The organism is Aminiphilus sp., from assembly GCF_029975095.1.
GTDB lineage: Bacteria > Synergistota > Synergistia > Synergistales > Aminiphilaceae > Aminiphilus.
In genome coordinates this window covers 1-57,671 of record NZ_JARKPW010000002.1, presented here as the reverse complement: position 1 = coordinate 57,671, position 57,671 = coordinate 1, and the positions used below count along the sequence as shown (strand labels likewise).

The window sequence follows — 57,671 nt, the reverse complement described above, 5'->3', positions numbered from 1 at the left end:
GAGATCCCGCGATGCCGCGTCCTTTCCATCGGCCTGTCGCTTGTTGGCCACTTCGAGCAGCCGCATGGACGAGGCGAGAAGGTGCTTTGAAATGCACCATCCCTCGCCGTTGCCTTCGCGAACAAGCTGTTTCATGAGATCCCGCCGCATGTCCCGGATCTCCGGAAGCAGTTCCAGAAAGGCCTGATCGTCCGTCCGGGCGTAGCTGCAGGCGAGATGTTCCTCGATGGAGATGAGGTTCATGAGGGCGAAGGAGAGATCCTCACCCGCGGAGAGATCGACGAATCCCTGCCTGTGAAGGACCGCGGCAAGGCGCTCCGCCCACACCGAAGAGGGAGAGCCCTCCTCAGGGACATTCTCGCCGGGAAGATTCTCGGCGAGAGGAAGGGGGGTTTCCGTTTCGGAAAGATCTGAGAGACGCTGTTCCTGTGTCATGGATGACAACTCCTTCTTCGTTTTCCTGCGGACAAGGGCGGCGGAGGGGTCTGCTTCCGCAGGTCGGAGATCAGAGATAGGTATCCGCCAGGGCTGCGACGATTCCCGCGCCCACGAGAGCTCCCACGGTGACGAGAACGGACTGGTAGGGGATGAGGGTGCGCCCGGCCACACGTTTTTGGGCCTTGCTCAGCATGAGGGCGACGAAGAGCAGCACGCCGCCGAACCAGCCCCAGGCGGAAACCGTGGCGAAGAAGCCGAGACTGAGGAAGGCGTCGAACGAAGCGAGGCTGCCGGGATAGGTGAGGAGAACGTTGTTGAGGAGCACGAAGAGAAAGCTCAGGGCGACGGGGCGGTAGGGAAAGCGGTATCGCTTGGTGGCGTAATGCATCCAGAGAGCGAAGACGACGGAAATAGCCCCGCTTGTGGCACCCACCACAGACATGCCGAGTCCGAAGGTTCTTGCGAGGAAAAGGCCCGCTCCGGCGGTGATGAAACAAAGGGGGCACGTCGCCTCGGCGGGAAGAGCGAAGAAAAAAACACCCAGCGAGAGAAGAAGCGGTGCGAGAACGGCAAAGCGTCGCGCTGTCGGTGTTGCTGATCGGAGCTGTGGAGAACCTGCCATGGATCTGTTCCTCCCCCTGTCGGGTTTTCGTCTCGACCGGAAATACGGCCGAGAAAGAACGATATCCTTTGTATTGTCCCCCTGAATGCGCGAGGAGTAAAGGCCGTGAGATGTGAGGATGTGCGCGTTCTTTTTGTGGCAATTTCGCCACGTTTTATCTATACTACCACATGAGGAATAAAAGCGCACAGAGGCACGATCGCGAATCGGACGAAGGAGGCCGTGGCCGTACAAACCGCAGCGCGGTGTGTCTTCGCTCTCCGGCGTTCATGAGGAAGGAATTTTTGGCGGAAGTGCGCGTGTTTTTCTGGCGGAGAAGGCATGATGCGCGTATACTGCTCTGTGGAAAGAACGAAACGGGCGGCGACGGCCGTATCGGTGGGTGGGCCCGATGGCGTCGTCGCGAGAAAGGGGATAGGGTTATGGGTATGGTACGGAAGTTTTTTCTGCCTTGGGTGGTTCTCTGTTTTTCCGTCGTCCTCGTCTCCGGAGCCTTCGCCGACTGCAATTGTGACGGCGGTGACACGGAGGGCGGCGGGAACCAGGATGCGGTGACGCTCGGGGGTTTCTCCGTCCTTCAGGACGGCATGAAGCTTCTCGGTGCGGGAAACTTCGTCGAGGCGGGGAAAACTCTCGAGAAATCGCTGTGGGCGATGGATCCCAAGCTCCGGGGTGATGCGCTGCGCCTGCTGCTCTTCGCCGATCTCGGCGCCGGGGAGTACGACCGGGGAAAGACGCGCCTGGAGGAACTGCTCTCCAAGTACGGCGATGCCCGTTCTCTTCTCGTCGGCGACGGCGAGCGGGTGCGCGGTGCGGCGGTGCTCCGCTTCGTGGAGGTTGCGGCGGAGAAGGGGAACGTGGCGGACATCGACGCGGTGCGGGAAGCCCTCGGACCTGCCCTCAAGCTCGATTGGGTCACCGTGGTGGACGCAACGGGACATGCGGGAGGACGGACAAAGCTCTTCGTTCCCGTGGAGTTCGCCCGTGCGCAGGCATTGGCGGCGTCGGGGCGGAACGCCGAGGCGGAGGAGAGTCTCCAGCGGCTTTCCTTCAGCTCCGGACGAGTTCTTTGGAAAGGACGGGCTCTCGATCTGGACGAGGCGATGGAGGAACTGCGGCGTACCATGGCCGGCTGAGGCTCGGGCGGAAGGACGCAAAACGAAACGGCAACTGCCTTCCGGCAGCGGCCTGCCCTGAAGAAACCGCCGCGAGGGATGCGCGGAGGCCTTGCGGAGCGAGGAGGAAGCGGTGTCCGGACACCCTTTCCGGAAGGCTTTCGGAACCGGGATGTGACCAAGGTGCGACCAAGGTCTTTTCGGAGATGCCGCGTCGCGTGTGGACGGAAACTTCGGAATTGGACGAAGCGGAACGGATGAAAGAGGCGAAGGCCGGATCTTGAAAAAGCGCTTCGGTCGCCCGGGGTTCTGCCTCGGGTGGCCGAAGCGCTTTCCGTGTCCGCATGCTCTCTTGGTGTTCTTCTTTCCCGTTGTCTGTCCTTGGGAACCTCTGAATAAGGCTGCGTCAGCTCCGCAGGACGCCTTGCAGAGCCTGATGCGATCCGAGTGAAGGGAGGCAAAATGTCTTTATTCAGAGCTTCCCTTGGTCAGACCTCCTGCGTCAGGTCGTGCATGAGGTCCTTGGTACGCTCGTAGAGGTCCCGATAGATGCGGTGCGCCCTGTCGTAGAGCGGTTTCGGTGCAGGATCCGGGGCGACCGTCTCAAGGCGCCGTACCCAGCGGGAGATGTCGCTGTAGGACGCGAAGAGTCCCGTGCCGAGTCCCGCGAGAAAAGCGTCGCCGTAGGAAGCGCCGAGGGTGACGGCGGGAACGAGCTGCGCCCTCCCGGAGATGTCGCTCACCATCTGGAGCCACGGGCGGTTCTTCGTTCCGCCTCCCACGGCGCGCACCTCGAGCGGCGCGGCGTCGATCTCGTCCAGCACGTCCAAGTGGTGGCGGATACCGTGTCCGACTCCTTCCAGCACCGCCCGGTAAAGGTGTTCCCGGGTGTGGGAAAGCGTGAGACCGAAGAAGACGCCCCGTGCCCGGGGATCGTTGAGAGGCGTCCGTTCGCCGCTGAAGTAGGGGAGCACCACCAGTCCCTCCGCACCGGGAGGGACCGCCGCGGCCAGGGCGGCAAGACGGCCGTAGGCGCTCTCGCCGCCCTGCGCCTCGGCCTCCACGAGTTCCCGGGCGAGCATGTCCCGGAACCAGCGGGTGAGAACCCCTGTGGTGGCCATGCCCGCCATGATCGCAGACGTGCCGGGGAAGAGATAGGGGGCCGACCAGAGGCGACGATCCCGGACGGGACGGTCCACCACCTGGATGTAGAACATGGTGGAGCCGTACATGAGCATGGCCTGCCCCGGCGCGGTGACGCCGGCGCTCACCGCCTCCGCCGCGGCGTCGATGGTGCCGACGATCACGGGCGTTCCTTTTGCGAGTCCCGTGGCCGCCTCGGCCTCCGGGGTGATCGTTCCGGCGATCTCCGACGTCCAGGCGATGTCGGGAAGGCGCTCCGGCTCGATGATGCCCTCGCAGAGATCCTTTCCCCAGGTGCCCGCGGCCATGTCGTAGAGGGGGACGAAGCAGGAGGCGCTGTAGTGGTCCAGCATCCACCGTCCCGTGAGGCGTGCGCAGAGGAACGTGGTGGCCGCCACGATCTTCGCCGCCTTGGCATAGCATTCGGGCTCGTGTTTTCTGAGCCAGAGGATCTTGGGTCCCACGGACTGGGAGGAAAGGGCGTTTCCCGTGCGGACGAAGATGGTCTCCGCGCCCATTCGGACGTCGAGTTCGCGGATCTCCTCCACGGCTCTGGTGTCGATGCCGTAGAGCACGGCATTGCGCAGGGGACGGCACGCCTCGTCCACGGGAAGCATCACCGGGCCGATGGCGCTGCACCCTACGGCGGCGATCCGCTCCGGGGCGATGCGGGAGGTCTCCAGAAGTTCCCGGGTGAGAGCGCAGAAATCACCCCACCAGGCCCGTTCCGCGTCGTGCTCCGCCCATCCCTGGCGGGGGAGAAGCAGTTCATGGGGACGAACCGCCGTGGCCACCACGTCGCCCGCCAGGGTGACGAGCACTCCCTTCGATTCGTAGGTACCGATGTCCACGCCGAGAAGATAGCGCTCTTCCATGGCAATTCCTCCCTCTACCGACGCAGGTCCGTGTCGGGGCCCCAGGAGAGGAGCAGCCCCTCCAAAAGATCCGAAAGTCCCTCCAGATCGCGAAGGTCGCAGAGTTCCACCGGGGAATGGGTGTACCGGGCTGGAAAGCTCAACTCCAGCGGAGCGACGCCCCGTCCCACGAGCTGCACGTAGGAAAGGTCCGTGAGCAGTCCTCCCGTGGCGTTACGCTGCAGGGGAATGCCCGCCGCAGCCGCCACGTCCCGGGTGGAGCGCACCAGGGCGGGGTGGGGAAGAACCCCGTTCAGCGTCCCCCGTCCGTGGAAGCTGTACATGCCGAGCACGGGGCCTCCTCCGAGTGCCGCCTCCGTGCGGTCTTTCAGATCCGGCGTGTCTCCCGACACCACCACGTCGAGGGCGATGGCGATGTCCGGGCGGATCTGCTCCGCCGCCACCATGGCCCCCCGGAGGTTGAATTCCTCCTGGACCGTACCCACGACGAAGACCGTGCAGCGGTGAGGTTTTTCGCGCAGGCGACGGGCGGTCTCCACGAGGACGGCGCAGCCCCCCCGGTTATCCACGGTCGTGCCCGCCACCCGATGTTCTCCCAGAAGGTCGAAACGGGGACGGTAGACCACGGGGCATCCCACCTGCACTCCCCGGGCGAGGGCCTCCTCCCGGGAGGAGAACCCCAGATCGAGGAAGAGCGCTCCGTAGGGAGTGACCGCACTCTTTTCCTCCTGGGGTGTGGCGTGGTGCGCTTTGGGGCCGATCACGCCGGGAAGGAGTTCGCCCGCCTCCGTCTCGAGGAGCATGGGAGTTCCGGGGAGCACCTTTTCCGGCACGCCCCCGAGGCGTTCCAACCGCACGAATCCCCCATCGTCGATCTTTCGCACCAACATGCCGAGCTGGTCCATGTGGGCGAAGAGCATCACCCGGGGCGCCTTTGCATCCGTGCCGTCGAAACGGGCGATCACGTTGCCCGGGCGGTCCGTCTCGACCTGGTCCGCAAGAGAGCCGAACGCGTTTTCCAGAAGGCGCATCATGCGCTCTTCCCGGCCTGACAGGGCCGGGGTGAGCATCATGGTACGCAGCGAGTCCCGCAAGGTCATCGCCGCGGATGTCATCGGAGTTCCTCCGTTTCTCCGCCCGCCTGCGGGGCGGTCCCGTTCTTTCGTCCCTGCATTTTCCGGGCTGCACGGGCTCCCAGAACATTCAGGGCCATCACCGCGAGGAGCAGCGCTCCCCAGACGAATTCCTTGGAAAAATTGCTGAACCGGAGCATGGCGAAACCGCTGGAGAGAAACTGCAGAGAGAGAATGGCCAGCACGAGTCCCGCCATGGAGCCGAAGCCGCCCGCCACGTTGGTGCCCCCCAGAACGGCCACGAGGATGGCCTGCAGAGTGTAGGAGACGCCGTAGTCCGCCTTGGCCGAATTGGTCCGGGCGAACATGACGAGTCCTGCGGAGGCGCAGAGAACGCCGCTGAGCATATAGGTCTTCATGAGGATCGCCGCGTTGTCCAGCCCGGCGAACCTTGCGGCCGTGGGGTTGGTTCCCACCAGATAGAGGGAGAAGCCGAAGGAGGTGCGGCGCAGGAGCACTCCCACGAGAAGCACCGCCGCGGCGAAGAGCACCAGGGGAACGGGCACGGAGAAGAGATAGCCGTTGCCGAGGTAGAGAAAGGCGTCGGGAAAGCCGTAGAGGGCGGTTCCTCGGGTGAGGACGATGGCGAGGCCCGAGAAGAGCTGCATGGTGCCCAGCGTGGCGAGGATGGGAGGAATGCCCACCCTGGTCACGAGGAGTCCGTTCAAGAGACCGCACCCCGCTCCGGCGGCGAGGGAGATGCCCACGGAGACCGCTACGACGAACGCCGCCCAGGTCCCTCCGGCCCCCTCGGGCGCATAGTGCAGCAGAAACTGACTCGCAAGGATTCCCGAGAGGTTGGCGATTCCCACGGCGGAGAGATCTATCCCTCCGGAGATCATGGCCGCCATCATGGCGATGGAGAGGAGCCCGATCTCGGGAATCTGGAAGGACATGGAGGCGAAATTCCGAACGCTGAGAAAGCGTCCGGGAACGAGAAGACTGAGTGCGGCGAAGATGAGCGCCGTCACCAGGAGCAGGCGCCACAGGCCGTTTTCGTCCCGGAGAAAGCGCAGCGGAATTTTCATGAGCGTTCCTCCTCTCCGGCGTGGGGCCGTTTTCTCGTTCGGGCGAGAAGAAGAGGCGCCGCGGTACCCGCGAGGAGGAGGAGACCCACGGCCACGCGCTGCCAGTAGGAGGGGACCCCGAGGAGAATCAGACTGTTGTTCATGATGACCACCAGCCCCACCCCCAGCAGGGTTCCCGGCACCGAGCCGTGTCCTCCCGTGATGCGCGCTCCCCCGAGGACGACCGCGGCGAGAACGTTCATCTCCGTTCCCACCAGATCGAAGGGGTTGGCCATGCGGGAGAGAGACGTGTGGATGATGCCTCCCAGGCCCGCCAGAACGCCCACGTAGCCGTAGATGAAGAACTGGATGCGGGAGAGGGAAAATCCCACCCGCTCCGCCGCCACTGCGTCGCCGCCGAGGGCGTAGATGCCCCGCCCCAGCATGGAGTACCGCAGCAGCCCCCAGGTGAACAGCGCGGCCCCGAAGAGGAAGAGCACCGCTCCGGGCAGGCTGTAGAGAACCCCGTCGGGCGTTCTTCCCCGCAGGAGATCCCACTGGGAGAAGGCCACCATGGCCTGGGGAAGAACGGAGATGTGGTTGCTCCCGATGAACGCCAGCAGAAACCCCCGAAAGGCGCTCATGGTGCCCAGAGTGACGATGAGCGTGGGGAGCCGGAAAGCGGAGATGAAGAGAGCGTTCACGAGACCCAGGCAGAGCCCGATGCCGCAGGAGAGAAGACAGATCCAGAGAAACGGTCCGGCGTACCCCCAGGCGAGGAGCAGCTTCGTCGTGATGTACATGGAGAGCACCGCCACGGCGGTGAAGGAGACGTCGATGCCTCCGGAGACGATGACCACGAGCGCGCCGAGGGCGAAGATGCCCAGGACGACGCTGCTCCGAAGGAGGTCGAAGAGGTTCGGCAGACTCCAGAAGGCGCTGTTGACGCTGCCAACGAAGAGACAGAGCCCCAGGATGGTGAGTCCCACGAGGAACTCGTTCTTCTTCCACAGCGTGTTCCATCGACTCGGCATGGTCATCCCGCCAGTTTCCGGGCCAGTTCGTTCTCGTCCGTGGCGGCCCCGTCGAACTCCTCCACGATCCTGCCCCGTTTCATGAGAAGGATGCGGTTGCAGTTGTGCAGCACTTCCGGAATATCGTCGGACATGATGAGAATTCCCATTCCCTTCGCGGCGAGATCCTCGAGGATGGCGTGGATCTCCGATTTCGAACCGATGTCCACTCCCACCGTGGGGCCGTTGAGGACCAGCACCTTCGGCGCGAGGGCGATCCATCGGGCCAGGACGACCCGCTGCTGGTTGCCCCCCGACAGGTTCCGCACGGGGACGCTCGCCGAGGGCGCGGCGATGCGGAGCCTTCGGATCCAGGCCTCGCCGAAGCGGAGTACCGCCCGGGGGGGCAGCAGTCCGAGGCGCCCCGCGAGGTCTCGTGCCGTGCCCGCGGCGGCGTTGTCGGCGAGAGATTTGCTCAGAAAGAGCCCCTCGGTGAGGCGGTCCTCCGGCACATAGCCGATACCGTTCCGGAGTGCGTCGTGGATGCTTCGGATGGAGACTTCCCGACCTTCGATGCGGATCTCTCCCTCCGTGGCGGGTTCCATGCCGAAGAGTGCCAGGGCGAGTTCGGTCCGACCCGATCCGAGGAGTCCCGTGACGCCCAGAATCTCCCCCGGCCAGAGATCGAAGGAGACGTCCCGGAAACTTCCCTTGCGGGACAGGTGTCGCAGGGAGAGCAGAGGAGTGTCCGTCCTCTCCGGAACGGCGCTTCTGCGGGCTTGGGCGATGCGCCGCCCGGTCATGCAGAAGACGAGCCGCGCCGCGTCGAAGGCGGCCCGGGGTTCGTCCGCCACGACCCGGCCGTTTCGGAGCACCGTGATCTGCTCCGACACGTCCATCACCTCGTCGAGCTTGTGGCTCACGAAGAGGGTGGCGATGTTCCGTTCTTTCAGAGCGCGGATGATCTCCAGGAGCCGTCGTACCTCCGGCCGGGTGAGCGCCGCCGTGGGCTCGTCCATGATGATGAGCCGCGCGTTCTGGAGCAGTGCCCTGCCGATGGCGACGAGCTGTTTGGAGGCCACGGGAAGATCCTCCACAAGCGCTTCAGGATCAAGTTCCACGCCGAGGCGCGAGAGCGCTTCTCCGGCGATGTCCCGGATGCGCCGGCGGGTCACGAGGCGGCGTCTCTCCGCGAGAAGGGTGTTCATGGCCATGTTCTCCGCCACGGTCAGGTTCGGAAAGAGGGAGAAATCCTGAAAGATCACCTGGATTCCCTCGCGGATGGCGTCGATGGGGTGCAGCCGCGAAAAGGAGTGCCCGTCGATGCGGATTTCCCCGCTGTCGTGGTGAACCACGCCCGCGACGATCTTGATGAGCGTGGATTTTCCCGAGCCGTTCTCACCCACGAGACAGCGGATCTCTCCGGGAGCCACGGAGAGATTCGCTCCGTCCAGGGCGCGGACTCCCGAGAAGTCCTTGCAGATGTCCTTCAGTTCCAGGTAGGGGGTTGGCGCCATGAAGACCGTCCTTTCCTTCGCGGGGAGCCCCGCGAAGGAGGCTCCCCGAACGGAACGAGATGCCGCTTCGATGCTAGAAGCTGTATTTGTCCATGTTCTCCTTGGTCACGTCCACCCAGGCCTGGCCGTAGATGACCTTGCCCTTGAGCATGATCTTCTCGTAGCCGGGGACGCCCAGATCCATGCCGTCGGTGATCTCTTTCCCCTCGAGAAGGGCGAGGGCCACCTGGTTCATGGCGTAGCCCGCATCGGCGGGATCCCAGAAGCTGATCATGTCCACCGCGCCGGTCTTGAGGTACTGTCCGGAGACGGAGACGAGGCTCGTCCCCACCACGGCGATCTTGTCCTGAATGCCCATCTCCTCGATGGCGAGTCCCGCGCCCGCCACGTCGACGGCGGAGCTGCCCTGGAGGCCCTTGAGGTTCGGATAGGCCTTGAGCAGTTCCCGGGTCTTCGCGTAGGCAGTCTGCTGGTCGTCGTTGGTCTCGATCTTGTCCCCCACGAGCTTCATCTTGGGGTACTTCTCCCTCTGGCGGGCGATGGCGGCATCGACCCATTCGTTGTGGGTCTTGGAGGTGAGGCTTCCCACCATGACGGCGTACTCGCCCTCTTCGTTCATGAGCTTCGCCAGGGCGTCCATGAAGTGTGCGCCGTAGGCGGCGTTGTCGAAGGCCTCCACGTCATAGTTCACGTTCTTCTGGTTCGAAGCCTCGTGGGTGACGACGATGATGCCCTGATCCATGGCCTTCTTGAGCACCGGTTCGAGAGCTTCCGGCGAGAAGGGGACGACACAGAGCGCATTCACCTGCTGGGCGATGAGGTCCTCGACGACCTGGACCTGCAGCGCTGCGTCGGCCTTCGCCGGTCCCTGCTGGAACGTGGTGTGCCCCGTGGCCTTTCCGAAGGCGAGAACGCCTTCCTCCATGCGCTGGAACCAGTTGACGCCGCTCAACTTCACCACCGTGGCAAGGGTGTAGGTCTCCGCCGCGGACGCGCAGAGCGCCCCGCCGAGAATCGCGCCGAACACGAGCAGACCTGTCAGGAGCACTGCGATGCGTTTCATGAATCTCCCTCCTTGAATTTCCGTCGATGAACTTCCTTCGGTCCGGAAGACGCTTCCTCCGCGGCTTCCGCCGCAGGAGCGTTCCGGAAAACCTCTGCTCCGTCCCGTTTTCGCCTCCTGCCCCTCCATCCTTTTTCCCGCGCTCTCACCCCTTTCCGCAAGCGTTTCGGATTCCTTTACCGCCGCAGCTTTTTTCCGCCGGGAGCGACTCAGGCGAGTTCCACCGTCGCTCCGTGCCGTTTCAGCTCCGAGAGCGCGGTCTCGTCGAGCCCCGTATCGGTGACGATGCGGTGCACCGCATCGAGGGGGCAGACGTTCACGAGAGCGACCTTGCCGAACTTGGAATGGTCCGCCACGAGGATAACCTCCTGGGTCGCCTCGACGATGCGCTGTTTCACCGCGTGCTCGGAGAAGGTGGCATTGAAGACTCCCTGCTCGGGGTGAATTGCATCGGCCCCGAGAAAGGCCTTGTTCACGCGGATCTTGCGGAAGAAATTCTCCGCCTCGGAGCCCACGAGGACGTTGAAGCCGGGGCGGAGCGTGCCCCCCGAGACGAGGACGGAGGTGGTGTCGTCGTAGTCGACCGAGCCGGCGATGAAGAGGTCGTAGGTGATGATGGTGAGGTTTTTGTGGTGCGTCAGGTGGCGCGCCACCTCGATGGTGGTGGAGCCGGAATCGAGGATGATGGTCTCTCCATCGCTGACGCGGGCCGCCGCTGCGGCGCCGATACGGCGCTTCTCTTCCTGGAGCTGGGTTCGCTTCTCCGCGTAGAGTTTTTCGAAGGCGGTGCTCGTCTCGGGAAGAACCGCCCCGCCGTGGGTACGATTGATGAGCCCCCGGGCGGTGAGGGCCTCCAGATCCCGGCGTACCGTGGCCTCCGAGACGTTCAGAAGCCTTGAGAGGAGCTGGATTTTCGCGCTTCCCCGGGAGTGGATGCTCTCCAGGATCTTTCGCTGGCGCTCTGCGGGGAGGCTGGAAGGACGGCGGAGCTTCATCGCCGGAGCCTTCTCAGGAGACGTCGGAAGCCGCAGTCCCCGAGCGGAAGGTGCGCACCCGCTCCATGAACTGACGTACCCGTGAGGCGTCCACGGGGTTCTCGAACACGCCATCCTTTTTGAAGGTCGTTCCCACTACGGCACCGTCCGCGATGGAGAGCTGCTTCTCCACGTTGTCCAGGCGCATGCCCGTGTTCGCCAGCACCACCGTCTGGGGGACCGCGTCCTTGACGCGTTTGAGAACCGAGGAGTCCGTCTCGGCACCCGCCACGAGGCCGGACACGCAGAGGGCGTCGGGGCGGTTGTTGAACACGGTGGACCGGGCGATGCTCTCGATGTCGCGGTCCGCCAGATAGCGCGCCGCTTCGGGAACGATGTTGAAGAGAAGCCGCACGTTTTCTGCGTTCACATGGCGCCGGTGCCGCACCGTCGCGCCCACGTCGGTGTTCCAGAGGCCGAAATCACTGGCGTAGACGCCGGTGAAGATCTCCCGCACGAAGCATGCTCCCGTGGCCGCAGCCAAGTCGAGGGATTTCCGGGCGTCCCAGAGGACGTTCACCCCGAAGGGAATCCGGATGTCCCCCATCAGTTCGCCGATGACGCGCGCCATGGCCGCCACGGTCTCCGTTTCCACCCTGGTCAGGTAGGGAAGGCTGAATTCGTTGGAGAACATTACCGCGTCCACGCCTCCTTCCTGGAGGGCGGCAAGGTCCCGGCGGCACATGTCCACCACGTATCCCATGCCTTTCTTCGCGTCGTAATGGGGGTCTCCGGGAAGGGGAAGCATGTGGCACATGCCGATGATCGCCTTGTCCGTGCCGAACAGGTCCTGCAGCCAGCTCATAGGATTGTCCTCCTTGAAAAATGGTCTGTCCATGATAGATCCTCCGAAAAAAACCGTCAATATCTATCATAAAAGGTGAGTGTAAGTGATCGTTTCTGAGTGATTTGATACGCGCCTCTCCTCTTCGGGGCTGGGCGTTTTCCTGTCCAACCGCTCCGGGATGGACGGAAAAAGGCCCGGGGAAGGGGTGTTCCTTCGCCTCTCGGTCTCTCTTTCGCCAGGGTGTGTTGTTCCGTCCCGTGGGGTGGAGATGGGGGAATGGCGGCGTGCGCAGCTTCCGGGTTGTTCTGCAGGAGTTGTTGAGTTCTGCTATGATAAGTTCCAGTGGTGCGGTGATTTGTGGATGTGTGGTGTTTTTCCGGCGGAGAGGAGCGGAGAGCCGTGATGTGGTTTCCGAAATGGGGCCGGAGGTCCGGAGAGATGGAGAAGCACGGAAGATGGAGCGGGAATTTCGGAGGTTTGCTGCGTGTTCCCCCGAGGAGCTGGGCGGTTTTACCTGTCCTCGTCCTTCTCTTTCTGCTCGGCGTGGTCTTCTGGAGTGAAGGGGCCCCCGCCGACGCGAGCGTATCCGGATCGGGCATGCAGGAAGGCGCGCCCCTGACGGAGCGCATCGCCCTGCTCGAAGAGGCACTGGCGGCTCGGAACGAGGGGGAGCGCCTTGAAGCGCTCGGTGTGCTCCGGGAGGCTCTCGTCCTGTATGAACGGAGCCTGGCGCTCTTCGCCGATCCGGCTCTCGCAGCCCGGGTCGCCTCCCTCCGGGAGCGGATCGGCGCGTCGGACGACAGGAGAGCCGCGACCGGCGTTCCCGAATCCGTTCCGCCCGCCTCGCCTGAGGGGCGTGTCCTCAAGGAGCGGATGGAACGGCTCGAGCGGGCGTTGACGCTTCGGAAAGAGGGCGAGAACGCGGAGAAGGCCGGAAGGTTTTCCGAGGCGCTCGCGGCCTACCGGGAAAGCTTGGCGCTTTTCGCCGATGCCTCCCTGGCGGGGCGGGTGGAACGCCTTGAAGCGCTTTCCGCCGCGGCGCCCTCCGAAGCGCCTGCTCATTCCGCCGAAACCGGGCTCGTCGAAGTGCCTCCTCCAGCGACGGCAACGCCGGTTTCCTCCGGCGAGGGAGAGGAGCCTCTGCCGCCGTCGATCTACGCGACGGGGCCGGTTCTCCTGGAGACTTCCGTCCCCGAGAGCGGAACCTCGGTACAGATTCCCGAGGGCCCTGCCGTGCTCGTTCCCGCCGGTGCCTTTTCTCCCGGCGTGTCCCTGCGGGTCGCCAAGGCCGAGGCCGCGCCGGTGCCGCTTCTGGCAGGCGAGGCACCGCTCCTCGGGGCGTGGAAGTTCGACGCCGGAGGAGGGCTCTTTGACAGGCCCGTGGAGATGTCCCTCGCGCTGCCTGCCGTGGAGGATCTTTCGGAACTCCGACTCGTGCTCCCCGTCACCTCCCGGGACGGTCGGGACTGGACAGTGCTTCCCTACCGCAGGGAGAACAATGTTCTTTATTTTCAGGCGACGCATTTCAGCATCATCGGGGCCATCCTCATCGGCACCCTCATCGGCGGCGGCGTGGTGATCCCTCTCGTTCGCGCTCCAACGGAGCTGCCTCAGTACTTTCAGGAGGACGCTCCCTTCGTGAAGTTTCTCGCTCCCGATCCGGAGGGCATCAATCTCTCCTGGTCCCATAAGCTGGGGGACGGCACGACGGGGCTCAAGGACAAGGCGGCCTTCGAGAAGGCCCTGCAGCTCGCCTGGGAAGCACACATGCAGCGGGTCAGGGACATTGCGGCGATGCGGGACCGGGAGCTTGCCCGGGCCCGGGAGGCGAATCTCGGCCTCGCATCGCAGGAGAAGATCCGTGCCGAAACACTCCGCCTCGCGGAGGAATCCCTCAACACCTATGAAAAGGCCCGGTTTGCCGCCTTCGAACGGCACGCCGTGCCCGACGAGGTGCTGGAGATCCGGCGTGCCCTTTCCCTCGCACGGACCTATCTTGTGGGAAAGCCTGCGGAGGGAAACCGCGGATTCGCCGATCCGGGCCCCGTGGACGTGTACGTGACGAACACCGTTGCCCAGAACGACGGCGAGACGGTCATCCGCTGGGTGGGCGTTCCCTATCTCATCCTCTGGAAAGGTTCCCCGAGGGATGATCTTTATGTCGCGGCCCTGCACGAGTATTTTCACCACGTCCAAAGGAAGTATTTCGCCGACGACAACCGGGCGATTTTTCTCTCCGAGGCGTCGGCGGTGCTGCTGGAGCGGGAGGCGAAGGCCGCCTACGCGGCCCGGGCGGGCGTGACCGTCAAGAACTATCTGGCGGACATGAACCGCCTCAAGACCGGCCTGAACGGCCCACCTCTTCCGGGACGCCTCGAACGTCTTGGAAAGACCATCACGCTCCAGTCCATCGACGCGAAACCTTTTCAGCGCATGGGCTACGGTCTTTCCTGGTTTCTGGAGTGGCTGCTGGCGGAGGTGCGCGCCTCCGGAGGCGGCGCGTCGCCGGTGGAACAGTACCACAACTTCTTTCTCGCCTCCTGTCGCGACGCGGGAGGCGCCCAGCTTCCGGTGGAGGCCTTTGTCAAGTTCGTCGGCGGCGACAGGAAAAAACTCGGGGCGCTCTTCGCCAAATTCGTGAAGGAGGCGGTTCTGGAGGGATTTCCGAAGAACACCCTCTTCGAGAAGAAATACGGAACGTCGGCGACCCAGGAGATCACCGTCTTCGATCCGTCGGTGCCCTTGTTCGCGCCGCTTTCCTTCGACGCGACGCCGGTCGTGGAGTTCGCCGACGCGGCGATCAATCCCTGGTCGTTCCAGGCCTACGCACTCCAGCCGCCGAAGCGTCCCGCGGGAACCCCCGAGCCGCGGCTCGTTCTCTCCTTTCCCGCGGAGTGGTTCGACAAAAGCGCCACTGACGGACGCCACGTCTTTCTCCGGGAGCGAGGGAGCACCTCTCCGCGGGAACTCTCCGCCGCAGCTTCGGGGGGGAAGATCGCCGCGGCGCTCTCCTTCGATCTCCCCGTTGAACTCTGCCTGGTGGACACGGGACAGACCGGGTCGGGGTGGATCTACGACTATTCCCCCGGCAGGGCCTTTCTTCTCGAACCGCCCCTGCGCCTGAAAGGACTTTTTTCCTCCGGCACGACGCCCCAGGAGTCGGTGGTACGTCTTTCCTGGGAGGTGCCGCCGAGCGTGAAGGCCAGGCAGGAACTCTTCGCGGGCTATCTGGTGGAACTTTTCGAGGACCCGAAGGAGACGACACCCCTCTTTACGAAAAAGGTACCCCCGGAGGAGACGTCCCTGGAGGTGCCCGGAGGCATTCCCGGGCTCGGGCCGAACAAGAACGCCCTGGTCCGGGTGCGCACGCTCACCGCGGGAGATCCCTCCTTCGCGAGCGAGCCCGTGGAGACGCTCCTCCTCGCGGACGCGTCGAAGAAGATCCCCTTCTTCGAGAACCGCACCTTCTGGATGACCGCCTCGCCCCTCGGCAACGATCCGTCGGTGGTCCTGCCGCAGGTGATCCTTGCCGTCACCCCCTCGGTGTCGGGGCTTTCCGGAAACATCGACCAGAAGAGCCCCGAGTGGAAGCGCTTCACCGAACTTACCGGGCAGGTCGCCAAGGCGGGGGATTATCTCAAGGAACAGATGAAGAAAGAAATGGAAAAGATGGGGGTCACCCTGGACGAGGCGCAGATGGCGGAGGCCATGAAGATGATGCAGCTCGCCGGGGTGGGCCTGCCCGAGACGGCTCAGCAGAGCCGGGCCGTGTTGGGAAGCGGCTATCAGGAAGTCGGAAAACCCGTGACGGTCTCCGTCACGGTGTCCCTGCCGCCGATTCCGCGGATTCCCGTGGCCTTCGGGAGCGTTCTGGACAATTCCGCCCGGGCGCTCGACGCCCAGCTCAGCGTGCGGAGCTGGTTTTTCACCACCGGCACGGCGTCGAGCCCGAAGGTGGAAGGAAGCTCCGGCACGACTTCCGTGACGTGGACGCCCCAGGAGACGACGCCGGACACCTTCGGCGTGGAACTCGTCTTTACCTACGATCTGCTCTTCTTCGAGAGAGGAACGGGAAAACCCTTCGTCGACGGCGGCGTGCCGCTGCTGTACAAGGATTTTTCCGTTTCTTTTCCCGTGGGAATCTGGTTCGCGCCGCTCAAGAAACCGTGACGGCAGGCCATGGGGCTGGTTTCCCCGGAGGCGGATCTTGGCGAAGGGAAGCTCTGAAAAATGCCGCGCCGCTCTCGGAAAAATGCGATGCGAACTGCGATTGGGAGAGGGCGAATCCTACTTGATCAGGGCTTTCGAAGAGTTTGTGTCGCACCTTTCGCATCAGTGGCGGAACGCCGGCGAGGAAAAACGGCAAGGAGACGGAAGAGACATTTCGCGGGGAGGGAAGGAACATGAAGGAACCGAAAAAAGGGACCGTTCCGAGGAAGAGCATACGACGGCGACCGTGGCCTGAGAGGATTCTCCTTCTGCTCGTGGGGATGTGTTCCCTCGTCTTTTTCGCCGACGGAGTCGCCCGGAGCGTTTTCGCGGCGGAAGAGGGCGTTCCGGAGGGAATGGCGCTCCGCTGGGCGAACGCGCTCTACCTCGCGGTTCCCCGGGAATGGAAGCCCGTTGTGGAGCGGGATGGAGTGGGTTTTTTCAAAGGAATCCACCCCGATGTCGGAGCGGACGGTCCGGTGATGATGGTCATGGTGGGGCTCATGGAAGCTCCCGGAGCGGGGGGCTATAGGGCCTTTCTGGAGGATATCGAGAAGGGCGCGAAAAAGGACGACATCGCGAACTTCACGAAGCGGGAGGAGGACATCACCATCGCGGGACTTCCCGCCCTGTTCTACTCCTTTTCCGGCGACGTGCGGAAGGGAGAGGTCTCCCGCTCCGTAGGGGGAAACCTCGTGATCTGCAAGGAACCCTGGAAGGACGATAAAATGGCCGATTCTCCCCCGGCGCTTCCCGGGGATCCTCCGGCGGAACGCTTTCTTCTGGTGATGCTCGGCGGTGATGCCGCCTCCATCGAAGCGGAACGGGAGACCATCAAGCACATGCTCGGCTCTGCCCGCAGGGATGCGCCGCCGCTGCGGGAGGCGGCGCGCATGCCCTACGGCGCCGAGGGAGAGCGGTTCCGTTTCACCTTCGGCCCGACCGTGGCCGCCGACGGAGTGCTCGCCCTGGGAGATTCCAGGGCCTACAGGGTGACCCTCTTCTCGCCCGATGGGGCCGTGCTCGCCGAATGGGGTTCCAAGGGAGAGGGGGACGGCGCCTTCTCCTATCCAAGGGCGCTCGCCTTCGGGCCGGATGGGTCCGTCTACGTGGCGGACGACCGTTCCGGCTATACGGGGGACGTGCAGCGCTTCTCCAGGGACGGAAGGCTTCTCGCTCGGGTGTCCGTGGGCACCAAACTGCTCGGAGAGCAGGGAATCAACTACGTCACCCATCTGGGCGTCAGTGAACGCGGCGAGATCTTCCTCGCCGGGCAGAACTCCCTCGGCGACGGAAATTCCGCGGGGATGCTCCGCCTCTCCCCCGAGGGAAACGTCCTCTCCCGGTTTCAGGTTCCGCAGGGCTTCCGGGCCATGACGCTCCTGCCGGGAGGAAAGATCGCCCTGGCCTACGCCCCGGAGGGGGACGTCAGGGCGGAGCGCATCGCCGTCCATGCGCCCTCGGGAGAACGTCTTGCGGAATGGAGCATCTACGGAACCGGAATCGGCGGGGAGGACATTGACGAGGGAGTGTATTTCCGCCCCACCTTTCTCGCGGGAGACGCGGAAGGGCGCATCTACGCCTTTGACGACGCGGAGGAGGCACTCTGGATGTACGGGCCGGACGGGGTGTTCCTTCAGGTCGTTCCGCTAAAGAACTTTGGGATCATGGAGGGGCTTGCCGCCACACCCCGGGGAGACCTGATCCTTCAGGAAAGGCCCGGTTCCATGTCCGCCTCGCCCGCAGCGCTGGTGCGTTTCGAAAACGCCTTTCCCGCGAGGGTTCCCGACGGCGGTCTTCCCTCCGCTTTCGTGTCGCCGCCGGTCGAGACCGCTCCGCCCGTCGCCGCCGGCGGGGATGCTCCGGGCGATCCTCTGCTGGAGGAGCTGGAACGGCTTCGCAAGGCGCTGGCCCTGCGGGAGGAGGGGGCGGCGAAGGAAAAGGCCGGTGACCTCTCCGGCGCGGTGGAACTTTTCCGCGAAAGCCTGGCTCTCGCTCCCGATCCGGAGCTGGAGGCGCACGTCGCAAACCTCGAGAAGGGGCGGAAAACGTCACCGGAAAGCGCGGTCTCTCCTGCGCCTCCTTTGGTTCCTGCGGAGGCCCTCGCACGGTACGAAGAGGGAGTCGCCCTGCAGCGGGAGGGGCGCTATTACGAGGCGCTCCGCAAGTACCGCGAGAGCTTGGAGCTCAACGAGGATCCAATCCTCGCGGACTATGCGGACTCTCTGGAGCGCCTTCTCCGGGAGCGGGCGCAGAAGCTCGTGACGCGGGCCATCGCGTACCAGAAGGAGGGGCGCCTCGAGGAGGCCCTCGCGGCGTACCGAAAGAGCCTGGAAAACTACCCCGATCCGCGCATCGCCGCATACGCGGACAAACTGGAGGAGATCCTGAAGGCCCGCAAAAATCCCTGAGCGGATTCGCCTCCGTTTCCTCTGCGGCGATCGTTTCCGCCCCGTTTCCCCTCGTGCGCTTCCGGAGGGGTTCTCCCTTGCGGAGTGGAGGAGGCGGCGTGCCGCAGAGGTGCGGACGGACCGCTTCCGTCCGGAAGGAACGTGGAACTTGGAAGATGTGCCGGAAAATAGCGTTTTTGGAGTAAAATCAGAGATTGGAGTAGAATGTGGCCGTGGAAGCGGGCAGAGAAATCCGCAAGAGGACAATGAAAGGAGTGAAAGTCGTGGCAAAGAAGGGACGTCTGGAATTCGTCAAGATGAAGCAGGCGGGAGAACAGGTCGCGTGGGTCACCGCCTACGATTTCCCCACGGCGCAGTTCGTGGAGTCGGCGGGCATGGACATGATCCTCGTGGGTGACTCTCTCGGCATGATCGTCCTGGGCTACCAAGGAACCATTCCCGTTACCATGGAGGACTGCATCCGTCATTGCCAGGCCGTGCGCCGGGGTGCACCGAACACGTTCTGCGTGGGAGACATGCCCTTCCTGTCTTATCAGATCTCCGACGAGGACGCCGTGCGGAACGCGGGACGCTTCCTCAAGGAAGCGGACATGGACTGCGTGAAGCTCGAAGGAGGCCGCCGGGTCATCACCCGCATCAAGGCCATCGTGGATGCGGGCATCCTTGTCATCGGCCACATCGGCCTCACCCCCCAGAGTTCGGGTCCTCTCGGCGGCTTCAAGGCTCAGGGACGCGACGCCGCGAGCGCCCGGGACCTCATCGAGGACGCGCTGGAGATCGAAAAAGCGGGGGCTTTCGCGCTCCTGCTCGAGGCGGTTCCACCGGAACTCACTCAGTTCCTCGCGAAGAAGCTCACCATTCCCGTCTATTCCATCGGCGCGGGCGGTCCCTGCGACGGACAGCTTCTCATCTGCGGCGACATGCTGGGCTACTTCCAGGCCTTCACGCCCAAGTTCGTCAAGAAATACGCCAACGTGGCGGAGATCGAGATCAATGCCTTCAAGGAATACGTGTCCGACGTGAAGACCGGCAAGTTCCCCACGGATGACCACGTGTACCACATCCTGAAGGGCAAGGAAGATGAATTCTACGCCATGCTCAAGGAGTACGAGTAGACGGGAGCGGGAACGACAGACCGCGAAGGAGGCGGGAGGCACATCATGCGATTTGCCGAACGAGTGTTTGCCCTTCAGGGAGAGAGCGCCTTCGACGTTCTCTCGAAAGTGCAGCGCATGGAGCGGGAAGGGCGGGACGTGGTGAGCTTCGCCATCGGCGAGCCCGACTTCGACACGCCCGAGCACATCAAGGCCGCGGGCATCCGGGCCATCGAGGAGAATCACACCCATTACACCCCCTCCGCGGGCATTCTTCCTTTACGGGAGGCCGTCGCCCGTTACGTGGGGCGCACCCGCGGCATCGACGTCTCTCCCGAGGAGGTGGTGGTCACTCCCGGGGCTAAGCCGATCCTCTTCTGCGGCATTCTGTGCTGCGTCAACCCCGGCGACGAAGTGCTCACGCCGAGCCCGGGATTTCCCACCTACGAGTCGGTGATCCGCTATGCCGGAGGCGTTCCCGTTCCGTTGCCCTTCGTGGAGGAAAAGAACTTCAGCTTCGATCCCGAGACTTTCCGGCGTCTGGTGACGCCGAAAACGCGCATGGTGCTCCTCAACTTCCCTCACAATCCCACGGGAGGCGTCGCAAGCCGGGAAGACCTCGAAGCCGTCGCGGCCATCGCCCGCGAAAAGGATCTCTGGGTTCTCTCCGACGAGATCTACCGTGAGATGTCTTACGAGGGAGATGTGCCGAGCATCGCCTCCCTGCCGGGGATGAAGGAACGTACCATCATCCTCGACGGGTTCTCCAAGACCTACGCCATGACGGGGTGGCGTCTCGGCTTCGCCGTTCTCCCCCGAGAGCTTGCCGCACACGTCACCAAACTCGTCACCAACTCCGTCTCCTGCACGGCCGCCTTTGTGCAGACGGCGGGAATCGCCGCCCTCGAAGGGCCCCAGGACGCGGCCCGCAGTATGGTCGCCGAATACCGTGCCCGGCGGGATCTCCTCTGCGACGCCCTCGCCACGCTCCCCGGTGTCGTCTGCCGGAAACCCCGGGGCGCCTTTTATGCCTATGTCAACGTTACCGAGGCGTGCCGCCGCCTTGGCGTGAGCGACAGCAGGGCTTTCCAGGAAAAACTGCTGGAGGAAGCGGGCGTGGCGGTGCTTTCCCGGAACTGTTTCGGTTCGCGCACTGCCGGAGAGGACCAGGAGTACGTGCGTTTCTGCTACGCCACCTCCCGGGAGCGCATCGCCGAGGGGCTCCGCCGCATCCGGGAATTTCTCGAAAGGTGACCTCCCGTGCCCGCTCTTCCCATGAAGGAGTGCGGGCTGAACCGGAGGGGATGACGACGGAGAGGCAATGAGAGGACGGGAGTGCCGATGGCGCTCCCGTCCTTTCATTGCCTCATCCTCAAGCAACATCAGCGCGAGGCAAACGGCAAGGAATTCTGGCATTCCGACGCGGCGGGAAAACCCCTGAAAGAACTGCTTGCCTCCACGACCTTCGGTGAATCCGGCATGAGCATCGTGCTTCTCGTGAACACAGACAGAGAAAATCCCAGGCTCTTCCCTTGCTCCTTGCTTCCGGAGGCCCTCCTTCGGTCTTTCCGCTCTTGACAGGCTGCCTCTTCTCGGTGACCTTACCCTGTGAGTGCGCAAGGGTGCACCCGGGAAGAGGGGATGGACGATGGAGGTTCCGGCGAAGAAGGCAAGAGTTTTACGGGCGGCTCTGGAAACATGGCGCCGGGAGGGACGGCTTTCGGAGGAGACGGCCCGGGGCTTTGAGGCGGACATCCGGGTGATTCCCTTCGACTGGCGCGGGCTGGCCCGGTACGCTCTTTTGGCCTCGGTGCTCTGCCTGGCCATCGCGGTGGGGGCGATCCTCGCCGACGAAGTCCTGATGGAGTTTCTGCTGCGGGTGCTTGCACTTCCGCCCCTTTTCAAGTGCGTGGTGTTCTTTGTCCTGGGGGCGCTCTTCTTCGCGGCGGGAGTGCGCCGCCGCGCCCGGACCCCCGAGCGGATCTACTCCATCGAGAGCCTGTTTTTTCTCGGGGTGCTGAGCGTCGCCACGGGAATGGCCTTTCTCGGCATGTTCTTCGGGAGCGAGCGGCTCTATCCGCTGCTTCCGCTGGGCGCGGCGCTTCTCTACGGTGCGCTCGGGATCATGCTGGAGTCGAACCAGGTGTGGGCCTTTGCGCTCCTGTCCCTCGGCGGCTGGATGGGAGCCGAGACGGGTTATGTCTCCGGCTGGGGCGCCTATTATCTGGGAATGAACTATCCACTGCGCTTCGTCCTCTTCGGTGCCGTTCTCACGGGGCTCGGCTACGCCATGGGACAGCGTCCCAGGCTCGCCTTCCTCGGGACGACCACCCGCACCATGGGCTTTCTCTACCTGTTTCTCTCCCTCTGGATTCTCTCCATCTTCGGCAACTACGGTGACGCGGCGTCCTGGTTCGAGGTGCGGCAGATGGAGCTGTTCCACTGGAGCCTGCTCTTCGGCATCGTCGCGGCGGGAGCGGTCTACCGGGGGCTGAAGCGGGACGACGGGCTCGCGCGGGGGTTCGGAACGGTCTTTCTCTGTCTCAATTTCTACACGCGCTTCTTCGAGTATTTCTGGGCGCCGCTGCACAAGGCGCTCTTCTTCGCCCTCCTCGCGGCGAGCTTCTGGCTGCTCGGATCGAAGGCGGAGCGGATCTGGAGCGACCTGCGGCGGAGGCGGAGCGCCCGCTCGGAAGTATCGGAGGATCTCGACGACGCCGACGAGGAGTGACCGCCGTTTTTGGTTTATACTTGCTGCAGAGAGAAGGCCCGGACAAAAGGACGGAACGGCGGCTCGCCGCGCAAATCCGGGCGGCGTGCCCGCCGGAGCGGACAGCGTCGAAGAGTGCCGCAGGTGCTTCGGGGAAGCGGGAGTGTGCTCCGGCATCGTGTGTGTAAAGAGCTTTCCCCGCTCTCGCAACGGGAAAGACTGTTTTCCGGACGACGGGAAAGAGGTGCGTTCTCATGGGATCCGCAAGACCTTTCGTGTCCATTCCCATTCCCTATGGATCATCCTCCCTGGAGCTGGTCCTTCCCGAGGAACGAATCGCCGGGGTTCTCCGCTCCCGGGTGAATGACCTCCTCCCCGAGGCCGCCGGGGACGAACTGGTCCGCCGCGCTCTGGGGGCTCCCGTCGGGGCGCCTCGGGGCGCGGAACTCGCCCGGGGGAAAAAGCGTATCGTGGTGATCACCAGTGATCACACGCGCCCCCTGCCGAGCCGCGTCACCCTGCCGCCTCTTCTGGAGGAGCTCCGGAGGGGATCCGGTTGCGGCGACGGGGAGATCACGCTCCTCATCGCCACGGGGACGCATCGCCCCATGACGCGGGAGGAGCAGGTCGCCCGTTTCGGCGAGGAGACGCTCCGGCGCGTTCGCGTGGTGGTGCACGAGGCCACGGCGGAGGAGGAGATGGCCTCCATCGGGCGCCTTCCCTCGGGAGGTCCCTGCGAGATCAACCGCATCGCCGCCGAGGCGGATCTTCTTGTTGCGGAGGGCTTCATCGAACCCCACTTCTTCGCGGGATTCTCCGGGGGATGCAAGAGCGTGCTCCCCGGAATCGCAAGTCGTTCCTGCGTGTTGGGAAACCATTGCGCGGAGTTCATCGGCCATCCGAAGGCGAGGACGGGCATCCTGGAGGGAAATCCCCTTCAGACGGACATGCTCTTCGCGGGCGAGGCGGCTCGCCTCGCCTTCGTCCTCAACGTGGTGCTCGACAGGGACCACCATGTGGTCGCCGCCTTCGCGGGACACCGGGTGAAGGCGCATCGTGCGGGGTGCGCCTTCCTGCGCGATCTCGCGGGCGTGACCGCCGCTCCCGCGCCCGTGGTGGTCACGTCCAACGGGGGCTATCCGCTGGACCAGAACATTTACCAGGCCGTGAAGGGCATGACGGGAGGCGAGGCGGCCTGCATTCCCGGAGGTGTGATCGTTCTGTGCGCGGAGTGCCGCGACGGCAACGGCGGCGAGCGCTTCGTGGAGGAATTCCGCAACGCCTCGGGGCCGGAGGAGGTACTTGCCCGGATCGGGGCGCGGAAGCGGAACGAGACCCTTCCCGACCAGTGGGAAGCGCAGGTGCTGGCCCGGGTTCTCTCCCGCCATACCGTGGTGCTTGTCACGGAGGAGAAGAACTTCGCCGACGCCCGGACGCTGGGGTTGATTCCAGCGGCCACGCTTGAAGAGGCCATGGTCCTGGCGGAGGCGCGCATGGGTGTCGCTGCTCCCGTTCTGGTGCTTCCCGACGGCGTGGCGGTCATCGTGGAACCCGCCGGAACAACCGAGTGACCGGCGGAGGTACCCTTCGTGGCTTGATCGCCACGTAAAGATAGGGCACAATAGGGGGAGAAACACATTCTGTGAGGCTGACCCCGGAGAAGAAGAGGCTTTCACCGAAATCTTCTCTCCGGACAAGATGTGTCAAGGGAGGATGTTCAGAGATATGAAGCGAATGAGTGCAGCCCTTTTTCTGCTTTGTGCCTTGTGTTTCACCGTAGTTTTTCTGTTTTCCGAGCCTGCCGTCGCGGGAGGGTGACCGACTTGTACGGTCCGTGTGACCGAATTCACGGCGGACAAGACCGAAGGGACCGCACCGCTGAAGGTTACCTTCACCTGCAAGGCGGAAGTCACGAACGGCACCATGTGGAAGTATCAATGGAACTTCGGCGACGGAACGAGCGAGGAGACGGTGACGGATGCGCTTACGGCGACGAAGGCGCACACCTTTGCCACCGCCGGCGCCTACACGGTGCGGGTGACCGCCCGGAGCACGTCGAACTCCGTCGATTCGAAGATCCTCACCGTAACCGTCAACGCGGTGCCCACACCGACGATCTCGGGTTCTCCCACGCCGTCCCCCTCCGCATCTCCCTCTCCCACGGAAGGGGCGGGTGGATCGGGCGGCGGCTGCAACGCAGGGGGCGGGACGCTTCCGGCTCTGGCTCTTCTTGTTCCGGCGTTTTTCCTGTTCCGACGCAAGGGATGACCTCTTAAAGGCCTCGGAAAAAACGCAGTGACGGACGCTCCTTTTGCGAAGAATCCGGCCCGGGCGGCCGGATTCTTCGCGCTTTCGGAGCCGGAGGAGCCGGACGGAAGGGGCGAACGGAGTCGCTCTGAGATATAATCCATTTCAGAAGAACTGCGCTCAGAGGGACATGCGGTCGCTTCGGGAGGCGGAACGCTCTCCGAAGCGGAGGGGAGGCGATTTCTCGTGAGAAGAACCAGAACGGCGCCTTGTTCCCGCTCTTTTTGTCCTCACACGCTTTTCCCCTTCTTGTTGTGTTCGGTGTCGAAACGTGTTTCCAGATTCTTCTTTCCTCTTTTTCCCTTCTTCTTTTGTTTCGCCTTTCTTGCGATCCTCTTTGCCGCGTTCCCCTCGGAGGGGCTCGCCCGGACGGAGCTGCTCTCTCTCGACGCCCAGGTCCGGAATGCCCACGTCACCGCGATGCGTCTCGCGGCGCTGCGGAACCGAGTGCTCGACCTCGTCTATCGGGGGCGGTACGACGAAGCCCTCGACGAGGCCGGAGGGTTTCTCCTCGTGACCTCCGCCATGGCCTGGCCGGCGGAACGGGTGGAGTACGCGCTCGCCGCCGGCTACATCGCCTCCCGGCGCGGCGACGACGAGCAGGCGCTGGCCCTGGTGGAACGTGCCCGGGAGCTGCTTCGCGCCTCCGGAAGCACCCCGGAAGAGATGCCGGAAACGTTGCGTTCCCTTCGGACGGTGCAGGAAATCCGCATGCTGGACGGCTTGATCCGTGCCTTCCAGGGAGTTTCCCGCTGGGACGCTGCCTCGACGACGCTGGAGGAGCTGAGAGCCCTGGCGGAGCGGACCGGAAGCGACTATGGCAAGGCGCTAGTCGCCCTTTCCGGAGGCGTTGCGGCCTACCGCGAGGGGCGCCACGCCGAGGCGGAGACGCTGTGGCAGGAGGCGTTCAGGCGCGGCATGGCTTTGTTGGAACGAGACGCCTCCCGGAGCACCTTGGAGGAGATGCCGGGAAATCCGGAGATTCCGGGGCTCGCGGCGAATCATCTGGCCCGTCTCTCCATGGGTGTGGAGGATCCTGCCCGGACGCGGGAACGTTTTCGCGTCGCCCTCGAGATCTCCCTAGGCGTTCCCTCTCCCTGGCTCGAGTTTGTTGTGCGGCTCAACCGGGCGGAATTTCTGGACCGCTACGCCTTCGAGGCTGAGGAATCCCTGGCCGATCTGGAGCGCTGTGAGGCGCTCGCGGTCTCTTTGGGTCTTTCGTCGCAGCGTCTCTGGGTGTGGAACAATCTGGCGGTCTTTTTTCTGTCCCGGGGCGAGTACGGCCGGGCCAAGGAGGAACTCGACCGGGCGCTGCGTTTTCAGATGTCTCCCGCGGTTCCGGAGGATGTGGGGGTGTACGTGAACGCGGGAACGCTCGCTCTTGCCACCGGAGAGGAGCAGGAGGCGGAGCGCGCCTTCCGCCGTGCCCTTGAACTCGCGCAGGAGCGGGGGGACCGCCGCACCGAGGCGGGGATCCTGGTCAATCTCGGGATTCTGGCCCGCAGGGGAGGACAGCTCGAAGAGGCGAAGACGCACTTCGGCAGAGCCCTCGACGGCTATCACGCCCTGGGTATGGAACGGGAAGCGACGGATCTCATGGTGAACATGGCGAACCTGGGCATCGCCGCGGAGGATTGGGAGCTTGCGGAACGCGCTCTGGACGTGGCCGCCGAGGGCTATGCGGAGGTGAATGACGTCGCGGGTCTCGCCCTGGTGACATCCAATAGCGGTTTTGTTCGTCTCCGACAGGGGCGTTTCGCCGAGAGCGCGACCCGCTTCGAAGAGGCCCTCACTCTGGCGAGGCGGGTGGAGGATGCACCCCTCGTCTTCGCCGCCCTGCACGGACTCGCCCGGGCCAGGGTGGCCCTGGGGGACGGCGAGGCGGCTCTCGGGCTGCTTCGGGAGGCAGTGGATCTTCTGGAGACCGTCCGCGCCCGCTTCGCCTCGGTGGAACAGCGCGTCGCCTTTCTGGAGCATCGTTACGACGCCTACGATCTTCTCGTGGACCTCCTCGTCGAACGGGGGGAGGTGGAGGAAGCCTTTTCCGTGTCGGAACGCATGAAGGCAAGGTCGTTCCTCGACGTGGCGGGAGGGGGACAGGTGGAACTCCGGGAGACGGACCGGGAACTCTATGAGGCCCTCGCCGCCCTTGAGGGTGAACTGGAGCGCCTTGCCGCGAAGAGGAGCGCCCTCCTCGCCGAAGGAACTCCGGACGAGGGGAGGCGGCTTGCGCTGGAGCGGATCGAGCGCAAGGCCGCGGAACTCCGGGAGAAGCTCGCATCCCTGCGAAGCCGAGTGGCCCTCGCGTCGCCGGAGCTGGCCGCCCTCTCCGCTCCCGCACCTCCGCCTCCGGCGGAAATGCGGCGTCTTCTCCCTCCGGGCGTGCTCGTGGTGAGCTACCACCTGCTGCCGTCACGGACCCTCGCATTTCTCGTCACCCGGGACGGAGTGCGGTGCGTGCCGCTGCCCCTTCTTTCGCGGCAGGCCGTGGAAGACGCGGTGAACGCCGCGCTGCCCTCCCTGCGGACTCCCGAGGCGGAGCCTCCTTTCCTTGAGCTTTCCCGCCTCTATCTGGGGCTCGTGGCACCCCTGGAGAACGTTCTGTACACGGCGCCGCACGTGGTGGTGATCCCCCAGGGCATTCTCGCCGCCATTCCCTTCCAGACGTTCTGGACCGGAACGGACTATCTCCTGCAGCGGGCGGCTCTTTCCTACGCGCCTTCTCTCGGCATCTACACCCTGCTCGTCGCCCGGAGAAACTCGGAGGCGACGAGGTCGAGACCGTTGCGCTTTCTCGGCTTCGGCAATCCCGTCTTTTCCGACGGCTCTCTTGCGCCGCTTCCCTTCGCGGAGCAGGAAGTCCTCGAGGTGGCACCCCTCTTTTCCGCCTCGGAAATCTTCTTCGGCGCCGATGCGACGGAAACACGCCTTTTCGCAAAAGCCGCCGGTTTCGACGTGGTGCATCTGTCCACCCATGCCATGGCCGACGGGAGGCGCCCCCTGAACAGCACGATCTACCTCGCCGCCGACGGCGAGAACGACGGGGAGCTGCGGGCATCGGAAGTCTTCCGCCTGCCGCTTTCCGCCGACTGCGTCGTCCTGAGCGCCTGCGAGACCGGCCTGGGGCGACTGAGTCATGCCGAGGGGCTCATCGGTTTTTCCCGCTCCTTTTTCCACGCGGGAACATCGTCCCTGCTCGCGAGTCTCTGGAGCGTCTTCGACGCATCCACGAAGGATCTCTTCGTGCTCTTCTACAACAACTGGCTCTCCGGGGACACCAAATCCCAGGCGCTTCGGAAGGCCCAGGTGACGCTTCTGGAGCGTCTGCCGCACCCCGTGTTCTGGGCTCCCTTCGTTCTTTTGGGGGAGGAACGATAAAAAAAGCGACGGAAGGAAAGGGAGACGTATTCCCGGGGCGAAGGGGCCCCCGGTACGAAGGAGGCGTGATCATGGACGGAAGAAAACTGCTGTCGTTGTTCCTGCTGGCGTACTGCCTGGCCGTTTCCATCGGCGTTGCAGAGGGTGCGGACATCGACATCACGCTCCCTCCGGGATGGAATGCCCTGGAGCCGACCCGGGACGAAGTGGCTCTGTGCGAACTTCGGGACGACAAGGACCGGGCGGTGGTGCTCCTCCGTCTCCGACGCATCGATTTCGGCTCCCCCGAGGAGGCGGAGGGATTCGCGGACTATCTCCGCAACAAGGCCCGCTACGATGAAAGCACCACGCTGCTGAAGAATAGCGACGGCACCCTCGCGGGATATCCTTCCATCGTGCATCAGGTGGTGGAAAAGACTCCCGAGGGCACTCTCCAGCGGGAGATGTCCTATCTTCGCCTGGAATCCTCCTGGTACGTCTTCGAGTTCTCCACGCTGCCGGAGGATTTCGGGAGATTGCGTGACCGCTTTGCCGAGTTCCTCCGGGGCGTGCGCATCACCGCGTCCGGAGGGGTCGTTTCTTCTCCGGCGGCGTCCCCCGGTGCGGAAAGCACGGGAACCCAGGCTCTTCAGGCCGGGCCGGCTTCCCCGGTGGTCGTCCGGGAGGGAGCGCTGGCCTTCGAGGTCCCCCGGGAGTGGAGTGCCGTGCCGCCCTCCGATCCGTCCGCAAGCGCCTACTTTGTCCTTCGCGAGGGCAGCGGAGCCCGGGCGGAATTCCTGTTCTACCGGGAGGAATTTCCCTCCCCCGTGACCCTCGACACCTATTTCCAGGCGGTCGAGTCGGAGGGGCAGAACAGCTTCAAGAGCTACCGGCGCCTGGATCTCAAAAGGACATCTCTTGCGGGGCTGGAGGCGCTGCGGCTGGAGTTTCTTTTCACCGTGGAGGGCAACCCCGCACAGCTCAAGGGGCTTTTTTACGCGGTGGTGACGGAGACGGAGACGGAGGGGTACGGGTTTCTCTTCGACGCCGCCTCCTCGGACTTTGACGCACTTCTTCCCGCTTTCGAACGAATCCTGGCGAGCGTGCGCCGTGAGACCGCCGGGGCTTCCTCTCCAGCGGGAGCACACCTCGTGCATCAGGATCCGGCAGGCCTCTTCGCCGCGCCGCTTCCTTCGGGAGCGACGGTCGTGCGTCCCATCGAAGGCGGTACGCTCTATCGTCTTCCCGGAGGCGAGGAATTCCAGCTTTTTGCCGTGAAGGACGAGGCGACGGCGGAAGAGGTCAGGGCCAAGGTCGCCGAGGGCAAACGCGCCCACGGCAGTTCCGTGGTACAGGCCCGGGGGCGGCAGGCTCAGGTCTTTCTCTACTCGTCGCCGGATGCCGCGGGGGTGTCCAGGGCGACGGTGGTCGTCCGTTTTGCCGCAAGCGGGGTGCTCCTCGTGGTCACGCTTCCTGCGGCGGAATACGGCAAGGCCCAGGAGTGGCTCCTGCCGTTCATCAAGGGGTTCTCGTTCCGGTAGGTTGCATCGGTTACAATGGTCCCCCCTCGTCGCCTGCGGTTTCGAGGCGGGGCGGGTGTGCTCGTCGGCCTGTGCCGCAGAAGGAATGTCCGCGCCGGAGGATGTCCTCTGTCGCGGTTCGGAGGTGATTTCGTGAAACGCGGAATAGTGTCGGTGTTCCTGGCGGTGCTTTTGGGCATGTGTGTCCCGGGGTGTTCCTTCGGGAACGGGTTGATGGTGATCGGGACGGACCCTCCCTCCGGGTCGGGAAACGTGTCCCCGGAACTGCGGGAGATCCGCATCCGGTTCAGCGCTCCCGTGAAGCGGAACAGTTGGTCCCTCGTCTCGGAGAGCGCCGGAACGTTTCCCGAACTGCTCGGCGATCCACGTTTCGAGAGGGATCCGTCGGGAACCGCCGAAGGGGTCTCCGTGTGCGTGCTGCCCGTGCGCCTTCTTCCGGGGACCACCTATGCGCTGGGGGTGAACAGCCAGGGGAGGCGTGGATTCCGAAGTGCCTCCGACGAGGCGGACGTGTGTGCTCCCTTCGTGCTGGTCTTCCGTACCGCCGCGTCGGGGGAGGCGCCGCCTGAAAGCACCCCTTCGGCGACGGTTTCCCCTGCGTCGCCGGACCGTAGTTCCGCCTCCGGTGCGGGGGTACTCTTTCTCTCCGGCGTCGGACGCGGCATCACGCCGCCCTCGCCGCCGGAAGTCAAGAAGCCGGATCTTCCTCCCGTGTCCGGAAGGTGGCTCTACCGGGACGAGGGAATGGATATCGAGCTGGAACTCCTCGCCGACGGAACCTATCGGCACGAGCTGCGGAGCGCCTCGGGAACCGAACAGACCAGAGGACGGTACACCTTCGAGAAAGGGGTGCTCCACATCCGTCCCGACGGCGAGGCTCCCTTCCGCCTCAGCTGCCGGATCGTGGGGGAATCCCTGGAGATCCGGGACGACGAAGGGCACACCTACCTGTTTGTTCGGCAGACGAGCCCCGCCGGTGCACATGATGCCGCTCCCCCGGCAATTCCCCTCTCCGGGGATGCCCCGGGTGTCCCCGGCAAGGAAGACCGCCGTCTCTTCGAGCCCTACACGGACCGGACGGAAAAGGCGTTTTCGCTCCTGCTTCCCGAGGGGTGGAGCGTCGCCGGAGGTGTGGCGCGGAAGAGCCTTGTTCCTCAGGAGGGGATCTCCCGGCTTCTGGAGGAAGAACTGGATTTCACCGTCCGGAGCGATGCTCCGGGGACGGCGGAGATGCACTGGGTCTCTCCAACGCTCTACGTGGACATGCGCGTCGCGCCCGTGGAGGGCGCGTTTCCTCCCGGGGCCGCCTATCACGGCATGACGGTCTTTCCCTATGTCGCGCCGGGGGATTTTCTCCTGCAGACGCTCTTTCCCGAACTGCGCCCCGGTGCGACGAACCTGCAGGTGGTGGAGGAGCGTGCGCTGCCCGCACTCGCCGCGTCGTTCCGGCTCTTCTTCGAGAAACATCTCCTGCCCTGTCTTCCTGTTCCTCTGGATTTTCGCTACGAGGCGACGCTCCTCACCGTGACCTACGACGAAGAGGGCGTCCGCTACCGGGAAAAGCTCGCCACGGTCCTGGAGAACCGCGGTCCCCTTTCGGCGGGCCAATGGTGTGACCGCTTCACGCTGACGGTCCGCTTTCCCGAGGGAGAGGAGGCGCGTTGGGCGCCTCTGTTCGGGGTGGTGGCGGATTCGCTGCGCATGTCTCCCGCGTGGGTCTCCGGAGAGGTGAAGCGATGGATCGAGAGAGGAGAGCTTCTCGGGGAGAGGAAGGCCGAACTCCGGGAGTTCGAACGAGCATTGGCGGAAGTGAGACGGAGGGCCGGAGAGAGCCTGGTGGACGACATGTTTCTCTCCCTCTCCGGGCAGGAGACATACCGCAATCCCTTCTCGGGAGAGGCGGAGACCGGATCGAACCAGTGGCACTTCCGGTGGCGGAACAGGGCTGGTTCCGTGGTCTACACGGACAAGTCCGACTACGATCCGAATCGGGATCCGTCCCTTTCCGGCGGAGAGTACCGCAGGAGCACTCTTCTTCAGTAGCTCTTTCGACGAGGACGCGATGGTGCAAGAAACACGTGAAAGCCGCGAAGCGGCATGGACACGAACCAGTCTCCGATAGTTGCTATTTCCGGAAACAAAGGGTGTTCCCTTCGAGAGGTCGTTTCGAAGGAGGGCGTGTAAGGGGGAATCATCTTGGAACGTCTTTTCGTCTCGCCGTTGTTGTCAAGTCCTCTCACGTGGATCGCTTCGGGAGTGCTTCTGGGGGTGGTGGCGCTTCTTGGTTTCCGGTGGCTCCGTCGTTGCCGCGCAAGGGATATGGTCTTCGATCTGGACCCCTATACGATTCTCAACAAACGCCGTGCCAAGGGATTTCTCACGTCGGGGGAATACGAGGAAATGCGGCGGCGCGTCGCCTCGTACAGCGCCGCCATGGTGTCCCTCGATGACGCGTCCCGGGAGGATGCGCTTTTCTGTCTCAAACGCTATGCCAACGGAGATCTGCACGAGGAGGACCTTCTGAAGGAACCGATACTGCAAAACCTCCGCCGGGAATCCTGAGATCTCCGGGAAAAACTCCGGCGCACGTGCGGAATGAAGGGAGGCGCCTTCGGTCACCGTGTGGGCGGTTCCGCCTGGTCGTTCCAAGCTGTTTTCGGTAGGGGCGGGGTTGTTGCAGGGGGGCCGTCCCGTCTCCGGCGGCACACAACCTCCTTGGACAGACGCAGAAGACCGCAAGCGGCCGCAACATCCAGCTCATTCGTGCTACGCCGCAAGAGATGAGGCGCCAGACTCCTCGACGAGATTCGCATCTCAAGGCTACACTCGGCGACTCTCAACCTGCATGTCCTTGGTATCACCACAACTCTTCGGGCTTTTTCCGCTCCCAGCTGCGACAACTTTATGCGAGGAGGAAACGTGATGGAAAGGAACACGTCTGCTCTTTTTTGGCGCATGCTCGACGTCGTCGAGAAAGATATCGTGCCCCTCACGTGGGAGGGGGTGCGTCAGGGACACAAGGTCTTCGGCGCGGCGGTGCTCCGGGCGGACGATCTCTCCCTGGTTCTGGCGGGAACGAACCACGAGGCGGAATGTCCTCTCTGGCACGGAGAGGTGTGGACCATCAAGGAATTCTTCGCTCCTTCTCCGGCGGGTCATCCTTCTGTGCCGCGGCCGGCTCCCGAGGAATGCCTCTTCCTCTCCACCCACGAACCCTGTTCCATGTGTCTTTCCGCGCTCGCATGGTCGGGGTTTCCCCGGGTCTACTTTCTGTTCGGCTACGAGCGCACCAGGGCGGACTTCCAGATTCCCCACGATCTGCGGATCCTGGAGGAGATCTTCGACTGCCCGAGTCCTCGACGGAAGAGTTCCTTCCTCGAACTGTTTTCCCTGGAGGAGATGATTCCCTCTCTGGCGAATCCCGGGGAGGCGCAGGCCCGCTTCGAGAGGCTCCGCGCCGTCTATCTGGAGCTCTCGGAGACCTATCAGGCGACGAAGGAGAAGAGTTCCGTCATCGCCCGAAAGTGAGTCTCCGTCGTCCCGCTCTTGACAGACCTGAAGGTGGGGGCATAAGATGTTTTTAGTTAGAAGCCTCTAACAGGAAGGAGGCGGAACATGTCCATATCGGCCCGCATCGAAGACTACATGGAAGAAATTTTCTCCCTCGAAATCGAAGGACGAAAGGCCACGGTGACGGAGCTTGCGTCGCGCCTCGGCGTCACCAAAGCCACGGTGGTCTCGGCGGTGCGGCGGCTCGTCGCCGCCTGTCTGCTGGAACACGAGCCCTACGGAGCACTCCATCTCACCGAGGCCGGTCGGGAAAGGGCGCTTCGCATTTACCGGCGCCACGAGCATCTCTCGTTTCTCTTCGCCGAGATCCTCGGCATCGAGAAGGAGAAGGCCGTGGACATGGCCTGTGCCCTGGAGCACGCGGTGGACGAGGAATCAGAGATGCGCCTCCTCGCCTTCGCGGATTTTGTCTTTCAGGCTAGACGGCAGGGACTTCCCTGGGTGGAGGATCTCCTCGCCGCCACGCGGGATACGTGTCGCCTCCCCCGTCCTCTCGTGATGATTCCCGAGAACGGAAAGGGTGTCGTGGCGAGGGTCACCGCGGGCGGATTGCTGCGAAAGCGTCTTCTCGAAATGGGGCTCGTTCCGGGGTCCCTGGTGGAGTATCTGGGAACGGCGCCGCTTGGAGACCCTCTTCATGTGCGGGTTCACGGAACGGACATCTCGCTTCGCCGGGACGAGGCCACCACCGTGTGGGTCTGCCCCTGTCGCGAGGAGTCCGGTGAGAAGGAAGGATGTGCGCCATGTGTCCGGTAGAATGCGTTCGTGAAGGTTCCGCGGTCGAAATCGTGCGTCTTGCGGGAGGCGAGAGGTTCTGCCGCCGCCTCGCCGAAATCGGTGTGGTGCCCGGCGCGAGGGTCAGGGTGGTGCGCAATGCCGGAGGAGGCATTCTTCTCGGCGTGGGCGATGCACGCTACGCCCTCGGAGAGGGTATGTGCGGACGAATTTTCGTGCAGGAGGTGCCTGAAGGCGCGGCAGTCTGACGTCTGAACGCGCCTTTCCGGGACCATGCGCCTTTCCGGCGCCGCAAGGAAGGGTGCTCCGGAGTTTCCGGGACGAGAAAAACCCTGAAGAACAAAGGAACTTCTGAATAAGGCTGCGTCAGCTCCACAGAGCGCCTCGCAGAGCCTGATGCGATTCGGGTCAGGAGCAAGCGAAAGGTTTTTACAGCGCTTCCCAAAGAGAGTATTTCCCCGGATGGGGACACTCTTTTCCCGGACAAGACAAGAGTTTGTTTTCTCTAACAAAGATGCGTCTGCCCGGATGGATCTCTGTTTTGGTTGCCGAGGGAAAAGGATGGATGTGTCCGCACCAAAGGGGCACGTGTGGCCCCAGGTTGGTTTGTTTTGTCTAACTTTTTTGGGGTCGCGAACATGTTGTCAAAAAAAGCAGGGGGGAACGGCAATGAGTGAGCAGTGTCAGGCTCCGCAGTCTCTTGACACGGTGGAGCCCGGAAAGTCCTGTGTCGTCATCAAGGTTGAGGGTGAGGGCGCGCTCCGCAAGCGTGTTCTGGATATGGGGATCGTTCCGGGAACGACCCTTCGGGTGGAGCGGAAGGCGCCTCTCGCGGATCCCGTTGCGGTGTGGTTCCGCGGGTACGAGCTGAGTCTCCGTCTCGACGAGGCGAAGGTAGTGTTGGTCAGGATCGCCGGAGGCGGGTGTTCCTGCTGCTCCGGCTGCGGGGGGAGGTGACCGCCGTGGGTGCGGTGATCGCCCTGGCGGGCAACCCGAACACGGGAAAAACGAGTCTCTTCAACCGGCTGACCGGTTCCCGGGCCTCCGTCGGCAACTGGCCCGGCGTGACGGTGGAGCGCAAGGAGGGAACCATGCGCGTCGGCGGCGAGGAACTCACCGTCGTCGATCTGCCCGGCATCTACAGCCTCGGTGCCGCCTCCGTGGACGAGCAGATTGCGGCGGAGTTCATTCTCCGCGACCGTCCCGACGTGGCGGTGGTGGTGGTGGACGCGTCGAACCTGGAGCGCAGTCTCTATCTGGTGGTGCAGCTCCTCGAAATGGGACAGCCCGCCGTGGTGGCCCTCAACATGGTGGACGCCGCGGACTCCCGGGGAATCCAGGTGGATGTGACCGCTCTGGAGCGGTTGCTCGGTGTTCCGGTGGTCCCGACGGTGGCCACCTCCGGCGAGGGAGTCGAGGGACTCAAGGCCCGCGTCGTCGCCCGTCTCGCCGCGCTGCGCGGTGAGGGTTCCTCCGGTGAGGGGCGCAGGGATTTCGTCGTTCCCTACGGAGAGCGGGTGGAGCGGGTGCTTCGGCGTCTTGAAGAGGCCCTGTCGGGCTTGGGAATTACCCTTCCCGGTGCGTCGCCGAGGCTTGCGGCGGTGAAACTCGCCGAGGGGGACACGCTCTTCTTGAGCGCCCTGGCGAAAAACCTGCATGCTCCGGAATTCGAGGAGGTTCTTCAGGGCGAGAGCGACCGCCTCGAGAAGGAGCTGGGCTACGATCTCCAGACCGCGGTGATCGAGCGCCGCTGGGGATTCCTCTCCGGTGTGGCCGCCGAAGCGGTGCGGCGGGATCTTTCCATCGCGGAACGGCTTTCCCTCTCGGACCGCATCGACCGCGTCGTCACGCACCGCCTTCTGGGGCTTCCCCTCTTCCTGGGGATCACCTGGCTGGTGTTCACCCTCACGTATCTTCTGGGCGACCCCGCGGCGGATTTCCTGGACGGAGCCATCGGCTCCCTCGGAGAGTGGCTGGGAGGGGTTCTCGCGTCCATGGGTGCGTCGGATCTGCTCCAGTCCTTCGTGATGGACGGCGTGGTGGGAGGTGTGGGCTCCGTGGTGGTTTTCTTTCCCCACATCTTCCTCCTCTTCGTCTTCATCGCCGCACTGGAGGATTCGGGGTACATGGCCCGGGGTGCCTTCGTGATGGACCGGATCATGCACTTCCTCGGGCTGCACGGCAAGAGCTTCATCCCCATGCTCCTTGGATTCGGCTGCAACGTGCCCTCCATCATGTCCACGCGCATTCTGGACCGTCCCCGGGACCGGATGATCACCCTCCTGGTGCTTCCCTTCATGAGCTGTTCCGCCCGCCTTCCCGTGTACGTTCTCTTCGCGGGGGTCTTCTTCGGCGAGCGGGCGCCGCTGGCCGTCTTCTCCCTCTACGTGCTGGGAATTCTCGTGGCGGTCGCGGCGGCGAAAATCCTGGGGAGCACCCTGTTCAAGGGGGAAAGCTCCCACCTGGTGATGGAACTGCCCCCCTACCACCTGCCCACCCTGAGGGGTGTGTTCCGTTCCGCCTGGGAACGGGGAGCCATGTTCCTGAAGAAGGCGGGAACCTTCATCTTCGCCGCGGTGATCCTCGTCTGGGCCGGGGCGAACCTGCCCCTCGGCGTGGAATATGCCTCTCAGGAAAGTCTTGTGGGACGCCTGGGATCTGCCGTGGCCCCCTTGCTGGAGCCCGCAGGCTTCGGTTCGTGGCAGGCCGGTGTGGCTCTGGTCTTCGGTCTTCTCGCCAAGGAGGTCGTGGTGGGCACCTTCGGCACGCTCCTCGGCGTGTGCGAGGAGGGAATCGCCGCCGTGCTGCCCCAGTTCTTCACGCCTCTCGCAGCCTACGCGTTTCTGGTGATGACCCTGCTCTACATCCCCTGCGTTGCGGTCATCGCCGCCTTCAAGCGGGAGACCAACAGTTGGAAGTGGACGGGATTCCTCGTCCTCTACACGACGCTTCTCGCCTACGGTGCGGCGGTCCTGGTCTATCAGGGAGGGCGGCTCCTGGGGTTGGGATAGCGTGGTGACAGACAGGGCGCGGAAGAAGACGGAAGAACGACGAAAGCAAAGGCCCCCCTCTGAAAGGGGGGCCTTTGTGTGCGACGCGAGAGGCTCTTTTTTCGCACGACGCGAAGGCGGGATCTCGCCGGAGAAAGTCGTCGCCGCGACAAGAGGGCGTTGCCGTCCGGGCCTGCGCGCATCTACGAAGCGCTTCAGCCGCCCTTGCGCACTTCCTTCGCCCAGGAGTCCTTGAGGGAGACGGTGCGGTTGAAGACCGGACATTCCGGCGTCGAATCGGGATCGACGCAGAAATAACCCTGGCGGAGAAACTGGAAGCGTGTCTCCGGGTCGGCATTCTTCAGGAGCGGCTCTCCGAAGGAACGGCAAACCACGAGAGAATCCGGATTGAGGTAATCCCTGAAGTTCTTGCCTTCCTCCAGGTTCGACATGTCCTTTCTCGTGAAGAGGCGGTCGTAAAGGCGCACTTCCAGGGGAACGGCATGGCGTGCCGAGACCCAGTGGAGCGTTCCCTTGACCTTGCGGCCGTCCGGCGCGTCACCGCCCCGGGTGGCGGGGTCGTAGGTGCAGTGCAGCTCCGTCACGTTGCCCTCCGCATCCTTGATCACGTCCCGGCAGGTGACGAGATAGGCGTGCTTGAGCCGCACCTCCTTGCCCGGGGAAAGACGGAAGAATCCCTTGGGAGGCACTTCCTCGAAGTCGTCCCGTTCGATCCAGAGTTCGCGGCAGAAGGGAACGGTCCGGCTTCCCGCGGAGGGATCCTCGGGGTTGTTGCCCGCCTCGAATTCCTCCACCTGATCCTCGGGATAGTTGGTGAGCACCATCTTGAGGGGACGGAGCACCGTCATGACGCGCTGCGCTGTGGCGTTGAGCTCGTCCCGGAGGATCGACTCCAGGTACTCCGCCTCCACCATGCTGTTCGCCTTGGCCACGCCGACCAGGGCGCAGAAACGGCGGATCGCCGAGGGCGTGTAGCCCCGGCGGCGCAAGCCGCTGATGGTGGGGAGGCGTGGGTCGTCCCAGCCGTGCACGAGCCCTGTGGTGACCAGTTCCAGAAGGTAGCGCTTGCTCATCACCGTGTAGGTGAGGTTCAGACGGGCGAATTCGTACTGGTGCGGCCTCGACGGTACGGAAACGTTGTCCAGGAGCCAGTCGTAGAGGGGGCGATGATCCTCGAACTCCAGGGTGCAGATGGAGTGGGTCACGCCCTCGATGGCGTCCTCGTAGCCGTGGGCGAAGTCGTACATGGGGTAGATGCACCAGTCGTCCCCCGTGCGGTGGTGTGCCACGTGGAGAATCCGGTAGAGCACGGGATCGCGCATGTTCAGGTTCGGGTGGGCCATGTCGATCTTCGCCCGGAGAACGCACTCGCCGTCGGCGAAGTCTCCGGTGCGCATCTTCTCGAAGAGCGCCAGGTTCTCCTCCGCGGAGGTGTTGCGATAGGGCGAATCCGTGCCCGGTTCCGTGAGGGTGCCCCGATTTTTTCGGATCGCCTCGGGAGTCTGGAAGTCCACGTAGGCCTTGCCCGCCCGGATCAGCTCCAGAGCCCATTCGTAGAACCGGGCGAAGTAGTCCGACGCGTAGGCGAGCTTCGCCCAGGATGCCCCGAGCCACGCCACGTCGCGTTTGATGGCCTCCACGTATTCCGTCTCTTCCTTCGTGGGGTTCGTGTCGTCGAAGCGGAGGTTGCATTCTCCGCCGAACCGTTCCGCCAGGCCGAAGTTGAGACAGATGGATTTGGCGTGGCCGATGTGCAGGTGTCCGTTCGGTTCCGGAGGAAAGCGGGTGATGATCTTCGTCACTCTTCCGGAGGAAAGGTCATCGGTGATGATGCGTTCCAGGAAGTTCGGCTCCCGGGAAACGCCCGCGTCGAACAGGCCGTCCGTGCGTCTTTCTGCGTCTCTCACATCCATGGCAATTCCGGAGGACGCACTGCGCCTCCGTTTCACACTCCTTCGCCGGGGAATCGTTCGTGTCGCGAGCGGCGGGCTACCTCGGAGGAGGACACCCCCCACCGTTTCGCTTTCTTTTGTATGTCGCCTATTTTTGCACGACCGGGACGAAAGAACAATGCGCTTTCCCTTCCGGAGATGTTTTTCCGGGAGAGGAAGGGAGAAGGCGGTGCATCACGCCTCGCCCGGAGTGAAAGTGCGCAGCGCCCGGGCGAGGCGGAGCGCCCCCTCCTCGGCCATTTCGGGGGTGACCTTGGCGAAGGAGAAGCGGATCGTGTCGAGGCCCTTGCCTTTCTCGGGAAAGAAGATCGTGCCCGGAATGATGCCGATCTTCTCTGCCTCCACGGCGAAGCGGGCGAAACGGACCATGTCGTTCAGTCCGGGAATGCGCCCCCAGAGAAAAAAGCCTCCCTCGGGAATGTCGAAGGAGAGCCCCGACGGAACCACGTGCCGTTCGAGGGCGCTCACGAGAGCGTTCCTTCGGGTCCTGTAGGCATCCTGAAGGCGTCCGAGATGGGTGTCCAGGGACCGGTTCTTCAGAAAATCGAAGAGTGCATACTGTATGGTGGCGGGCAGACTGATTTCGTTGGCGACTCGGAGAAAGGCCAGTTTGGAAATGACCTCGGAGGGGGCCACCGTCCAGCCGCAACGGACGCCGGGGGCAACGATTTTGGAAAAACTGCCCAGGTAGAGCACCCGGGCGTCATCGCCGGCGAGGCTGAGATAGCTTTCGGGTGCCCTTCCTTCGTACCGGAGGTGGTGGTACGGGTCGTCCTCCAGAATGATCACGTCGAATTTTCTGCAGAGTTCCAGAACCTTCCGGCGTCTCTCGATGGAGGTTGTGCAGCCGGTCGGATTCTGGAAGGAGACGATGGTGTAGAGGAATTTCACTCTGTTTTGGTTGAGAACGTCCTCCAGCGAGGTGGGAAGGATACCGTCCTTGTCGACGGCGACGGGAGCAAAACGAGCTCCCTGTTTCACGAAGGTAAGGATGGCCTCGGGATAGGTGGGGCTCTCCAGGGCGATGCAATCCCCTTCGTCGATGAGAGCTTCCGCGGCGAGGCTGATGCCTTCCTGAGAGCCGTTGGTGAGAAGCACGTTTTCGGCGGTGACCCATTTCGGAAGAAGTCCGTCGGCGTGCATCCACGCCGCGATCCATTCCCGGAGTTCGAGAAGTCCTTCGTTGTGGGGGTAGTAACTGAAGAGAGCGGGATCCTTGAAAGCCTTCAGGACGGACGTCGAGAGTTCCTCCAGAGGAAAAAGCTCTGCCGAGGGTTCTCCCGCAGTGAAGGAAATCGCCTTGTGCTCCACCACGAGTCTGATCATCTCGGCGATGAGGGAGGAATGGAGGCGCTCCCTGGCCATGGTGCTGAAATGAGTGTTCCAGTTCACGGACATGATTTGAACCGCCTTTCCGACAAGTTTTTCGCAGGATCGCGTTTGTCCCGGGGTGTTTTCCCGGTCGCCTTTGAGTATTCGGTCGGTCGCCGTTCGATGCGTATCCGGAATCGGCGGGTCACTCCTCCGTCTTCGCATGCCGGGCGAGTGTGTCTCGTGAGGTTCTTACGGAGACATTTCCGCCTCCCGTCTCATGTCCACGGAACGATCTTTCCGGGATTGAGGATGTTGTGCGGGTCGAAAGCCAGTTTGACCCTCCGGATGAGCGCCATCTGGGCTTCGTCGAGAAAGAGGGACACGTCCTCCCGCCGCTTGAGCCCCACGCCGTGCTCTCCCGTGAGCGTTCCTCCCAGGGCCTTCACGATGGGGTAGAGTTCCTGCTGCAGCGCCGCAAGGCGCCGCTTCCAATCCGGAGGCGTGCCTCCGGAAAAGAAGATGGTGGCGTGGAGATTGCCGTCCCCCACGTGCCCCATGGTCTGCGGCACCGTGCCGTGGCGTGCGCAGATCTCCCCCAGACGGTCGAGAAACTCCGGAATGGCGCTGGTGGGGACCACGATGTCCTCGTCGGCGTACTCCGGGGGAAAGAAGGCCCACGCCGCCTCGGTGAGGTTCTTCCGGATCTTCCAGAGCCTGTCCCGCATGGTCCGGTTGTCCGCCACGAAGACCTCCAGCGCGCCGTGCTCCAGGCAGAACCGGCCGATGCGCTCGTAGTCGTCGGCGAGGGCGTTCCGATCGTTGCCCTCGATCTGGATGAGAAGATAGGCGCCCGCCCGGTCGGAATGCGGAACCGGCCGGTTCAGAAAACGCTCGGCAAGTTGGACCGAAAGAGCGTCCATGAACTCCACGGACGAGGGGAGAATGCTTCCTTCCCGCATGATGCGGGGTACGACGGCAACGGCGGAGGCGGCGTCGGGAAAGGGGACCAGAAGGTCCACGATGCGTTCCGGAAGCGGAACCAGTTTCAGGATGGCCTTCGTCACCACGCCGAGGGTTCCCTCGGAGCCCACCAGGAGCTTCACGAAGTCGTAGCCCGTCACATCCTTGCGCCGCTTGCCGCCGAACCAGGTGACGGAGCCGTCGGCGAGGACGACCTCCAGAGCCAGAACGCTGGCCCCCGTGGAACCGTACTTGATGACCTTGTTTCCCCCGGCGTTCTCGGCGATGTTTCCGCCGATGAAGGAAGCGTCGCCGCTGCAGGGGTCCCCCGCGTAGAGAAGCCCCGCCGCCGCCGCGGCGCGGGTGATCTCCGAGGTGACCACCCCGGGCTCCACGGTGATGCACAGGTTGTCCACGTCCATCTCCAGAATGGCGTTCATCCGCTCCAGTGAGAGCACGATGCCTCCAAAGGCGGGAACGGCCCCGCCGGAGAGTCCCGTTCCGGCACCCCGGGGTGTGACGGGGATGCGCCGTTCGTCGGCGAAGCGCAACACCGCCGCCACCTGGGCGGTGAACTCAGGAAAGACGAGCACCTCCGCGAGGTAGGGTCTGTCCCAGGAACAGGCCGTCACCTCGTCCCGGGAGTAGGCGGCCCGCTTTTCCTCGTCGATGGTCACTTGTCCCGGCGAGAGGAGCGCGCGGAGTTCTTCCACCACCTCCGGCGTAACGGGAGAATAGGCAAAATCAGTCACGGGAATGTGCCTCCTTGTCGCGGTTCACGAAGCGTTTCCCGGCGGCGTTTCTCCGCCGGGGGTGGAACGGGACGAAGTTCGGCGTGAGATGCCTTCTTTTTTCGAGGCGTTCCTGTGGATTCGCCGGAACGGGAGTACTCGGCCAGGGCCAGATGCAGGTGGACTTCGAGGTGTTTTTCCGCCAGTTCGGTGTCGCGTCGTTTCAATGCGTCGAGAATGCGCAGGTGCTCTTCGAGGATGAGATGGTTGTCGTAGTCCTCCCGCCCCGCGAAAAGAATCCGGAAGGCCGTGCTTCGTGCCAGAAGCGCGTCGAGAGAGTCCGTCAGGGCTTCATTGTGTGTCGATTCGGCCAAAAGATGATGAAAGAGGGAATCTTGCCGAATGAGGGAGGGAATGTCCAGGTCGGCGTCACGCTGTTTCTGGATGACTTCTTCGAGACGGCAGATCTGCAGGGGCGTGATGGTGCCGGAGAGCTTGCGGATCGCCAGCCGTTCCAGGTGAACACGGACCTCCATCGTGTCCGCCATTTCCTTCAACGAAGGGTCGGCAAGGTGTGCTCCGCCCCCGGGGACGAGAACCACCACCCCTTCCTGTGCCAGACGGCGCAATGCCTCTCGAACCGGTGTCCTGCTCACGCCCATTTCTGCGGCCAGGGATGCTTCCGGAAGCCGCTCTCCCGCAGTGAGGGCCTGGGTGGTAATTCTCAGGAGGATCTCCCTGTAGGCCAGATCCGCTGCGGTTGCATGCTGCACGAGTCTTGTCATGGGCCGGCCTCCGCAATGAAAGTATGCGCAGTATACGCTGAATACCCTGTCGTCGTCAACGATGCCCGTGTCGCGGTGGAGGCCGGGAGAACGTGCGCTGTAAAGGAAGCGCGCAAAAGGGCAAAAGGAAGGTGTCGTCGCGAAGATTGCCGCGCGTCCGCCGGATCGAAAGTCTTGACAAGCATTCTAAAATGAGAAAAAATATCATCCATGACGAACACAGTGGAGCCGTACGGATACATCCAAAAGACGACCGGCGAGGAGACGAGACATCTCCTCGACACGAACGGCCTGAAGGCCACTGCGCCACGCATTGCTCTCGTTGAGCTTCTTTCCGCATCACCTCGGGGGCTTTCCGTGGCGGAGATCGTGGCCTCTCTGTCAAAGGAGGGCATCGGTCAGGCCACGGTCTATCGTGCGGTGGCGCTTCTGGAAAAGAGAAATCTTATCAAATGCGTACACGGCTCCGACGGAGAGCACCGGTACGTGCGATGGTCCTCCGGGCATGTGCACGCTCTGGTGTGTTGTTCCTGCGGCCGGGCGGAATCGTTCGAGGCCTGTGGCCTGGAAGTGCTTGAAAAGCTCCTCGCCGCCCAGACCGGGTACGTCATCGAGGGACATCATGTCGAAGTGTACGGTCTCTGTCCCGTCTGCGCCGTGCGGGGAAGGATCGCTCCGTCGCAGGAGGCGAAAGGGGCCCGCAGGGGAAGATCCGAGAAAGAGTCCGAAAGCGGGAACAAGGCATCGGGGGTCTCGTAGCGCGTACGTTTTACAAGGCCGCTCTCGCCTGGAAAAGAGTGCATTTCCCCGGTGGTCGGGTGTGATATCAGGGAGGCGCATCAAAAAACGAAGACGTTTTACGTCGGAGAAGGCACCTGCGGAATTCCGGAATCGTTCTTTTCGGGGAGAAAACGGTACCAGGCCGGGCTCTCCAGGAACATCGAGGAACATCGAGGCTGTTTCCTCTACGCGGGAACAATCGGTGTGAAAAGGAGGAACACATGAAAAGTTCGAAGAAAAAACGGCAGTGGCGGGAGTATGCGTTTCCGGTTCTGGCGGCGGGTCTTTTGGCTCTGGTCGCCGGAACGGCTCTTTTTTCCGGGGCGGCCGCCGCGGAGGCGGCGAAGCTCAAGGTGACGGCCACGATCTTCCCTCTCTACGACTTCGCCCGTCAGGTGGGCGGAGACCGTGCCCTGGTGTCGCTGCTTCTGCCTCCCGGCGTGGAGGCGCATACCTACGCGCCTCGCCCCGGTGACATGATCCGCCTTGGGAACGCGGATGTCTTCCTCTATACGGGGGAATTCATGGAACCCTGGGCGGAGAACCTTGTGAAGGGCGTGGACAATCCGGCGCTCCTCGTGGTGGACACGAGCCGCGGCATCGAACTCGCCGAGGGGGACGAGCGTGACGAGCATGTCCACTCCGGCGAGGCCGGCGCCCACGCGGCGCCGCCGCAGGAGGAGCACCACGGGCACGACCATGGGGCGAGCGCGGATGCGCACGCCGGGGATGCCTCCGACCACCACCACCATCACGGCAAGGATCCCCATATCTGGCTCGATCCTGTTCTCGCCCGGACCATGGTGAGCACCATCGCCGAGGCTTTCGCCGCAAAGGATCCCGCGGGAGCCGAGATCTACCGCAACAACGCCGAGAGCTATGCGAAGGAGCTCGCGGCCCTCGACAGGGAGATCACCGAAGGGCTTTCTTCCTGCGAACGGAGGACCATCCTCTACGGCGGCCATTTTGCCTTCGGCTATTTTGCCCGCCGCTACGGGCTCGAACACGTGTCCCCCTATCCGGGTTTCGCTCCCGATGCGGAGCCGTCCCCCCGGGCCGTGGCGGAGCTGGTGGAGACCATGAAACACACCGGAGCCTCCGTGATCTACCACGAGGAACTCATCGACCCGAAGGTCGCTCGGGCCATCGCAACGGAGACGGGGGCGCGGCTTCTCCTGCTCCACGGCGCCCACAACCTTTCCCGGGAAGAGCGTGAGCAGGGGCTCACCTATCTCCGGATCATGCGGGACAACCTGGCTCGGCTTCGGGAAGGACTGGCATGCCGGTGACAGCCCCTCAGGCGACCGCCGGGTCTTTCGCAAAGGCGGAATCCCCGCGGGATTGCCGCTCCGACGGCTCTTCGCCGCTGCTCTCCGTTCGTGACCTGACGGTGCTCTACCAGACGAGCATCGTCCTGGAACGGGTGCGTTTCGACATTGCTTCCGGGGAGTATGTGGGCATCGTGGGACCGAACGGCTCGGGGAAGACCACACTGATCAAGGCGATCCTCGGCCTCGTGGAGCTTGCGGAAGGTGACGTGCGGCTCTTCGGAGAGTCCCTGTCCGGGTTTTCCCGGTGGGACCGCGTCGGCTACCTTCCCCAGATGACGACTCTTCCGCTGCAGCGTTTTCCCGCCACGGTGGCCGAGGTGGTCTCCATGGGGCTCTTGGCGCGGAAAACGTTTCCGAAACGGCTTTCCAAGGCCGACGAGGAGGCGGTGGATCGGGCGCTCTCGCTGGTGGGGGTGTCCTCGTTGCGGTCGCGCTTCATCGGGCGTCTCTCGGGGGGGCAGCGCCAGCGCGTTTTTCTGGCCCGCGCTCTCGTCTCCGAGCCGGAGCTGCTCGTGCTGGACGAGCCGGTCACCGCCCTCGATCCCGACGGACGGGAACAGTTCTACCAGACCGTGGAGCGGCTGAACCGGCAGCTCGGCACTTCGGTGCTCCTGGTGAGTCATGACAGCGCCACCATCGGGAAGTACGCCTCGAAGATCCTCTATCTGGACCGCAAGGTCGTCTTCTTCGGCGCTTTCGGCGAGTTCTGCGGTTCCGAGGAAGTGACCCGCTATCTCGGAGGTGCCTTCCAGCATCTGGTCTGTCGGCAGCACCACCATCACGAATCCCATGCTTGACGGATTTTTCGCCCAGATCGCCCAGGCGCTGCAGTACACCTTCGTCCAGCGGGCGCTTCTCGCGGGGAGCGTGGTGGCCTTTTCCTGCGCCTTTCTCGGCGTGTTCCTGATCCTACGGCGTTTTTCCATGATCGGCGACGGCCTGGCCCACTCGGCCTTCGCCTCCATTGGGCTTGCGCTCCTCCTCGGAGTGTATCCCCTCTCTGTGACCATGCCCGTCGCGGCGGTGGCGTCTCTTCTGATCCGCAAGCTCTCGGAGCGGGCTGTCTTCGGCGACGCGGCGGTGGGCATGGTCTCCGCCACGGGAATGGCCGTGGGCGTCTTCCTCGCGAGCATGGGGCGGGGATTCAACGTGGACCTCTTCAGCTATCTTTTCGGGGACATCCTCGCCGTGACGAGCGCGGAAGTATGGGGCGCCTCGCTGCTCTCCCTGGTGGTCGTTCTGGTGGCGGTGTTCTTCTATCACGACCTGCTCGCGGTGACCTTCGACGCGGAATATGCCCGTGTCGTGGGGATTCGCCCGGATCGGGTGGAAAGCGTTTTGCTGGTGCTCACGGCCTTCACGGTGGTCCTCGGGATCAAGGTGGTGGGAACGCTGCTGGTGTCGAGTCTCATCATCTTTCCCGCCGTGACGGCCCTCCAGGTCGCCCGGGGGTTTCGCAGCGCGCTGGTTCTTTCCACTGTCGCGGGGGTCGCCTCGGTGATCCTGGGAATCTTCGCGGCCTATCTCTTCGATGCCCCGGCGGGAGCGTCCATCGTGATGGTGAACTTCGTCTTCTTCGCTCTGGCGTACACCGGAGGCAGGCTTTTCCGTCTGTAGACCGCCGGCGCACAGGATTTTCCGTGTCGCCGTTTCGGAGATTTCCGCCCGTTCCGTGCGGCGCGGCGCCCTCTGCCCTCGTCGATACGCGTTCTCTCCGGCGCGTGGGCGACCGGCATCGCGAAGAGGGTGCCGCCTTTTTTCACCCCTGTACATAGTTCGGTTCCTTGTGTATAATGTCCGCCGAAAGAAACCGGAGGTGCGTTTGATGCATACAGGAAACAGAAATTTCTTCGCGAAGGAGCGCAGATGCGGGGCCGCGGCAACAGACGGCCTCCTTTCGGATGCGTAGCCGGCGAAGGACTCTTTCTGTTCCGTTGCTCGGATGAGGTACGCTCCGTGGGGCCGTTTCGGCCCCATTTTTTCTGCCCTGATGGAGGTGTATGGCGCATGGAAACGGTATGGCTTACGCTCGCCGACGGGACACGGTGGCGCGGAAACGCGCCCTTCGGCCTGAAGGCGGCGCTGGACGGGGAAGTTGTCTTTTCCACGTCCATGGGAGGATATGCCCAGTCTCTTTCGGATCCTTCCTATTGCGGACAGATGCTGGTCTTCACCTTTCCGTCCCAGGGGATCTACGGTGTGGACGCGGACGCCCTGGAGGGAATCCGCCCATGGGTTTCCGCGGCGGTGGTGCAGGGATTGGAATCCACGCCGCTTCCGGGGATCCGCCGGCTCGGAGAGTGGCTTGCCGAATGGGGAGTGCCTCTCGTGACGGGAGTGGACTGCCGTAATCTCGTGTTACGCCTTCGGGAGCGGGGGACCCTTATGGGGCGTTTGGCCCGGGAATCGGAGGCGCCACATCTCCAGGCCCTCCCGGATTCGCTGGTCCGGACGGTGACCTGTTCCGAGACGTGCGCCGCAGGCGGAGACGGACCCACGGTGGTCCTCGTGGACTACGGGGTGAAACGGAACATTCTCCGGAGCCTCGAGAATCGGGGATGCCGGGTGATCCGCGTTCCCGCCTCGACCACCGCGGAGGAGATCCTTGCCTGGAACCCCGCCGGAGTGGTGCTGAGCAACGGCCCTGGAGATCCCGCAGCGCTCCGGGAGGAGACCGCCGTGGTGACGCACCTCCTCGGCAAGGTGCCGCTCTTCGGCATCTGCCTGGGCACGCAGCTTCTCGCCCAGGCCTGCGGTGCCCGCACGGCGAAGCTCCCCTACGGGCATCGGGGAAGCAACCAGCCCGTGCTGCACCTGGAGAGCCGCCGCGGGTACGTGACGAGTCAGAATCACGGCTACGCCGTAGTGGAGGAGACCCTCGATGGGGCGGGCCTTTTCGCCACCTTCCGTCACCTGGGGGACGGCACGGTGGAGGGCATCGCCTCCCGGAACGTCCCCGCCTGGGGGGTGCAGTTCCACCCCGAGGCGTGTCCCGGTCCCCGGGACACGGCGTTCCTTTTCGATTCCTTTCTGCAGCATCTCGCCAAGGAGGCCTCCCATGACGCGTGAGCTCGATTTCGGAACGCTCTCCGGATCCACTGCAGCAATGCTGTCTCCGGCAGCGGATCGTTCCTCCGGCGCTCGAAAGATTCTCGTTCTGGGATCGGGACCGATCCGCATCGGTCAGGCCGCCGAGTTCGACTACTCGGGCAGCCAGGCCTGCCGGGCGCTCAAGGAGGAAGGGTGCACGGTGATCCTGCTGAACAGCAATCCCGCCACCATTCAGACCGATCCGGACGTGGCGGACGTGGTCTATCTCAAGCCGCTCCTGCCCGACGTGGTGGAGGAGATTCTCCAGGTGCACCGCCCCGACGGGGTGGTGGCGACCCTTGGAGGGCAGACGGCGCTGAACCTCTGCGTCACCTGCGCGGAGCGGGGCATCTGGGAGCGCTACGGTACCCGCGTTCTGGGCACGCCCGTGGAAACCGTTGCCCGCGCCGAGGGACGCGAGGCCTTCCGGCAGACCATGCTCGACATCGGCGAGCCCGTGGTGGCGAGTGTCTGCGTTGCCGATGTCGCCGCCGCGAGAGTCTTTGCCGCGACGACTCCTTTTCCGCTCATCGTGCGACCCGATTTCACCCTGGGCGGCACGGGGAGCGGAGTGGCCCGCTCCGCCGCGGAACTTGATGCCTGCGTCGAGGCGGGACTTCGGGCCTCTCCGGTGAGGCGCGTCCTGGTGGAGCGCTACCTGGAGGGGTGGCGGGAGATCGAGGCGGAGGTGGTCCGGGACGCTTCCGGCAACGCCCTCTGCGTGTGCAGCATGGAGAACGTGGATCCCATGGGCGTCCACACGGGGGATTCCGTGGTGGTCTCGCCGGTGCTTACGCTCACGGACTGCCGGTGGCAGCGCCTCCGCTCCGCGTCGCTTCGCATCGTGGAGGCTCTGGACGTGCGGGGGGCCTGCAACGTGCAGCTCGCGGTCTCTCCGGACGGGGATGACTACGCCGTCATCGAGGTAAACCCCAGGGCCAGCCGTTCCAGCGCCCTGGCAAGCAAGGCCACGGGATATCCCATCGCACGCATCGCCGCCAAAATTGCCCTTGGGCGTACCCTCACGGAGATGCCCAATCCCGTCACCGGCGTCGGCAGCGCTCTTTCCGAGCCTGCCCTGGACTATGTGGCGGTGAAGTTGCCCCGGTGGCCCTTCGACGCGTTTCCCCAGGCGGATCCCGTGCTGGGAACCCGGATGAAGGCCACGGGAGAGGTTCTCGCCCTCGGACTTTCCTTTCCCCAGGCACTGCTCAAGGCCTACCGTTCCACCGGTACGGAGCCGCTCTTCGATCCCCGCCTTGCGGATCTGAAGGAGGAGGAACTCTGGAGGGCCGTGCTCGCTCCCACACACCGGCGCATCGAGGCCATCTTCACGCTGCTGCGCCGGGGAGTGAGCGCGGAGGAGATCGCCCGCCGTTCCTGGATCGCCCCCTGGTTCGTGTCGGAGATGGCCCGGATCGTCGCCGCGGAGGAGCGCCTCCGCAGGGATGGACTTTCGGCGGAGGCCCTCGGGGCAGCCAAGGTACTGGGTTTCTCCGACAAGGCCGTTGCCGCGGTCGCGGGACGCACGGCGGCGGATGTGGAGGCCGCCCGGGAGGTGCTCGGCCTCGCGCCGGGGTTCCGCGAGGTGGATGGCTGCGCCGGGGAAGTGCCCGCCGGGTCGGGCTATTTCTACGGCGTCTGGGGTGCCGCGGGCGAGGAATGCCCTGCGGCGGGCGCCCCTGCCGTGGCGGTGCTCGGCTCCGGTCCGATCCGCATCGCCCAGGGGGTGGAGTTCGACTACTGCTGCGTCAAGGCCGTGGAGGCTTTGCGGCGGCGGGGTGTGCGGTCGATCATGGTGAACAACAACCCCGAGACGGTGAGCACCGATTTCGACATCTCCGATGCCCTCTACGTGGAGCCCCTTGCGGAGGAGGACGTTCTCGCGGTGCTCCGCCGGGAAAACGTCTTCGGCATCTTCTCGGGGTTCGGCGGACAGACCTCCCTGGGGCTCGGACAGCAGCTCGCCGCCCGGGGAGTGCGCCTCCTCGGAACGGGGCAGGACGCGGTGGATGCTGCGGAGGACCGGGGGCGCTTTTCCACCCTCGTGGCTCGCCTGGACATCTCGCAGCCGGAGGGCGGCGCGGCGCGGAACGTGGAGGACGCGGTGGAGCAGGCGCGCAAGCTCGGCTATCCTCTCATGGTGCGCCCCAGCTTCGTCCTCGGCGGTGTGGCCATGCGGGTGGTCACCGGCGAGGAGGAGCTCTTGGAGGTCCTTGAGGAAGCCTTCGCCGTGGGAGAGGGGCAGAACGTGCTGCTGGACCGCTTCCTGCCGGGAAAGGAATTCGAGGTGGACGCCCTCTGCGACGGGGAGGATGTGCTCGTGCCCGGCGTCTTCGAACATCTCGATCCCGCGGGAATTCACTCCGGCGATTCCCTGGCGATCTTTCCCGACCTTTCCCTCACGGAGCGCCACCGCCGGGAGATTCTCGACGTGGTACGCAAGCTCGGAGGCGCCCTGGGCGTGAGGGGGCTTCTGAACGTGCAGTTCGTCCTCCACGACGGGGCGCTCACGGTCATCGAGGCCAATCCAAGGGCCAGCCGCACCGTGCCCATCGTCTGCAAGCTCACGGGAATCCCCCTGGTGGATCTCGCGGTGCGCATCGCCCTCGGCGAGCGCCTCGCGGACATGGTGCCGCAGTCGGGGTTGTTCGCCTACAAAGGCCCCTACGGCGTGAAGGTGCCGGTTTTTTCGACGGAGAAGCTTCCAGGGGTGGACGCCCGGCTTGGGCCGCGCATGCAGTCCACGGGTGAGGCCCTCGGCGTGGCGGACACCGTGGCGGAGGCGCTCTGGGAGGGACTCCGGGGCGCGGGAATTTCCCTCGATGCCCCGGGGCGGGCGCTTCTCTCCGTGCGGGACGACCGCAAGGGCGATGTCTGCGCCCTTGCCACGACTCTTCTGGCTCAGGGATGGACCGTGGAGGCCACGCCGGGCACCGCGGCGCACCTGGCGCGGTGGGGGCTTCCCGTGGAGACCGTTCCCAAGGGCGAGGCGCTGCTCGCGGAGATCCGCCGCAAGCGGTGGCAGCTCCTCGTCAACGTTCCGGGCCTCCGGGTGGGTATGGTCAAGGACGGCATGGCCATCCGTCGCGCCGCCATCGAGGAAGGACTCCCCTGCTTCCACTCCCTGGAGACCGCCTCAGCGGTCCTTCTGGCGTTGCAGTGTTACGCCAAGGCCTCCTGGGGCGGAGGAAAATAGCCGGACCGGAAAGCCCGCGAAAATCCGGTGCCCCTGTGCCTGCTCCATGTGATTCAAATGAAAAAAAACCGGCACATATCTTTGATTTCTCCGGCGTATGCTCGTGCCATCCCAGTTTATGACGAGGAGGCACGATCATGCGAAAGTTTTTTCTGGCGTTGCTTTTAGTCGTCTGCAGCGGGTTGCCGGCTTTTGCGGCGAGAGCCTACACGGAACCCTATCTCGTCTCCCTGACTCCCTCGACGGAGATGAACGTGTGCTGGCTTCTCGCCGAGGCGGGCGATGAGGCATGGGTTGAATTCGGTGAGACGGAAGAACTTGGGCGGAGGGAGGAGGCGCGCCTCTATGAAGTGAAAGGATTGCGCACCTCCGCGAAAGCCGACGGATACGACCCTGAGCCGGAAAAAAATCCGGAACTCAAGGTATTTCAGCGCATTGCGACATTGAGGGGATTGAAGCCGGGAACGGAATACCGCTACCGGACCGTGGTCGCAGAGGGAGGAAAGACAACGGAAGGCCCCGTCTATTCCTTCAGAACGGCACCCGTTGCGGGAGGAAGCCCCTTCAGTTTCATCCTGCTTTCCGATCTGCAGCAGAAGAAACAGATTGTCGAGACGGTGAACATGGCGGGCAGGCAGAACGCGGATTTCATTCTCTACGCCGGAGATTTCCAGAACACTCCCTGGAAGGCCGCAGAGTGGTTCCCCGTGGAGGGGAGCTTCATCGCTCCCGAGGAAAAAGGAAAAGAGTGGTTTCCCGCCATGCAGCAGACGGCGAACGGAGCGAAGCTTCTCCAGTACATGCCCATCTTCCCTTGTCCGGGCAACCACGAGGCGGACGACCAGCGCATCTGGACCGACAAGCAGCTTGCCCAGGATCCGTCGAAGAAGACGCTCTCCATCTACATGCAGCTTTTTCGCCCGCTCTATCCGGACCAGGAGTACGGACAGAACGGAACGCACTGGTATTCAGCGGATTACGGCGATCTCCACATCGTCTCTCTGTCCCTCTTCCGCTGGCACCCCTGGAGCGGTTTCGAAGCTCCCGGCTGGATCCTCTTCGACGATATCTCTCCTGAAAGCCCGCAGGTCCGGTGGCTGGAGGAGGACTTGAAGAACAAGACGAGTCGTTTCACCTGGGTTGTGCAGCACTGGCACATGCTGAACCGGGGTGCGGAAGTATGGGTGCCCATGTCCCGCCCGGTAATCTACCCCGTAAGCCCAGACGTGGCCATGTATCCCCTTGGTGACCACTGTTGGAACGTACTGCGTCCCCTGTACGAAAAATACGGCGTCAACGCCGTGAACTTCGGTCATTCCCATGTGTACGAGCGCTACCTCATCAACGGCGTCAACTACATCGAGGCCGCTACGATCGGCAACAACTACAGAGGTGAGGATGATCCCCTCCATTTCAGCGGAAACGCCCCCATCGTGGAGCAGAATCAGCATCGTTCCGTTCTGGTGGTTTCCGTCACTTCCGAAGGCATGTCCGCGGAGGCTGTCCGGGCCAGCGAGGACGGAGACGGAGCGGTCAAGGTGGGCGAGGTGTTCGACTCCTTCGTGATCGCTCCATTGAAGTGACCCGCGCGCGAAAGATTTCGTGCGATCGACGTAAAGGCGGGGCGGCTTTTCTTCGGGAAAGTCGCCCCGCCTTTACGAACCGACGTCCGTTTCCTGTGGTGCGTCAAGTCCTGTCGCGTGTCGCTGTTCGTTGCGCCCACTGTGTGCGGCGTTTCGGCGTCGCTCAGAGCCGCTTCAGGAAGCTCGAGATGGCGCCCACGCCGTCCCGGAGCGTCTCCGTCTTCGGGGCGAAGCCGATGCGTGCGGTGTACGGGATCTCGAAGCACTCTCCGGGAACGAGGAGCGCCCCCGCCTCCTCCAGGAGACGACGGCAGAATTCCTCGGAGGACACGGGGATGTCCAGCCGGAGCAGGGCGGTGGTTCCCGCCTTCGGCGGCAGGCAGGAGACGCGGGGTTCCGCGGCGACCCAGTCGGCGAGGAGTGCCGCGTTGGTGCGCACCAGGGGAAGGTTGCGCTCCAGGATGACCGCACGGTGCTCCAGGGCCAGCGTCGCGAGGTAGTCGTCGAGACGGCCGCAGGAAATGGTGGTGTAATCCCTGTGCTGGAAACAGGTTCGGAGAAAGTCCCTGGGACCCGTGAGCCACCCCGTGCGGAGCCCCGCGAGAGAATAGACCTTGGAGACGCTTCCCGTGCTGACGGCCCGGTCGTAGAGATCGACGAAGGAAGGGGTGCCGTAGGGGGCGTCGTGTTCGAGCCCCCGGTAGATTTCATCGCAGAGAATCCATGCGCCGCAACGGTCCGCGATGGCAACGATCTCCTTCATCAGGGCTTCGTCGAGCTTCGCCCCCGTGGGGTTGTTGGGGTAGTTCAGCACGATCAGTTTCGTTTTGTCCGAGACGGCTTTCCGCAGGGCGTCGAGGTCGGGCAGAAAGGAGTTCTCCGCCCGGGCGAAGAGGCGGGTGACCTGTGCGCCGAAGGACTCGGGAAGCGAGTAGAGCTGTTGGTAGGTGGGGAGCAGAGCCACCACGTGGTCCCCCGGCTCCGTGAGGCTCCAGAGGGCAAGGAAGTTCGCGGCGATGCCGCCGCCGGTGACGAGCACGTCCTCGGCGGTCCTGCCCCGATAGAGGGAGGAGATGGCTCCCCGAAGCCGCTCCGATCCCGGAATGTCCCCGTAGGTGAGATGGGTCCGCTCCAGCGCGGCAAGGTGCTCCTCCCGATTTCCCACCAGCGTCAGCAGTTCCTTCACCGTGAGCGATTCCACGCAGGTTTCCGCCACGTTGTGGCGCGCCCTGGTCTCGTAGGCGTTCATCCACTCTTCCACACCGAACTCGGCGATGTGCATGGGGCATTCCTCCCTTGAAATGAACCGTTTTCCGCCGCGGGCGCAGCGGGGTATGTCCTTGAGTCCGTGCGCTCAGAGGGTGCGCGCCTCGATGGAGACGACGCGCTGGAGAGTACGAAAGGACGAGCGCGGCGGGTGCTCTTTGGGCGAAAAGGTCGCGGACGAGGCCACTACGCCGGGGAGAGGAGACGGAGCAGACGTCCTTCGTCGATGTTGCCGCCGGAGATGACCACTCCCACCTTGCGTCCTTCGAGGGGAAGGCGCCCCGAGAGGAGTGCCGCCACCGACGTGGCGGCGCCGCCCTCGATCACCTGGTGGTGCGTGCGGTGGACAAAGGCGATGGCCTCCCCGATCTCCCGCTCCGAAACGGCATCGAGGCCGGTGAGGCGTTCCCGCAGAAAGGGAAAGAGATGCTTCGACGCCGCGCCGCCGAGGGCGTCCGCCAGAGAGTCCCGCTCCTCCACGGGAACCACCTTGCCCGCACGGAACGCCTCGGGCCACGAGGGATTGGCCGCTGCATGGGCACCCCAAAGGCGGGCTTTCGGTGCGAGCGCTCCCGCCGCGACGGTGATGCCGCCGAGAAGCCCGCCGCCGCTGAGAGGACAGACGATGTCCTCCAGGTCCGGTTCGGCGAGGAACATCTCGACGCCCACCGTTCCCTGCCCGGCCACCACGTAGCGGTCCTCGTAGGCGGAGACGAAGATCCGCTCTTCCTCCCGACAGACCCGCAGCGCCTCCGCCTCGGTGTCGTCGTAAAGGCGGCCGAAACGCCGGAGCGTCACGAAGTCGCCGCCGATGCGGCGGATGGCCTCCTGTTTCACCTCCGGGCAGGTCTCGGGTACGTAGATCAGGGCCTGCACCCCGAGCATCCGGGCTGCCGTGGCCACCCCCTGGGCATGATTGCCGCTCGACGCGGTGACGACTCCCGCGGCGCGCTCCGAAGCCGTGAGGTTCATCATCCGGTTCAGCGCGCCCCGGATCTTGAAGGAGCGGCAGCGCTGGAGATTTTCCCATTTGACGAAGACCTCCGCCCCGGAGCGATCACTCAAGAAGGGAGAGTGCTCAAAGGGAGTGGTGTACACCTTTCCTTGAAGGCCGCGCCATGCCCGCAGCACCTCCGTCATGTCGGGAACGACTTTCGCGGCGATTCCTCTCGATCCGTTTCCGTTCTCCATTCTCCGTTCGCGCTCCTTTCCAACTCGCGTTCCGCAGTTCTGGTCTTTTTCCGTCCTCTTTCGTATGTCCTCGCTCTTCCTCCGCCCGTCTCCCGCAAAGGCTTCCTTATGGAAACCCGGAGAAGGTTCGGGTGTCTCTTCTTGTTCCGGGAGCGTGCATTCCGTGATGCAGAAACCGTCGTCGACCTCGGGTGCCCGCGTCGGTGGCTCCGGGGACGAAAAGCCCGGACGAGCCCTTTCGAACAAACCGGCGCAGAACCGAAAAAATGAACGCTTTTCTTCGAATAGTTTGATTGTAGCGAAAAAACACCGTTGCGCACCCCCCTTTTTTCGGAGAAAAGCGAAGACGTGCCTTTGCGGGTGGAGAACGTGGCTCTGGACGGGACTCCTTCCTCTGCTACAATGCAGGAAATGCAGCGGTCGAACGGGAAGGGCGGCCCTGCGTATTCTGTTACATCCAGTCATTCCGAAGGAGGGATCTGTCATGAGCGAAGCAATGTCCAAAGGGCCGTTCTGCCAGAGTTGCGGCATGCCGCTGGAGAAACCCGAGGATTTCGGTACCGCCGCGTCGGGGTTCCGCATCAACGACTACTGTTGTTGGTGCTATGCGGGTGGCGCCTTCACCGAACCGGACATCTCGATGGAGCAGATGATCGACAAATGCGTGGCCATCATGAACGAGCATGGCATCATGCCCGAGGTGCAGGCCCGTTCCCTCATGGCGCAGGTCATGCCCGAGCTGAAGCGCTGGAAGAAGAGCGACTGATCGAACCGGGCGAAAAAGGCGCTGGAACTGCCGGGACCGCCGGAAAGGAGTGTTCCACATGCCGGAGCAGACGAAACCCCGGGTGGACAAGGAATCCACCTTCGACCTTCTGGAAATACGCCTCGGACGAGTGGTGACCGTGGAGGAGGAGCCCTCGTCGCCGAAGAAAGCCTACAAACTCACCGTCGATTTCGGCAAGTTCGGGGTGCGCACCAGTGTGGGGCGTTTTACCCAGCATGCGCCGGAGGAACTGAAGGGGAAACTTGTTCTTGGGGTGCTCAACTTCGAGCCCCGCAGAGTGGGGGAGACCCTGTCGGAGGTGCTCATCCTGGGAGTGCAGTACCCCAAGGCGGAGAGCGGCGAGGCCACCTTCATCACTCCCGCGGCGGAGGCGAAGATCGGCGGCAAGCTTTTCTGACGCTCGGACGAGCGTGTCCCCGGCTCTTGTGCGGTACAATGGAGCGAATGTGAAGCGGCATGCCGGCAGAAATCCCCGAGACGGCAACGGTGCTCGTCGGAATGGCAGGCAGAAGGAGGGGAGAAGCGACGTGAGCGTTCTGGTCGTCGTAAACAACAAGGGTGGGGTGGGAAAAACCGTGCTGGCGGCCATTCTCGCCGAAGAAGCGGCTCGCTCGGGAAAGCGGGTGCTCTGCGTGGACATGGATCCCCAGGGGAACATGTCCGCTGCGCTCGGTGCCATGGAAAAGGTGCCCGCCACGGTGGCGGATGTGCTCCAGTTCCCCGCCGGAACCGTGGAACGCGCCGTCGTGCCCTCCTGGTGGGACGGTGACGGGCGCCTTTCTCTCATCGTCTCCACGGGCAAACTCTACGAGCGGGAGTTCCGCCTCAAGGCCCTGAGCGAGGCCGTCGCCCTTGTGCGGAAGGAGCACGACCTGATCCTCGTGGATACGCCTCCCTCCCTCTCACGCTGGGCTCAGGCGGCACTTCTCGCCGCAGACCGGGTTCTCGTTCCCGTGAATCCCAGCTCCTTCGCCCTCTCGGGCATCGAAGCGGTGGCCTCCTTCGTCGCCGCCACGAAACCGGAGCTTGAAAACCGCTTTGACGTGGTGGTGACCCTGTACGACCGACGCATTACCACCCACCGGGAACTCACCGAGACCGTGCAGGAGCGGTACGGCGTTTTGGGCGTGCTGCCGCGGGCGAACCGCGTCGTGGAGAACGTGGAGCAGCGGCGCCCCTGGTGGACGGGAGTGCACAGGGACCGCCGGGAGGAATACCGCGCCGTGGCGGCCCGGATCCTCGGGAACTGATTTCCGGGCAAACGACCGCAGGGAGCGTGTCGTCCCCGCGCCCCCTCGATGCAACGGCAAAACATGTGCAAGAAAACGATCAGGCCGCGTCCTCAAAACCGGACGGACGGCCTGAAAGGCAACCTGTTGCAACCGGTTTTTCCGGGATGCCATGTGTCGTCGCGGCAGGAATGCCGTAACAAGCTGACGCCGAAGGATCCTCGCCGCGAGCGGGCTGTTGGAGTGACGCCATCGTAGCGAAAGACTCGCCATGGTCCTCTCTGTTTTTTCCCGGGGTGCTCTCCCTTGGCTCGTAGCCTTTTGGACAGCGGCGTCCTTTGTGGTTCCTTTTCGTTTCGCCCCATGCTCTTCTCTTCTTCCTTATTCCTTCCTCCCTCTCTTTGCTTTGTTTTGTCTTGTCTTGTCTTGGGAAGTTCTGATCAAGTAGGATTCGCCCTCTCTCGATTGCAGATCGCATCGCGTTTTTCCGAAATCGGCGCGGCATTTTTCAGAGCTTCCCTTGTTTTTTTGTCTTGTCTTGTCTTGTCTTGTCTTGTCTTGTCCCCCCTCCCCTCCCCTCCCCTCCCCTCCCCTCCCCTTCCCTCTTACCTTTCCTCTCTTCGCCTCTCGTTCCGCCTTTTTTCATAGATATCCTCTGGATGTCCTCTCCCGACAGTTTCTTTCGGCGCGGCGAAAACATCCTCGACTGAAAAGAGCGTCCCCGGTTTTGGGGATGGTTTATTTTGCAAAATCAATAGTTGTATTTTACAATAGATGCGGC

General features: G+C 63.8%; 44 protein-coding genes (1 of these 44 running past the window's edge). 28 read left to right on the top strand and 16 right to left on the bottom strand.

Annotation, left to right across the window (positions count from 1 at the left end; genetic code table 11):
• Positions 1-435: the 5' portion of a hypothetical protein gene (locus Q1K49_RS00230; RefSeq protein WP_300521375.1), read on the bottom strand. 300 nt of this gene lie to the left of the window's left edge; the window shows 435 of its 735 coding nt (coding positions 1-435); it begins with the start codon at positions 433-435; the stop codon falls past the left edge of the window.
• A gap of 70 nt (positions 436-505) precedes the next feature.
• The gene (locus Q1K49_RS00225) at positions 506-1,060 is read right to left on the bottom strand and encodes a hypothetical protein (protein WP_300521372.1); all 555 of its coding nucleotides are present in this window, start codon (positions 1,058-1,060) and stop codon (positions 506-508) included.
• A 422-nt stretch (positions 1,061-1,482) separates the two neighbouring features.
• Between Q1K49_RS00225 and Q1K49_RS00220 the strand changes: the two genes are divergently transcribed.
• On the top strand, positions 1,483-2,196 hold the full coding sequence (locus tag Q1K49_RS00220) for a hypothetical protein (RefSeq protein WP_300521370.1): 714 nt from the start codon (positions 1,483-1,485) through the stop codon (positions 2,194-2,196).
• A 467-nt stretch (positions 2,197-2,663) separates the two neighbouring features.
• Here Q1K49_RS00220 and Q1K49_RS00215 read toward each other — a convergent pair whose 3' ends face one another.
• From Q1K49_RS00215 to Q1K49_RS00180, 8 genes are all read right to left on the bottom strand, one after another.
• Entirely contained in the window at positions 2,664-4,193 is a 1,530-nt protein-coding gene (locus Q1K49_RS00215; protein ID WP_300521367.1) for an FGGY-family carbohydrate kinase, read from the bottom strand.
• A gap of 14 nt (positions 4,194-4,207) precedes the next feature.
• On the bottom strand, positions 4,208-5,308 hold the full coding sequence (locus tag Q1K49_RS00210) for a M20/M25/M40 family metallo-hydrolase (protein WP_300521365.1): 1,101 nt from the start codon (positions 5,306-5,308) through the stop codon (positions 4,208-4,210).
• On the bottom strand, positions 5,305-6,354 hold the full coding sequence (locus Q1K49_RS00205) for an ABC transporter permease (RefSeq protein WP_300521363.1): 1,050 nt from the start codon (positions 6,352-6,354) through the stop codon (positions 5,305-5,307). Before Q1K49_RS00205 ends, Q1K49_RS00210 begins: the two co-directional genes overlap by 4 nt.
• Positions 6,351-7,373 carry an ABC transporter permease gene (locus tag Q1K49_RS00200; RefSeq protein ID WP_300521360.1) on the bottom strand — a complete coding sequence of 341 codons (1,023 nt, stop codon included), beginning with the start codon at positions 7,371-7,373 and terminating at the stop codon, positions 6,351-6,353. Before Q1K49_RS00200 ends, Q1K49_RS00205 begins: the two co-directional genes overlap by 4 nt.
• Positions 7,370-8,863 carry a sugar ABC transporter ATP-binding protein gene (locus tag Q1K49_RS00195; protein ID WP_300521358.1) on the bottom strand — a complete coding sequence of 498 codons (1,494 nt, stop codon included), beginning with the start codon at positions 8,861-8,863 and terminating at the stop codon, positions 7,370-7,372. Before Q1K49_RS00195 ends, Q1K49_RS00200 begins: the two co-directional genes overlap by 4 nt.
• A 73-nt stretch (positions 8,864-8,936) precedes the next feature.
• Positions 8,937-9,926: an autoinducer 2 ABC transporter substrate-binding protein gene (locus Q1K49_RS00190; RefSeq protein ID WP_300521357.1), complete on the bottom strand. Its 990-nt coding sequence runs from the start codon at positions 9,924-9,926 to the stop codon at positions 8,937-8,939.
• Positions 9,927-10,135: 209 nt separating this feature from the next.
• Positions 10,136-10,921: a DeoR/GlpR family DNA-binding transcription regulator gene (locus Q1K49_RS00185; protein WP_300521354.1), complete on the bottom strand. Its 786-nt coding sequence runs from the start codon at positions 10,919-10,921 to the stop codon at positions 10,136-10,138.
• A gap of 13 nt (positions 10,922-10,934) precedes the next feature.
• Complete coding sequence (locus Q1K49_RS00180) at positions 10,935-11,765, bottom strand: BtpA/SgcQ family protein (RefSeq protein WP_300521353.1); 831 nt, start codon at positions 11,763-11,765, stop codon at positions 10,935-10,937.
• Positions 11,766-12,185: 420 nt separating this feature from the next.
• On the opposite strand from Q1K49_RS00180, the gene Q1K49_RS00175 reads away from it, so the two are divergent.
• The 17 genes from Q1K49_RS00175 (at position 12,186) to feoB (ending at position 36,692) form a co-directional block, all read left to right on the top strand.
• A complete protein-coding gene (locus Q1K49_RS00175; RefSeq protein WP_300521350.1) occupies positions 12,186-15,917 on the top strand; it encodes a hypothetical protein in 3,732 nt (1,243 codons plus the stop codon).
• 233 nt (positions 15,918-16,150) lie between these two features.
• Positions 16,151-18,367: a tetratricopeptide repeat protein gene (locus Q1K49_RS00170; protein ID WP_300521348.1), complete on the top strand. Its 2,217-nt coding sequence runs from the start codon at positions 16,151-16,153 to the stop codon at positions 18,365-18,367.
• A gap of 263 nt (positions 18,368-18,630) precedes the next feature.
• Positions 18,631-19,482, top strand: a complete 852-nt coding sequence (panB, locus tag Q1K49_RS00165; RefSeq protein ID WP_300521345.1) for a 3-methyl-2-oxobutanoate hydroxymethyltransferase — start codon at positions 18,631-18,633, stop codon at positions 19,480-19,482.
• A gap of 45 nt (positions 19,483-19,527) precedes the next feature.
• Positions 19,528-20,715 (top strand): pyridoxal phosphate-dependent aminotransferase, encoded by a 1,188-nt coding sequence (locus tag Q1K49_RS00160; protein ID WP_300521343.1) that lies wholly within the window; start codon positions 19,528-19,530, stop codon positions 20,713-20,715.
• Between the two features lie 87 nt (positions 20,716-20,802).
• A complete protein-coding gene (locus tag Q1K49_RS00155; RefSeq protein ID WP_300521342.1) occupies positions 20,803-21,039 on the top strand; it encodes a hypothetical protein in 237 nt (78 codons plus the stop codon).
• 70 nt (positions 21,040-21,109) lie between these two features.
• The gene (locus tag Q1K49_RS00150; protein ID WP_300521340.1) at positions 21,110-22,192 is read left to right on the top strand and encodes a DUF2157 domain-containing protein; all 1,083 of its coding nucleotides are present in this window, start codon (positions 21,110-21,112) and stop codon (positions 22,190-22,192) included.
• A 233-nt stretch (positions 22,193-22,425) separates the two neighbouring features.
• Positions 22,426-23,742, top strand: coding sequence for a nickel-dependent lactate racemase (gene larA / locus Q1K49_RS00145; protein WP_300521338.1), 1,317 nt, complete (start codon positions 22,426-22,428; stop codon positions 23,740-23,742).
• Between the two features lie 265 nt (positions 23,743-24,007).
• Entirely contained in the window at positions 24,008-24,439 is a 432-nt protein-coding gene (locus Q1K49_RS00140; protein WP_300521336.1) for a PKD domain-containing protein, read from the top strand.
• Positions 24,440-24,664: 225 nt separating this feature from the next.
• Positions 24,665-27,856, top strand: coding sequence for a CHAT domain-containing protein (locus Q1K49_RS00135; protein ID WP_300521333.1), 3,192 nt, complete (start codon positions 24,665-24,667; stop codon positions 27,854-27,856).
• 71 nt (positions 27,857-27,927) lie between these two features.
• Positions 27,928-29,376, top strand: a complete 1,449-nt coding sequence (locus Q1K49_RS00130; RefSeq protein ID WP_300521330.1) for a hypothetical protein — start codon at positions 27,928-27,930, stop codon at positions 29,374-29,376.
• Positions 29,377-29,508: 132 nt separating this feature from the next.
• Positions 29,509-31,419, top strand: coding sequence for a hypothetical protein (locus Q1K49_RS00125; protein WP_300521328.1), 1,911 nt, complete (start codon positions 29,509-29,511; stop codon positions 31,417-31,419).
• A 153-nt stretch (positions 31,420-31,572) separates the two neighbouring features.
• A complete protein-coding gene (locus Q1K49_RS00120) occupies positions 31,573-31,938 on the top strand; it encodes a hypothetical protein (RefSeq protein ID WP_300521325.1) in 366 nt (121 codons plus the stop codon).
• Between the two features lie 360 nt (positions 31,939-32,298).
• Positions 32,299-32,904, top strand: a complete 606-nt coding sequence (locus Q1K49_RS00115; protein ID WP_300521323.1) for a nucleoside deaminase — start codon at positions 32,299-32,301, stop codon at positions 32,902-32,904.
• A gap of 87 nt (positions 32,905-32,991) precedes the next feature.
• Positions 32,992-33,702, top strand: coding sequence for a metal-dependent transcriptional regulator (locus Q1K49_RS00110; protein WP_300521321.1), 711 nt, complete (start codon positions 32,992-32,994; stop codon positions 33,700-33,702).
• Positions 33,690-33,929, top strand: coding sequence for a FeoA domain-containing protein (locus Q1K49_RS00105; protein ID WP_213693621.1), 240 nt, complete (start codon positions 33,690-33,692; stop codon positions 33,927-33,929). The genes Q1K49_RS00110 and Q1K49_RS00105 overlap by 13 nt, the downstream gene beginning before the upstream one ends.
• A 421-nt stretch (positions 33,930-34,350) precedes the next feature.
• Positions 34,351-34,638 carry a FeoA family protein gene (locus Q1K49_RS00100; RefSeq protein WP_213693620.1) on the top strand — a complete coding sequence of 96 codons (288 nt, stop codon included), beginning with the start codon at positions 34,351-34,353 and terminating at the stop codon, positions 34,636-34,638.
• Positions 34,605-36,692, top strand: a complete 2,088-nt coding sequence (gene feoB / locus Q1K49_RS00095; RefSeq protein ID WP_300521317.1) for a ferrous iron transport protein B — start codon at positions 34,605-34,607, stop codon at positions 36,690-36,692. The genes Q1K49_RS00100 and feoB overlap by 34 nt, the downstream gene beginning before the upstream one ends.
• A gap of 194 nt (positions 36,693-36,886) precedes the next feature.
• On the opposite strand, the gene Q1K49_RS00090 is transcribed toward feoB, so the two are convergent.
• From Q1K49_RS00090 to Q1K49_RS00075, 4 genes are all read right to left on the bottom strand, one after another.
• Positions 36,887-38,605: a glutamine--tRNA ligase/YqeY domain fusion protein gene (locus Q1K49_RS00090; RefSeq protein WP_366146026.1), complete on the bottom strand. Its 1,719-nt coding sequence runs from the start codon at positions 38,603-38,605 to the stop codon at positions 36,887-36,889.
• 213 nt (positions 38,606-38,818) lie between these two features.
• A complete protein-coding gene (locus Q1K49_RS00085) occupies positions 38,819-40,042 on the bottom strand; it encodes a PLP-dependent aminotransferase family protein (protein ID WP_300521313.1) in 1,224 nt (407 codons plus the stop codon).
• A 191-nt stretch (positions 40,043-40,233) separates the two neighbouring features.
• Positions 40,234-41,670 (bottom strand): FAD-linked oxidase C-terminal domain-containing protein, encoded by a 1,437-nt coding sequence (locus Q1K49_RS00080; protein ID WP_300521311.1) that lies wholly within the window; start codon positions 41,668-41,670, stop codon positions 40,234-40,236.
• Positions 41,667-42,434 carry a GntR family transcriptional regulator gene (locus tag Q1K49_RS00075; protein ID WP_300521308.1) on the bottom strand — a complete coding sequence of 256 codons (768 nt, stop codon included), beginning with the start codon at positions 42,432-42,434 and terminating at the stop codon, positions 41,667-41,669. Before Q1K49_RS00075 ends, Q1K49_RS00080 begins: the two co-directional genes overlap by 4 nt.
• A 210-nt stretch (positions 42,435-42,644) precedes the next feature.
• On the opposite strand from Q1K49_RS00075, the gene Q1K49_RS00070 reads away from it, so the two are divergent.
• The 7 genes from Q1K49_RS00070 (at position 42,645) to Q1K49_RS00040 (ending at position 52,417) form a co-directional block, all read left to right on the top strand.
• Positions 42,645-43,193 (top strand): Fur family transcriptional regulator, encoded by a 549-nt coding sequence (locus Q1K49_RS00070; RefSeq protein WP_300521305.1) that lies wholly within the window; start codon positions 42,645-42,647, stop codon positions 43,191-43,193.
• Positions 43,194-43,435: 242 nt separating this feature from the next.
• Complete coding sequence (locus tag Q1K49_RS00065) at positions 43,436-44,503, top strand: zinc ABC transporter substrate-binding protein (protein ID WP_300521303.1); 1,068 nt, start codon at positions 43,436-43,438, stop codon at positions 44,501-44,503.
• The gene (locus tag Q1K49_RS00060; protein ID WP_300521300.1) at positions 44,494-45,342 is read left to right on the top strand and encodes a metal ABC transporter ATP-binding protein; all 849 of its coding nucleotides are present in this window, start codon (positions 44,494-44,496) and stop codon (positions 45,340-45,342) included. Before Q1K49_RS00065 ends, Q1K49_RS00060 begins: the two co-directional genes overlap by 10 nt.
• On the top strand, positions 45,287-46,162 hold the full coding sequence (locus tag Q1K49_RS00055) for a metal ABC transporter permease (protein WP_300521297.1): 876 nt from the start codon (positions 45,287-45,289) through the stop codon (positions 46,160-46,162). Before Q1K49_RS00060 ends, Q1K49_RS00055 begins: the two co-directional genes overlap by 56 nt.
• 390 nt (positions 46,163-46,552) lie before the next feature.
• Positions 46,553-47,614: a carbamoyl phosphate synthase small subunit gene (locus Q1K49_RS00050; RefSeq protein ID WP_300521295.1), complete on the top strand. Its 1,062-nt coding sequence runs from the start codon at positions 46,553-46,555 to the stop codon at positions 47,612-47,614.
• The gene (gene carB, locus Q1K49_RS00045) at positions 47,604-50,834 is read left to right on the top strand and encodes a carbamoyl-phosphate synthase large subunit (RefSeq protein WP_300521293.1); all 3,231 of its coding nucleotides are present in this window, start codon (positions 47,604-47,606) and stop codon (positions 50,832-50,834) included. Before Q1K49_RS00050 ends, carB begins: the two co-directional genes overlap by 11 nt.
• Positions 50,835-50,971: 137 nt before the next feature.
• Positions 50,972-52,417 carry a metallophosphoesterase family protein gene (locus Q1K49_RS00040; protein WP_300521290.1) on the top strand — a complete coding sequence of 482 codons (1,446 nt, stop codon included), beginning with the start codon at positions 50,972-50,974 and terminating at the stop codon, positions 52,415-52,417.
• Between the two features lie 163 nt (positions 52,418-52,580).
• Here Q1K49_RS00040 and Q1K49_RS00035 read toward each other — a convergent pair whose 3' ends face one another.
• Entirely contained in the window at positions 52,581-53,699 is a 1,119-nt protein-coding gene (locus tag Q1K49_RS00035; RefSeq protein ID WP_300521289.1) for an aminotransferase class I/II-fold pyridoxal phosphate-dependent enzyme, read from the bottom strand.
• 170 nt (positions 53,700-53,869) lie between these two features.
• A complete protein-coding gene (locus Q1K49_RS00030; RefSeq protein ID WP_300521286.1) occupies positions 53,870-54,874 on the bottom strand; it encodes a threonine/serine dehydratase in 1,005 nt (334 codons plus the stop codon).
• A gap of 484 nt (positions 54,875-55,358) precedes the next feature.
• Between Q1K49_RS00030 and Q1K49_RS00025 the strand changes: the two genes are divergently transcribed.
• The 3 genes from Q1K49_RS00025 to Q1K49_RS00015 all read left to right on the top strand — a co-directional run bounded on the left by Q1K49_RS00025 (position 55,359) and on the right by Q1K49_RS00015 (position 56,911).
• Positions 55,359-55,640, top strand: coding sequence for a zinc ribbon domain-containing protein (locus Q1K49_RS00025; RefSeq protein ID WP_300521284.1), 282 nt, complete (start codon positions 55,359-55,361; stop codon positions 55,638-55,640).
• A gap of 58 nt (positions 55,641-55,698) precedes the next feature.
• Positions 55,699-56,058 carry a tRNA-binding protein gene (locus Q1K49_RS00020; RefSeq protein WP_300521282.1) on the top strand — a complete coding sequence of 120 codons (360 nt, stop codon included), beginning with the start codon at positions 55,699-55,701 and terminating at the stop codon, positions 56,056-56,058.
• Between the two features lie 130 nt (positions 56,059-56,188).
• Entirely contained in the window at positions 56,189-56,911 is a 723-nt protein-coding gene (locus Q1K49_RS00015; RefSeq protein ID WP_213693222.1) for an AAA family ATPase, read from the top strand.
• Positions 56,912-57,671 lie beyond the last annotated feature (760 nt).

Bases quoted from the DNA above. Each gene is read 5' to 3' on its own strand.
- Q1K49_RS00200 (WP_300521360.1), bottom strand. From the start codon at position 7,373: ATGACCATGCCGAGTCGATGGAACACGCTGTGGAAGAAGAACGAGTTC.
- Q1K49_RS00215 (WP_300521367.1), bottom strand. From the start codon at position 4,193: ATGGAAGAGCGCTATCTTCTCGGCGTGGACATCGGTACCTACGAATCG.
- carB (WP_300521293.1), top strand. From the start codon at position 47,604: ATGACGCGTGAGCTCGATTTCGGAACGCTCTCCGGATCCACTGCAGCA.
- Q1K49_RS00105 (WP_213693621.1), top strand. From the start codon at position 33,690: ATGTGTCCGGTAGAATGCGTTCGTGAAGGTTCCGCGGTCGAAATCGTG.
- Q1K49_RS00075 (WP_300521308.1), bottom strand. From the start codon at position 42,434: ATGACAAGACTCGTGCAGCATGCAACCGCAGCGGATCTGGCCTACAGG.
- Q1K49_RS00040 (WP_300521290.1), top strand. From the start codon at position 50,972: ATGCGAAAGTTTTTTCTGGCGTTGCTTTTAGTCGTCTGCAGCGGGTTG.
- Q1K49_RS00085 (WP_300521313.1), bottom strand. From the start codon at position 40,042: ATGTCCGTGAACTGGAACACTCATTTCAGCACCATGGCCAGGGAGCGC.
- Q1K49_RS00220 (WP_300521370.1), top strand. From the start codon at position 1,483: ATGGGTATGGTACGGAAGTTTTTTCTGCCTTGGGTGGTTCTCTGTTTT.
- Q1K49_RS00210 (WP_300521365.1), bottom strand. From the start codon at position 5,308: ATGACATCCGCGGCGATGACCTTGCGGGACTCGCTGCGTACCATGATG.
- Q1K49_RS00190 (WP_300521357.1), bottom strand. From the start codon at position 9,926: ATGAAACGCATCGCAGTGCTCCTGACAGGTCTGCTCGTGTTCGGCGCG.
- Q1K49_RS00180 (WP_300521353.1), bottom strand. From the start codon at position 11,765: ATGAGCTGGCTGCAGGACCTGTTCGGCACGGACAAGGCGATCATCGGC.
- Q1K49_RS00025 (WP_300521284.1), top strand. From the start codon at position 55,359: ATGAGCGAAGCAATGTCCAAAGGGCCGTTCTGCCAGAGTTGCGGCATG.
- Q1K49_RS00225 (WP_300521372.1), bottom strand. From the start codon at position 1,060: ATGGCAGGTTCTCCACAGCTCCGATCAGCAACACCGACAGCGCGACGC.
- Q1K49_RS00110 (WP_300521321.1), top strand. From the start codon at position 32,992: ATGTCCATATCGGCCCGCATCGAAGACTACATGGAAGAAATTTTCTCC.
- Q1K49_RS00035 (WP_300521289.1), bottom strand. From the start codon at position 53,699: ATGCACATCGCCGAGTTCGGTGTGGAAGAGTGGATGAACGCCTACGAG.
- Q1K49_RS00155 (WP_300521342.1), top strand. From the start codon at position 20,803: ATGGCGCTCCCGTCCTTTCATTGCCTCATCCTCAAGCAACATCAGCGC.
- Q1K49_RS00070 (WP_300521305.1), top strand. From the start codon at position 42,645: ATGACGAACACAGTGGAGCCGTACGGATACATCCAAAAGACGACCGGC.
- Q1K49_RS00115 (WP_300521323.1), top strand. From the start codon at position 32,299: ATGGAAAGGAACACGTCTGCTCTTTTTTGGCGCATGCTCGACGTCGTC.
- Q1K49_RS00060 (WP_300521300.1), top strand. From the start codon at position 44,494: ATGCCGGTGACAGCCCCTCAGGCGACCGCCGGGTCTTTCGCAAAGGCG.
- Q1K49_RS00170 (WP_300521348.1), top strand. From the start codon at position 16,151: ATGAAGGAACCGAAAAAAGGGACCGTTCCGAGGAAGAGCATACGACGG.
- Q1K49_RS00065 (WP_300521303.1), top strand. From the start codon at position 43,436: ATGAAAAGTTCGAAGAAAAAACGGCAGTGGCGGGAGTATGCGTTTCCG.
- Q1K49_RS00160 (WP_300521343.1), top strand. From the start codon at position 19,528: ATGCGATTTGCCGAACGAGTGTTTGCCCTTCAGGGAGAGAGCGCCTTC.
- Q1K49_RS00150 (WP_300521340.1), top strand. From the start codon at position 21,110: ATGGAGGTTCCGGCGAAGAAGGCAAGAGTTTTACGGGCGGCTCTGGAA.
- Q1K49_RS00090 (WP_366146026.1), bottom strand. From the start codon at position 38,605: ATGGATGTGAGAGACGCAGAAAGACGCACGGACGGCCTGTTCGACGCG.
- Q1K49_RS00030 (WP_300521286.1), bottom strand. From the start codon at position 54,874: ATGGAGAACGGAAACGGATCGAGAGGAATCGCCGCGAAAGTCGTTCCC.
- Q1K49_RS00050 (WP_300521295.1), top strand. From the start codon at position 46,553: ATGGAAACGGTATGGCTTACGCTCGCCGACGGGACACGGTGGCGCGGA.
- Q1K49_RS00130 (WP_300521330.1), top strand. From the start codon at position 27,928: ATGGACGGAAGAAAACTGCTGTCGTTGTTCCTGCTGGCGTACTGCCTG.
- Q1K49_RS00100 (WP_213693620.1), top strand. From the start codon at position 34,351: ATGAGTGAGCAGTGTCAGGCTCCGCAGTCTCTTGACACGGTGGAGCCC.
- Q1K49_RS00185 (WP_300521354.1), bottom strand. From the start codon at position 10,921: ATGAAGCTCCGCCGTCCTTCCAGCCTCCCCGCAGAGCGCCAGCGAAAG.
- Q1K49_RS00175 (WP_300521350.1), top strand. From the start codon at position 12,186: ATGGAGAAGCACGGAAGATGGAGCGGGAATTTCGGAGGTTTGCTGCGT.
- larA (WP_300521338.1), top strand. From the start codon at position 22,426: ATGGGATCCGCAAGACCTTTCGTGTCCATTCCCATTCCCTATGGATCA.
- Q1K49_RS00205 (WP_300521363.1), bottom strand. From the start codon at position 6,354: ATGAAAATTCCGCTGCGCTTTCTCCGGGACGAAAACGGCCTGTGGCGC.
- Q1K49_RS00020 (WP_300521282.1), top strand. From the start codon at position 55,699: ATGCCGGAGCAGACGAAACCCCGGGTGGACAAGGAATCCACCTTCGAC.
- Q1K49_RS00195 (WP_300521358.1), bottom strand. From the start codon at position 8,863: ATGGCGCCAACCCCCTACCTGGAACTGAAGGACATCTGCAAGGACTTC.